The following is a 57,671-nucleotide window of genomic DNA, read 5'->3' on the forward strand; positions in this document are numbered from 1 at the left end:
CAAAGGACGGGACACTCCCCGCCCCTCACTTCCAATCACCACGGCGGACCGGCTCAGGTCCGCCGTTTTGATGTCCACCGTATCCTTTCCCAAGGCGGTGGCGTACAGGGGCAGCTCCGCCTTTTTCAGCAGCCCGGCCAGCCCATCCGGGGTCACCTCAAAGACCGGCAGACGGAAGCAAGCCCCCATGGAGGCCCGAACGACTTTGGGCCCATAGGGGTCCGCGCATCCGTTGACCAGCAGCAGGCCGTCCGCTCCCAGGGCGTCCGCGGTCCTCCAGATGGTGCCTACGTTACCAGGGTCCTGAACGCCGTCCAGAACCAGATACCGCCTCCCCTTCAGCTGCTCTGGCGGGTCCGCCGGAGGCAGGGCGGCCAAAAACAGCGCGCCCTGGGGCGCCGCCATTGGAGAGATGCTCTCCATCACATCTCCAGGCACCTGCACCGCCCGGACCTCCTTGGGCAGATCAGGGGGCTCTACCCCGTCGGCGAACACTGCCGCAGTCAGGGGCGCGCTCCACCGCAGTGCCTCCTCCAGCAGTTTGATCCCGTCTCCCAGATATTCTCCCTCCGCCTGCCGTTCCCGCCGCCCGCCAGAGGCTAGGCGGCGAATCTTCATCAGCAGGGGGTTTTTCCGGCTCGTAATCCGCTCCATCATCTTCTCTCCAACCGGTCGATATCCGCATTGCTCCCCAGGATCACCATACAGTCATCCTGCGCCTGGAACACATAGTCCCGGCCCGGTGAGATGGTCATGCGCTCTCCCCGGCGCACCGCGATTACGGTAACCCTCCACTTGGCCCGGATATCCAGCTCCAGAATGGACTTTCCCACCCAGTCCTCCGGTACCAGCCGCTCCACAATGGAGAACTCGTCAGACAGCTCGATAAAGTTTAAAATATCACCGTTGGCCAGGCTCCGCGCCAGCCGGATGGCCATCTCTTGTTCCGGGAAGATCACCAGATCGGCCCCGATTTTCTCCAGCACCTTGCGGTGGACCATGCTGTTCGCCTTGCCCACCACGCGGGCGACCCCCAGCTCCTTCAGGTTCAGCACAATGAGGGCGCTGACCCCTACATCCGCGCTGGCGGCTGCCACGGCGCAGTCAAAATTCCGAGCCCCCAGGCTTCGCAGCACCTCCGGGTCCCTGGCATCCCCCACGACACAGTGGGTCACCTGGTCTGCCACCGCCTGAACTCGTTCCGGCTGAATATCCACCGCCAGCACCTCGTGGCCCTGAGCGCATAGCTCCACTGCCAGTGAGGCACCGAAGCGGCCTAATCCAATAATCAGAAAACTTTTCATGCGGCCCTCCTCCCCGCTTACCCGATCATCACGTCAGTAGCAGGGTACGAAATCTTATGTTCTGCCTGTTTCCTGGTCAGGAAGGCGATGGAGAAGGACAGGATTCCTACCCGGCCCAGGAACATCAGGGCGACCATCAGCAGGGCGCTTCCCACCGTCAGCGACGGGGTGATTCCCATAGTCACCCCCACCGTCCCCATGCCGGAGGCCACTTCAAAGGCCGCCTGGACAAAGGGCACCCGGTCCATCAGAGAAAGCGCCATGGAACCGGTCAGGAACAGCAGCAACACCGTCAGCGCCAGGGTCATGGCATCCATCACCCGCCGCTGTGGAATGGTCCTGTGGCGGAACACCACCTCCTCCCGCCCTCGGAGGCCGTCCCGCAGGGCCAGCAGCAGCACCCCCATTGTGACCGTCTTGAGTCCTCCGGCCGTGGAGCCCGATGAGCCGCCTATCAGCATCAGGATGATGGACAGCACCGCGGAGCTGTCCCGCAGGCCGGCTTGGTCAAAGGTGGCATACCCCGCCGTTCTCAGGGTCACCGACTGAAAGAGGGCGTTCAGCGGCCGCTCCCAGACGGGCATCGCCCCCAGTGTAGCTGGGTTGTCCCACTCGGCACAGCAGAAGAACAGGGTCCCAAGCCCAATCAGCGCCACAGTGATCCCCAGCACCATTTTGGAATACAGCCGCAGCTTACGCCAGCACCTAGCATCCAGCAGGTCCTCCCATACAAAAAAGCCCAGGCCCCCCACAATGATAAGGGCCATGATGGTCACCATCACCAGCAGGTCCCCCCGGAAGGCCGCCAGGCTGCTGTAAGGTCCGCTGTACCCGCCGAACAGATCAAAGCCGCCGTTACAAAAGGCAGAAACACTGTGGAATACAGAGAACCACAGCCCCCTACCCAGTCCGAAAATGGGGACAAATCTTGTGGCCAGCAGCGCCGCCCCCAGCCCCTCGGCCAGAAAGGTGCCCATCAGGGCGTGGCGCACTACCCGGACCACTCCGGCTACCCCACTCATATTGAGGGAGGAAGCCATCATCATCCGCTGGGACAGTCCGATCCTCCGGTGCAGCGCGAAGGGCACCAGGGACATGAGGGTGACAAAGCCCAGGCCGCCCAGCTGCACCAGCACCAGCATCACCCCTTGACCGAAGGGCGTCCAATGCAGCGCTGTATCCACCAGCACCAGCCCCGTAACACAGGTGGCGGAGGTGGCGGTAAACAGGCACACCAGCCAGGGAGTGGCCTGCCCGTCCCAGGCGGCGATGGGCAGCCGGAGCAGCAGCGTCCCCAACAAAATGATACCCCCAAAGCCCAAGACAATGTATCGGGTGGGGTTTAGCTTTTTTTGTGCCAGGATATACACTCACAACGGCTCCTTTTTCCCAGTTGACGCCTCTCTATGGCGCGCCTTATGGCCGCCGGGAGGTGCAGAAAGGCATACCAATGGGAAAATCCCATTGGTATGCCGGCCGCAGTTTCATTCTAAAGGCTTCATAGTCGGGAACAGGATGACCTCACGAATAGAATCGGAGCCCGTCAGCAGCATGACACAGCGGTCGATGCCGATGCCCAGCCCACCCGTGGGGGGCATGCCGTACTCCAGGGCGGTGAGGAAATCCTCGTCCATCATGCCGGCCTCGTCGTCCCCCTTGTCCCGCAGTTCCACCTGCTTCTGGAATCGCTGGCGCTGGTCGATGGGGTCGTTGAGTTCGGAGAAGGCGTTGCCCATCTCACTGTGGCAGATGAACAGCTCAAATCGCTCGGTAAGTCGGGAATCGACAAGAGAACGTTTAGCCAGAGGGGACACATCTACCGGGTGCATGGTAATGAAAGTGGGCTGGATGAGCTTCTCCTCCACCCGCTGGTCAAAGACCTCATACAGGGCGTTACCCCAGGTCTTGTCCGCCGTTTCAGGCAACTCCACCCCGATAGCCTTGGCGGCGGCTACGGCCTCCTCGTCGGAGGTAATGGCCATAAAGTCGATGCCGCAATACTTCTTGACGGCCTCGTGCATCGGCATACGGGGCCAGCCGGGGGTCAGGTCGATTTTTTCTCCCTGCCACTCCACCTGGTAAGTACCCAGGATCTTCTGGGCAGCGGAGGTAAGCAGATCCTCGAACAGGTCCATCATGTCGTTGAAGTCGGCATAAGCCTGGTACAGCTCGATGGTAGTAAACTCAGGGTTGTGCTTGGGGTCCATCCCCTCGTTGCGGAAGATGCGCCCGATCTCGTATACCCGGTCCATGCCGCCTACGATGAGCCGCTTCAAGGGCAGCTCAGTGGCGATGCGCATATACATATCGATGTCCAGGGTATTATGGTGGGTAATGAAGGGCCGGGCTGTGGCGCCGCCGGAGATGGTGTTGAGCACCGGGGTCTCCACCTCCATATAGCCACGGCCGTCCATAAAGTCCCGGACATGCTTGATGAACTGGGAGCGAATGATGAAGTTGCGCTTCACCTCCGGATTGACGATCAGATCCACATAGCGTTGGCGGTAGCGCAGCTCGGTGTTGGTCAGGCCGTGGAATTTCTCCGGCAGGGGCAGCAGGGACTTAGAGAGCAGCGTCACAGTCACAACACGGACGGACATCTCTCCCCGCTGGGTGCGAAAAACTACGCCGTGGACTCCTACGATATCGCCGATATCATACTTCTTAAAGCGGTTATACTCCGCCTCATCCATCTCGTCCTTCCTGGCGTAGAGCTGGATGCGGCCGGACTTGTCCTGCAGGTCGCAGAAGGACACCTTGCCCATCCCCCGCTTGGACATGAGGCGGCCGGCGATGGCCACCTGCCGCCCCTCCAGGGCGTCGAAGTTGCCCTTGATGTTGGCGGAGTCGTTATCCACTACGAATCGGGTGATCTGGAAGGGATCGTTCCCCCCCTCCTGGAGCTCCTTCAGCTTGTCCCGGCGGATCTTCAGCAGCTGGGAGAGGTTCTCCTCCTGGGGGGCGCTCTGGTTGTTCTTGTTATTCTGATCGGCCATATCGCCAACTCCTATCCTCTGTATCTTGGAAAATTACCGCTCCACCTTCAGGATCTTATACTCTACCGGACCGGCGGGGGCGTCCACAGTGATCTCATCCCCGGCGTTCTTGCCTAGCAGGGCCTTGCCAAAGGGGGAGTCCTCGGAGATAGTGCCCTTCATGGGATCAGCCTCCTGGGAGCCCACGATCTTATAGGTCTCCTCCTCCCCAAACTCCTTATCCAGCACGGTGACGGAGGAGCCCATGCGGATGTAATCGCCGCCGTCCTCCTCCTCCTCGATGACCACATAGTTTGACAGGATCTCGTCCAGTTCAGCCATGCGGGAGTACAGCTTTCCCTGCTCGTTCTTGGCCTCGTCATACTCGCTGTTCTCAGACAGGTCGCCAAAGGAGCGGGCCTCCTTAATGAGCTCCGCCACCTCTTTTTCCCGGACGGTCTTCAGGTAGCTCATCTCATCCTGTAGCTCCTTGAGCCGCTCCGGGCTCAAACGATACTCTTTTGCCATGATACCTCGCACACCTTTCCAATGGCGGCTCCGAACTTATCAGGCCGCCATACATTATAATAAAGAAATGGGCACACTGATGCAGTATGTGTCATTATAAGTGCTCCATTCTCCGCTGTCAAGTGATTTTTAGCTCTTCTTTGTTCAGTCGTCCGAACTCATACAGGGCGGCGAGCAGGTCCAAATCCTCCCGATCTCCCTCCCCCAGATGTGGAGCTGACAGGGACAGGCCCGCCAGATCCGGTGCATGTCCGTAGAGCTCCAGCGTAGGCTCCTCTCCCCTGGCCCCGTCTGGATGAAAGCAAAGAGCCGCCTGCCCCCCTTCTCTCCGTGGCAGGATAGGCACACCGAACTCCCCGCGCAGCCATCGGGCCAGCTCCTCCCCTCCTTTGGGCGCGTCGATGACCAGGTTCCGGACTTGAGAACAGAGCGTTACGGCGACACGGGTCATCTCCCAGTCTGCCCGCGCCCCGCATAAAACCACGGTGGACCGATCCGGCGCCGCTCCCCTCCGCTCCAGCAGCGCCAGTGCCAGCGCCGGTGACTGGGCCCGCAGGAAAGGCCCTGGGTCCACTGGAGCTAGCCCATATTCCGACAACAGAGGCCAACAGGGGAACCCTCTGGGGACCAGCACCCGGCGGGCTCCGCCCCGAAACAGTGCCCTTCCCGCTTTCTTGACACGCCGCTCCCACCAAAAGCTGTCCATATCAGCGCGCACCCGCAGCACCGGCAGACCGTAGAGCTTTTCCCGCTCTCCCTGTCTGGGTCCGCCTGAGCCGAATACCAGTTGTCCGATCATATCCTCACCTCTTATGTGGGAGGATATGCGGAATAGTCCTGGGATATGGTTGGCAGATGTATCTTTATTCGATTCGTTCCCGGTTCCGCGGCGCTCCCTTTCCCAGAATGGAAAAACCGCCCAGCATCAGCCCATAACCATCTAAGAAAGAGCCGGACAGTTATCCCTGTCCGGCTCTTTTTCTCACATATTCTTCAGCTGTTCCTCCAGCTTGGCTACCAGCTCGTTGAGCTTGACAGCCCTCTCCTTCTCCGCCTCCACCACATGGGCAGGAGCCTTGTTGACAAATCCGGGGTTGGCCAGCTTGGCATTCAGCTTCTGAAGCTCATCAAAGTTCTTCTTCCGCTCCTTCTCCATGCGGGCCTTCTCTTTCTCCATATCCACCAGCTCGGCCAGAGGCATGGACAGCTGGGCGGCATGGGTGACTACGGTGACCTGTCCCGCTCCCTCAGAGGTCTGGCCCGCGGGAACAATGGTCACCTCACCCGCGTAGGCCAGCTTTTTCAGGAAGGGCACGCCCAGCTCAAATACCTTCGCCTCATCGGTCGCTACGGTAAGGTGGGCCTTTTTGGAGGGGGGCACGTTCATCTCGCTGCGGCGAGTACGGACAGCCCGGATGGCATCCATAATGAGCTCCATGGCCTTCTCCTCGTCGGGGAAGTCCAGCTCATCCCTGTGCTCGGGCCAGGACTGGAGCATCAGGAAGGAACCCTCCTCCACCTCGTCTCCGTGGGGCAGCGCCTGCCAGATCTCCTCGGTGATAAAAGGCATGAAGGGGTGAAGCAGCTTCAGCATCTGGGTGAGCACATAGCACAGCACCTGCTGGGCCCGGACCTTGCTGTCCTGGTCCTCGCCCTGAAGGCGGGTTTTGGTCAGCTCGATATACCAGTCACAGTAGTCGTCCCAGATGAAGTCGTAGATCTTCTGGGCGGCCACGCCCAGCTCATACCGGTCCATGTTGTCGGTGATATCTGGAATGACCCGGTTGAGCTTGGACAGGATCCACTTGTCCTCCAGCTCCAGCTTGTCGGGCAGCTGGCACTTGTCAATGGTCAGGTTCATCTTCAGGAAGCGGCTGGCGTTCCAGATCTTGTTGGCGAAGTTCCGCATAGCCTCGCACCGCTCAGTGTAGAAGCGCATATCGTTGCCTGGGCTGTTGCCGGTGACCAGATTGAAGCGCAGGGCGTCAGCGCCGTACTTCTCGGCGATCTCCAGAGGATCGATGCCGTTACCCAGAGATTTGGACATCTTTCGGCCCTTGTCGTCCCGGACCAGGCCGTGGATAAACACAGTGTGGAAGGGGGGCTTTTGGGTCTGCTCACAGGCGGAGAAGATCATCCGGGCCACCCAGAAGAAGATAATGTCATAGCCGGTGACCAGTACGTCGGTGGGATAGAAGTAGTCCAGATCGGGGGTCTTCTCCGGCCATCCCAGGGTAGAGAAGGGCCATAGAGCGGAGGAGAACCAGGTATCCAACACATCAGGGTCCCGGTGGATCTTCTTAGAGTGGCACTTCTCGCACTCGGTGGGGTCCTCCCGGCTGACGGTCATGTGGCCGCAGTCGTCGCAGTACCACACAGGGATCTGATGTCCCCACCACAGCTGGCGGGAGATACACCAGTCATGCACATTCTCCATCCAGTTGGTGTAGGTCTTGGCAAATCGCTCAGGGACAAACTTGACCTCACCCTCGTTGACTACCCGCAGGGCCTCCTTGGCCAAGGGGGCCATCTTGACGAACCACTGGGCGGAGATGATAGGCTCCACGTCGTTGTGGCAGCGGTAGCAGGTGCCCACGTTGTGGGAGTAAGGCTCCACTTTTTCCAACAGGCCCATGGCCTCCAGGTCGGCGATGACCGCCTTCCGGGCCTCGTACCGGTCCATCCCCTGGTACTTGCCGCCGTTGGCGTTGACCACACCGTTGTCATCCAGCACCCGGATGGTGTCCAGATTGTGGCGCAGGCCCACCTCGAAGTCGTTGGGGTCGTGGGCGGGGGTCATCTTCACGCAGCCAGTGCCGAAGTCCATCTCCACATAGTCATCGGCTACAATGGGGATCTCCCGGTCCATCAGGGGCAGGATGCAGGTCTTGCCCACCAAATGCTTGTACCGCTCGTCATTGGGGTTGACGGCCACGCCGGTGTCGCCCATCATGGTTTCCGGCCGAGTGGTGGCAACCACCAAATAGCCGGACCCGTCAGAGAGGGGATAACGCATATGCCATAGGTGGCCGGGCTTGTCCTGGTACTCCACCTCCGCGTCACTGAGGGCGGTGGTACAGTGGGGGCACCAGTTGATGATGCGGCTCCCCTTGTAGATCAGGCCCTTATCATACAGTTCACAGAAGGTCTCCCTGACAGCCTTAGAGCAGCCCTCGTCCATAGTGAACCGGGCCCGGTCCCAGTCGCAGGAGGAGCCCATCTTCTTCTGCTGGGCTACGATGCGGCCGCCGTACTTCTCCTTCCAGTCCCACACCCGTTCCAGGAACTTATCCCGGCCCAGGTCATAGCGGGTCAGGCCCTCGTTCTCCCGCAGGTCCTCCTCCACCTTGATCTGGGTGGCGATGCCGGCGTGGTCCGTGCCAGGGACCCACAAGGCGGCATAGCCCTGCATCCGCTTGAAGCGGATGAGGATGTCCTGAAGGGTGCAGTCCATGGCGTGCCCCATATGGAGCTGTCCTGTCACGTTCGGGGGCGGCATGACGATGGTAAACGGCTTCTTTTTCGGGTCCCGGCGGCCCTTAAAGCACCCCGCCTTTTCCCAGTTCTCATAGATGCGGCCTTCGGCCTCCTGGGGCTCGTAGACCTTGGGCAGTTCAATACTCATAGCGTTTCTCCTACTTTCTAAAATCAGACATTCTGAATGGTCTTTTTTGTTTTGCTCTGGATCAGGGAACGGAATCGCTCCAGCCCGCCGCCGGCGAAGGTCCTCTTGTCCAGGATATAGCCCCGGCGGCTGTCCTCCAGGAGGATGAAGTAGCGGTCCCCCTCCAGGATGGAGGCGATGTCGTCATAAGACATCCGCTGCTCGCCGCCGCCCACGCCGGCGACGGTCCACCCCTCCTGGTCAAAGGTGTTGGTGAACACCTTCACTCCCTTCATGATGAGTTTCACCATGAGGAAGGCCCTCAGCTGATTCAAAAACAGTGTCCACAGCAGAATTACAGCGCCCAGCAGGGCCAGCAGGACCTGGAGGATGCCGGTAAACTGGAAACGTGCGGCAAACAGGAGTAGCAGGGCCAGAGCTGCGAACAGGACCCGGAGAGCGATGCTCTGACCCCTGTGGGTGGCCCGGGTCACCATGCGGTTCATGGCCACATAAGCTCCCCAGTCATAGACAGTCTCATTGGTGATCTTCATATGCGTAGCTCTGCTCCTTTCGGAATATAAAAACGCCCCAAGCCGTTGGCTCAGGGCGATCAAAAACCGCGGTACCACCTGAGTTCGGGCACAGCGCCCGCGCTCGATCCCATAACGGCGGGGACCGCCGCCCCTTACTACCGTTCTGGGGCGGAGCTTGGAAGCCACTTCACCGGGGTTCCCGGAGCGCTTTCACCAGCCGCGCCCTCTCTGCACCGTTCTACCCGGATACTTCTCTTCCGCATCGCTTTTGTTGGGCCCTATTATATGGGATTTCTCCCCATCTGTCAAGGGGCCTGCTCTCTCATCCCTATTCCCTTTGGACAAATGGGGCCTGACTCCGTCGATTTCACTATGAATTGAATAAAACAGGAAAATATGATAAAGTAACCAAAAAGATAAACCTCTATTTGGACGCGAATCTATTTCTGAAATTAAGCATTCCATGAGCAATATGCAGATATGTATGGCAAGTTTGTAAGAGTATATTTCAAAGATGGTTCTGTACGCAATGGATTTTATGAAAATAGCTCCATTCCTATCAGTTGCGAGGCAATCAAAATCGCAGATATTCAAAGGATGGAATTGTTTTGCCAATAACTTTGAATCTGAGGAGATACAGAATGATGAAAGTAATAAAGGAAAAATTTGTTGTCATTGGAAAAGAGGGCTCAACATTAGACGGCGAAGGATTTATTCAAAAATTGTGGAATGATGCAAATAGTAATTTTAGTGAGGTAGCGCATCTGGCAAAGAGAGACGCAAATGGGAGTATTGTGGGAATATGGGGTGCTATGTCTGATATTTCTCACTCATTTAAGCCGTGGGAAGATGGCTTTCGTAAAGGCTTGTATCTGGCAGGGGTAGAATGTGTTGATAGCGCAGAAGCACCTGATGGATGGGTAAAATGGACAATACCAAGTTATGAGTATATAGTTGCTGAAAACCATAGGGGGGTGTTTGAAAAAATCATTGGACAAATGAATAAGGAGGGCATTTCTCTGGTCGGAGCAGTTCACGATTATACTGACCCAGCAACAGGAAAAGGCTATTTATATTTTCCAATCAGAGAAGTATAATAAACATTACTTTATCGATCTGTTCGCGTAAAAAAGCGCCTCCCTTCGTCACTTTGACGAAGGGAGGCGCTTTATCCTGCTCTCTTCGGATTCGCAGTGGTCCCCCGTTGGTAGAGATGCCAGTGGCTGACACAAGCCTCCCTCCCAGCCACACATCGCTAGGTTCATAGAATTTAATCGGTCGGGACCTTCTACCTCATTCCTCTCCTTTTCTCCGCTCCTGGAGATTCTTTTTGTAGAGGATATTCAACCCCTTCAGCAGCAGATCCTTCTCTAGTGTCATCTCTCTGCGGCACAGGGGGGCGATAAACTGCGCCATGCCTCCGGTGGCCACCACGGTGGTAGAATAGCCCAGTTCCTCCTCTACCCGGTCCAGCATCCCGTCCAGCATGGCGGCGGTGCCGTACATAATGCCGCTGCGCATACAGTCTACTGTGTTCTTGCCGATGACCTTCTTGGGCCGGTCCAGCCGGATTCCAGGAAGCTGGGCCGTGCGGGAGGTCAGCGCCTCCAAAGATACCCGAACGCCGGGGATGATACATCCTCCCACATAGGTATTGCCCCGGTCCACTACCTCAATGGTGGTAGCGGTGCCCAGGTCCAGCAGGGTCAGGGGAGGTTCGTACTCCGCCAGGGCAGCCACGGCGATCACAATGCGGTCGCTGCCCACTTGGGCGGGGGCATCCATCTGGATATTCAGCCCGGTCTTGATCCCCGGCCCCACCACCATGGGCTGTTTGCGGATCAGCTTGACCACACCGGTTCGTACGGAGTTGAACACTGGAGGCACCACGGAGGAGATGATGCAGTCGTCGATGTCCGACGGCTTCACATCAAAGAGGGATAGGATATTTTTGATCTCCACCCCATACTGGTCCGAGGTTTTGATGTGGTCGGTAGCGATCCGAGCCTCGAAGGCGATGCGGTCGTCCTGAATACCTCCGATGACGATATTGCTATTGCCGATATCTATGGCAAGGAGCATAGTTTGTCCACCTCGTATCTGGGATGGCTCCCACAGGACCATAAAGTCCCCTGTACCTCCCATTTTATCGTTGGTATTATACAGGATAGGGGCCCCAGGCGCAAGGAAAATTTCCATTTTTCCACGGCGCCGCTAAAAAGCCGCCTTCCCGATACCGGGAGGCGGCTTTTTATTGTCAGTTCAACCGTTTGGTGGTACCCCCGGACCGGACATAGAGGGGGATATCCTTAAAGTAGTTGACCGGGTCCTTTCGGGTGCCGTTGACCCGGATCTCAAAGTGTAGGTGGTTGCCGGTGGAGGAACCGGTGGTACCGACATAGCCCACCACATCTCCCTGCTTCACCGTCTGCCCCTCGCTGACGCCCCGCTTATTCATATGAGCGTAGAGGGTGCTAGTCCCATCGCTGTGGGAGACCACTACATAGTTGCCGTAGGAGCTGTTATAGGTGGAGGTGGTGACCACACCACTCTTGGAGGCCAGAATCTTGGTATTTTTGGGCGCTGGGATGTCGATGCCCGTGTGATTGTGCCTCTTGCCGGTGATGGGGTGGATGCGTCCGGCGAAGAGGGACGACAGCGTTGTGTACCCAGGCAGGGGCCACAGGAAGCCGGACTCGCTCTGCACACCAGATATCTGGGCGGCCATCTCCTTCTCTTTTCTTCTGATCTCCGCATCCAGAGCATTGGCGGCCTTTTGCAGCTCTGCCTCCATGGCCTCCAGTTGATCCTCCTGGGAGCTGATCTCGCCAATGAGCTTATCTACTTCTGCCTCCTGGGCCTCCCGCTCCTTCTTGGCGGCCTCCTGCTCCTTGCGGGCTTCCTCCTGGGCGGCTTTGGCCTGCTCCAGTTCAGCCTTGTCCACCTCTATCTGCTCCCGGATGGCAATCAGGTCGTCCATGACCTTGTTATCATACTCCATGATCTCTTCCACCATCATGAAGTTGTCCAGCAAATCGCTGAAGTCAGCGGAGGAAAACAGGACGGACCAGTAGGACACCTCGCCCTCCTCCTCCATATAGCGAACACGGCGGCAGAACAGATCGTACTGCTCCGCCTCGTCCGCCTCCGCCTGGGCCAGCTCCACCTCCTTCTCCTGGATGAGCTGGCCGTATTTCTCGATTTGAGCAGTCATGTTGTCTATTTCTTCCTGAATCACGTTGATCTGCCGCTCAATCAGGTCCTTCTGCTGCTGGGCGGCGTTCTTGTCCGCCCGAACGTCCTTCAGCTGGGCCTGTAAATCTTTCTTCTGGTTTGCCAGGGCGCTGGCGTCTTCTTTCAGGTCGTCGATCTCATCCTGGGTAACGGCCGACGCCTCAGGCACCGAATAGGGCCCTGTAAGGGGCAGCAGAATAGCCAACGCTAGCGCCAGTGTCACCACCCGGCGAAATACGGTCTTTCTCTTATTCACAGTATTTCCTCCCAGGTCTATCCGCTCAGTGAATCAATATCTGAGCCAAGATTGGCAACAGCATCATCAGGGCCAAAAAACCGGCCAGTACCCCCATCATGATACGTTGCTTTTTCTGATGCTTCATAAGTTTCTCTCCTATCTCAGACCTGCAAAAATTTCCGGATGGCCAGCAGAGAACCGCATACGCCGATCAGGGCTCCGGTGCCGCAGAAAATGGCCAGAATGTATCGAATCATAGAGGTATAGCTGACCATTGTCACCAGAGACAACCCGTTGCCCTGGATAATCAATTTTGCCACCAGCTGGTAAATGCCCCACTGGGCAAAGAAGGCCAGCAGAGCCCCTGTCAGGCCTAAGATCAGGCCCTCCACTACGAAGGGCCACTGGATGAAGGCATCGGTGGCGCCACACATCTTCATGATGGCGATCTCCTCCCGGCGGTAGAAGGTGGCTAACTTGATGGTATTGGCGATGATAAACAGGGACACCACCAGCAGAATCCCGATCAGCACAACAGCTACACCGGTGGCGATATTCCGGGCCAGCACAAAGCCGTTGGCAATATCGATTGCCGCTCGAACGTTGGCCACGCCCGTGACCTGCTCTACCGCGGCTTCAGTCTGTTCCATCTGCTCCAGGTTCTCCACATGGATGCGGAAGCGGTCCCGCAGCACCTCGTCAGGCAGGTCGTCCAGCAGGGGGTTGTTCTCCCGTCCCTCTTTGTAATCCTCCAGAGCCTCTTCCCGACTGACGAAGGTGACTTTTGTCACATTGGGCAGTGTCTCGATCTCCGGCTGGATGGACCGAGCCTGCTCCTCCGTATAGTTCTCGTCAATATAGGCCAGCATCTCATTCTCCGCCTCCAGGTCACCCAGCATATGGTCCAGGTTCACCGCCAGCAGAGAGAAGGAGCCCATAATCAGCAGACAGGCCACGATCATACACACAGCGGCAAAGGACATGAAGCCGTGGGTGAAAATGGAGTGGAACCCCTCGCTAAAATAATATCCCGCGTCAAACTTTCTCGCCATTGTAGTACCCACCCGTTTCGTCGCTGATGATACGTCCGTTCTCGATGGCCACGACCCGCTTGGCAAAGCGGTTGACCAACGCTTTCTCATGGGTAACCACCAAAACGGTAGTACCCAGCTCATTGATGCGCTCCAGCAGCACCATGATCTCCAGGGATCGCTGGGGGTCCAGGTTACCCGTGGGCTCGTCGGCAATAATCATGCTGGGGTTATTGACCAGCGCCCGGGCGATGGCCACCCGCTGCTGCTCGCCGCCGGAGAGCTGTCCAGGATAGCGGTCAGCCTTCTGCTCCAGCCCCACCAGCTGGAGCACATAGGGGATACGCCGCCGTAGCTCCCGATTGGAGGCACCGATGGCCCGCATGGCAAAGGCTAGGTTCTCGTGGACTGTCTTTTTTTCAATCAGGCGGAAGTCCTGAAAGATGATGCCCAGCGTCCGGCGCATATAGGGCACTTGGCGTGGACTGATGTTATTCAAATTGTAGCCATTGACCATTAGCCGCCCCTCAGTGGCCGCAATCTCCGCCGTGATCAGCTTGATTACCGTGGACTTACCCGACCCAGAGGGCCCTACTAGAAAGACAAACTCCCCGTCGTCAATCCGCAGATTCACGCCCTTCAGCGCCTTAGTTCCATTGTCATATTCTTTATGTACATCGATCAGACGTATCATGTTATCTCCGCTCCTCCTCTTTCCAGAGGATATTTTACCAGACCTTTGACAGCCTATTTTGTTGGGACGCGCTTCATAGTTTACACTTGTAACCTTTTCCTGTCAAGAGTCGACAGAAAAAAGCAACGCCATCTCCATCCCTGACTGTTGTAATCAAAGTAAAGTGTACCACAAATCCTGTGTTATGTAAATGACAAAATCAGTAAAGTTCTTCTTTCTTTCTCTCCCGTCCGACTGGTTATCCCCGCATTTTTTGAGGGTCTTTTCCCAACTCTTCGTCCGCCCCATGTGGGGCAAGAATTGGATAAAAAGCCGGGACCGACAAAAGTCGGTCCCGGCTTTTTATCTCAGCTCTCTTAGGACTCAATGCCCCGGGAAATAAGATATTTTTTGACCATCAGGGCCACCTTGAAGGTGATAGCGTCGTCGAATTCCCGCAGGTCCAGTCCGGTAAGCTTCTTAATCTTTTCCAGCCGATACACCAGGGTATTTCGGTGGACAAAGAGCTTCCGGGCCGTTTCAGACACGTTCAGGTTGTTCTCGAAGAACTTGTTGATAGTCAACAGAGTCTCCTGATCCAGGGCGTCAATGGGGTTCTTCTTAAAGACCTCCTGGAGGAACATCTGGCACAGGATGGTGGGCAGCTGATAGATTAGACGGCCGATGCCCAGGTTTTCATAGTTAATAATGGTCTTCTCATTCTCAAAGACCTTACCCACGTCAATAGCCACCCCGGCCTCCTTATAGGCGCGGGCCAGATCTCGGATGTGATTGACCACGGTTCCGATGCCGATGACCACTTTGATACCCAGTTCCTGGGTAACGGCAGTGGCGATCTGTTTGGCGATTTTCTGCAGCTCTCTGGCGTCGGCCCCCTCAGGCAGCTGCTTAATCAGGGCCACATCCGTCTCGTTGATAGAGATGACAAAGTCGGTCTGCTTATCGGGGAACAGGCCCTGGATCACGTCGATGGTGGTAACATCGGCAGGCCCCAACTGGCGAACCAGGAAAGCGGCCCTGGGCGCCTCAGATACAAAGTGGAGCTCCTTGGCCTGGGTATAGATGTCCCCCAGCAGAATGTTGTCTGAGATGATATTTTTGACAAAGGTAGCCTTGTCATGCTTCTCCTCGTAGTAAGTCTTCGCGCCGTTAAAGGCCACCACCGCCATTGCGCACAGGGAGGCGGCCAGTTCGTCCTCTCCCTTGACAAAGGCAGCGTAATCGAACTGGGCTCCCCAGCCCGCGAGAGGCTTAAAGGTCTTCCCCTCAAAATAGGCGATGCTGCTGTCAGCCCCATTCACGGCGACCACAGCGCCAGACCAATGCTCTCCGATGCAGGTCAATTCGCTGCAAGCGACCACCATCCCATCAGCGTCGATGACACCCACTGTGCGATTGACACTGTCCTTCATCTGGAGCACGACGCTCTGGAACATCCTGCTTGACACATCGATCCCTCCTAAAATCTCTTTGAACACTGCTTCTATTATAACGGCTGCCCCCCCTGTTTGGCAAGAGGTTTTCTCTATTTTTTTGTGAAAAACGACCAAAAGGCTCAACTGCCGCTCCGAATCCTTTGCAATGCCTCCACTTCCGCCTCCGTCAGAAGGCGCCATTCTCCCTCTTTCAGCTCTTCTCCCAGGGAGAGTGGGCCCATAGACAGGCGTCGCAGAAAGGCCACTGGTTTACCTCGCGCGGCCAGCATCCGCTTCACCTGGTGGTACTTCCCCTCCCGCAAGGTAAGCCGACATTCGTTCCCCCGCCCCAGGGGCTCCAGCAGGGCGGGCAGGCACTGTGATCCATCCCCCAAAACCATACCAGAGGCCAGGGCCTTGCGGTCCTCCTCATTCAGCTGCCCTTCCACCCGGGCGTAGTATACCTTGTCCACATGCTTTTTGGGGGAGAGCAACTCATGGGCCAGCGGGCCGTCGTCCGTGAGCAGCAGCAGGCCCACTGTGTCCTTATCCAGTCTGCCCACGGGAAAGAGCCCCCGGCGGCGCAGATGCTCCGGGAGCAGGTCCAGCACCGTCCTCTGCCGCCGGTCCTCTGTGGCGGACAGCAGACCAGCCGGCTTGTTCATCAGCACATAGACGAAGGGGGCGCAGTCCACCACCTGCCCATCCACTGATATCTCGTCCTGGGCGGGGTCGAACTTGTCCTCCGGCCGGGCGGCCGGCATCCCCCCCGCCTGTACCCGGCCCTGGCGGACCAGGTCCTTCACCTCCCGCCGGGACCAGCGGCCTGTGGAGGCCAGTATCTTATCCAGCCGTTCCAGCGGCATATCCTTCCCCTCCCCTATGGCTGTACCGGGCCTCGCCGCCTCTCAGAGCCGGTTAGAGCCGTCCTGTGAATCTCTGGAGGCCCCTATCCTAAGCTGGGGCCCCTTATTGTCTCCTTTCGGGTATAACCTCGTCCCTTGGCGCATATGGTGAAGGGAGAACGAGCCGACGAAAGGAGAAATGCGCTGTGTTGATCGTGACCGCGAAGGTCCCCAAGCGGAAGCTGGCCTTTGGGGTGGCCCTGGCAGCTATGGCCTGCTGCTGCGCCCTGGTGCTGAATCTGGGCACCTCCGCCGTCCGGGAGGTGGCCTCGCCCTCTGTCCCAGACCCCAAAGGGGTCAAGACGAACGAGGACCGGGTGGCCTATCTGGCCGACTTTGGCTGGCAGGTATCCCCAGAACCTATCGCTACCCAGGAGATGCTCATTCCCAAGGAGATGGACGAGAGCTATAATGAGTACCTCGCCCTCCAGTCCGGCCAGGGCTTTGACCTGGAAAAGTACGCTGGAAAGCGGGCCAAGCGTTATACCTATGAGATCACCAACTACCCGACGGGAGAAGCCGGCGTACAGGTAAACCTGCTGATCTATAAAAACACCGTCATCGCTGGCGAGGTCCTCTCGCCCCAGCTGGACGGCTTTCTCCACGGGCTGGCTATGCCTTGAAGGCCCCGCGGACTGGGGGTGCGGCTGGCCTAAGCGGCGTTCATCGCTCCAGGATATGGACGTTCAGATGGTCATAGGTCATCTCGATCCCGTGGCGGGTAAAGGACTCCCGCAGGCCCTCCTGAATGGCGTAGTACACGTCCCAGTAATCCCCGGCAGCGGTCCATACCCGGACCACATACTGGATACTGCTGGACTGGTAGGCAGATAGCCAGATGGCCGGGGCGGGATCAGGCTGTATCTGGGGAATGGCGTCCAGCACCTCTTGGATAGCCTCTTTGACCGTCTGTGTAGGCGCGTCGTAGGAGGCGTTGACGGTCAGTTCTACCCGCCGCCGGCCCAGGGCGGAGTAATTGACGATCTTGGCGGCGGACAGCTGACTGTTTGGCACAAAGATCTCCTTATTGTCCACGGTGACAAAGGTGGTATAGGACAGATCCACAGCCGCGATGGTCCCGCCGACTCCGTCCGCCTCCACATAGTCCCCCACCTGAAATGGCTTGGTCACCAGCAGCATGATCCCTCCCGCCAGGTTGGACAGAGTGTTTTGCAGGGCCAGGGAGACAGCCAGTCCGGCCACACTCAGCAGGGCGATGATGGAGGTCACGTCGATGCCAAGGGACCCCGCTGCCATCAGCACCAGCAAGAACCACAGCCCAACACGGACCATGGAGCGGATATACACGTGGAGGGAGGCCAGGGACTTGGACCGCTCCAGCAGGCGGTCCACCAGCTTCATCAGGACACGGATGACCGCCATACCCACCAGGACCAGCACTGCCACCCGGAGCGCCGCATCCCAGGACAAGGTCTTTAGGTTCAAGGTGCCGGCGACATTTGACAGGACTTCTTGCACATTCTCCATACTCAGCGCCTCTCTTCGTCACAGAATCCCCGAGGGGTGTCTCTCCCGTTCTGGGAGTTTCAGTATAACACAATTTTCCCCAAAAAGCGAGCTGTAAGGGCAGCGGGCCCCGGCTCTTGACACAGGGCCTCCCATCTGGTATCATAGCACACTGATATCTAACTTTGCTCTTGCCGCCGGGGAAGAGTGTAAGCGTCAGACCTTCTATCGTTAGGCCGTTGAAGATAGAAGAGGCTGGCGCTTTTTTCGTGCCCCCCGCCGGGCCGGTCTTAGGAGGTACCTGATGAAAACCACCGAACTTTTTTCTGATTTTCTCCGCTACGCCGCCCTGAACGTAGCCGGGATGGTCGGGCTGTCCTGCTATATCCTGGCCGACACCTTCTTCGTCTCCAGGGGGCTGGGCACCCAGGGCCTGGCCGCCCTGAATCTGGCCCTGCCCATCGTCAGTCTGGTGATGGGCACCGGCATGATGCTGGGAATGGGCGGCGCCATCCAATACGCCGTCCACCGGGGGCGGGACGGTGGAGAGCAGGCGGGCGCCATCTTCACCAACACCTTATTTCTGGCCCTGGCGGCCGCTCTGGTCTATGTGGCCTCCGGACTGTTCCTCTCCCGTCCCCTGACCCTTCTCCTGGGCGCGGATCAGCAGGTCTTTGCCATGACCCATACCTACCTAAAGGTCATTCTCCTGTTCTCCCCTGCCTTTATCCTGAACCACACCCTCCTCGCCTTCGTCCGGAACGACGGGGCGCCTCAGCTGGCCTCCCTAGCCATGCTGGTGGGCAGCCTGTCCAATGTCCTGTTGGACTATCTGTTCATCTTCCCCCTGGATATGGGAATCTTCGGCGCTGTGCTGGCCACGGGGATCGCCCCTGTCATCAGTATGGCCATCCTGCTGCTCCACCGGCTCCGCCGTCGAAACGGCTTCCACCTGGTTCGGACCCGGCTCCATTGGAAAACCGCCCGAGCCACCTGCTCTCTGGGCTTCCCCTCCCTGGTCAACGAGCTGTCCTCCGGCATCGTCATGCTGGTGTTCAATACCCTTATGCTGTCCCTGCTGGGCAACGTGGGGGTGGCGGCCTACGGCATCGTGGCCAACCTGGCCCTGGTGGTCATTGCCGTCTTTACTGGGGTGGCGCAGGGGGCCCAGCCCCTCATCAGCCGGTCCCACGGCCAGGGCAGGCCGGACCTGGCCCGGCGTGTCCTGGGATACGGCCTGACCGCCTGCCTGGCGATGGCCGGGGTCATCTATATCCTGCTGGCCCTGTTCGCCCCGGAGGTGGCCGCCCTCTTTAACAGCGAGGGGGACCCCGTGCTGGCCGCCACCGCGGTGGAGGGACTGCGGCTCTATTTCCTGTCCGCCCCTCTGGCCGGCGTCAACATCATGGCCGCCACCTACTTCGCCGCCACCCAGCAGGCCCTGCCCGCCCAGCTTCTCTCTCTGCTCCGGGGCCTGTTCCTGGTGGTGCCGGCCGCCCTGCTCCTGTCCGCCCTCTGGGGTGTATGGGGACTCTGGCTGGCGCTGCCCGCCGCCGAGTTGGCCGCCGCTCTGGTGTGCGCGGTCCTCTTCCTCCGCCTAAAAAAGAGCTAGAAAATCCCCGGCCAGCCCAGTCTGGCCGGGGACACTCATTCTCATCAATAGTTCATCTGCTTGCGGCGGGACAGGTTCATGGTGCCATCCTGCATCTGGTCCAGGCTGTCCAGGCTCTTGCCAGTGCCGTGGGCCACACAGGAGATGGCATCGTCGGCCACATGGGTCTCGATGCCGGTATGGGACTCCACCAGCTTGTCAAAGCCCCACAGCAGGGAGCCGCCGCCGGTCATGACGATGCCGTTGGTGGAGATATCGGCCACCAGCTCCGGGGGCGTGCGCTCCAGCACACCGTGGATGGCCTCCAGGATGCGGCTGGACACCTCCTCAAAGGCGTCGATCATCTCGCTGGAGGACACGGAGAATACACGGGGCAGACCAGTCATCAGGCAGCGCCCCTTGATCTCCATGGTGACCTCCTCCGGGCGGGGAAAGACACAGCCGATGGTCATTTTCAGTTCCTCGGCGGTGCGGTCACCGATAAGGACATTGTGCTTCTTGCGGATATACTTGACAACCGCCTCATCGAATTTGTCACCGGCGATTTTGATGGAGGCGGACTCCACCACGCCGCCCAGGGAGATGACGGCAATGTCGGCGGTGCCGCCGCCGATGTCCACCACCATGTGGCCATCAGGCTTGGTGATGTCGATACCCGCACCGATGGCGGCGGCCACAGGCTCCTCAATGAGGTAGGCTCTGCGGGCACCAGCCTGGATGCCCGCGTCCACAACGGCGCGCTCTTCCACCTCGGTGATGCCGGAGGGAACGCAGATGAGCAGGCGGGGCTTAAACAGGGAGAAGGTGGTCACCTTCTTAATAAACTCCTTGAGCATCCGCTCGGTCATGTCATAGTCTGAGATGACGCCCTCCCGCAAGGGGCGCATGGCCACGATATTGCCGGGGGTGCGGCCCAGCATGGCCTGGGCTTCGGTACCCACCTTCAGCAGTTTGCCGGTGTTCTTATCCATGGCCACCACAGAGGGCTCCCGCAGGACGACCCCCTTGCCCTTAATGTATACCAAAACAGAAGCGGTACCCAGATCGATACCGATATCTTTGCTAAATAGCCCCATAGTTTCGTCCACCTTATCTTGATTCATCACTGGCCCGGACCGCCAGCCAGGGCCAAGTTATTTTGTCAATTATAGTATAGCCAAATCGGCAAAACCTATTTGCCGCCGTCTATCATTATAACGGCTGATCGCCGGCTTTTCAACCATTATTTCTATTATTTTCTAATTTATCCCCACCCTCTCCCGCCTGGGCTAAAGTCAGGCACAGGACCTGCTTGGCACCCCCTTGGCACAGCAGACGGGCACACTCGCTCAGGGTGGCGCCGGAGGTAACCACGTCGTCCACCAGCAGCACCCGCCTCCCCTCTATTCTCCCGCCCGGCAGCAGAGAATAGGCCCCCAGGGCGTTAGCCCTACGGGCCGCTCCATCGGGCAGACTGGACTGAGGGACTGTATGCCGGCTCTTTTCCAGCAGAGGGAGCACAGGGAGCGCCAAGCATTCCCCCACGGTCCGGGCCAGCAGTTCCCCCTGGTCAAAGCCCCGCTTGCGCCGCCGCTTTTTGGACAGGGGCGCCCAGGTCACCAGCTCCGCCTCCACTCCCTGGTCCCTGGCACACTGGGCCATCAGCAGGCCAAAGGGCCGGCCATAGGCCGGAGCTGGGGCAAACTTATATCGTTGGACCGCCTCCCTCACTTGGGCCTGGTAGGCCAGCGGAGACCAGCAGCCCTGGGTGAAGTCCACCCGCCGCTCCCCCGCCCTTCCGGTCAGCCACGGCAGGCTGGCCTGGCAGTTGGGACACAGGGGAGCCCGTGGGTCATGCAGCAGCCGCTGGCAAAAGGGGCATTTGGGCGGAAAGAGCAGGTCCAGCAGTGCCTCGCCCACCCTCACTTCAGCTCGTCCTCAGGGATAGGGCCATGCTCTTTTTCAAAGTCACGAACACATTTTTGGATCAGATACAAAATCTGACCACTCATAGAACGGCCCTCTGCTCCAGCTACATATCTGAACTTGTCATGTAGCTTTTCATCCATTCGGATGCTTAAATGGGTTTTATCAGCCATATGCTTTGCCTGCTTTCTGATTTAATAATCAAAGCATATCTTTTGAACTTATTGTAAATTTATTTTTAGTGCATTATTAGTGCTTAAAATTATTTAACTATATGATATTTGATAAGGCTGTAGAGGCGGCGCCATGTGATCGCCTGCCGTATCTCCGATGGGCCTTGGAAAAATTTTGACAGCCTGTTATACTTCCGGCGGGTGCCTTTCCAGAGACGGAAAGGTGCCAAAGGTCTCTGGGGACTGCCGCCCCCCATCTGTGCGTCCCCCGTATAACAGGGTCCGGGGGTAAGGCACTGACGGACTTTGTCCGCCGGAGCGCAGGAATCCTCTCCCCCGGTCCCTTTCCGCTTTCTTCCGGCCTTTTCTCTTTACACCACGGCGGGAAGTTTGTATAATAGGCACTGATTTGAACGCAAAAGGAGAGTTCACCATGCTGAAGGGAAAAACCGTCCTGCTTGGGGTCACCGGCGGCATTGCCGCCTACAAGGCCGCCTATTTGGCCTCCGCCCTGGTCAAGCTCCACGCCAATGTGGAGGTGGTGATGACCCAGCACGCCACCCAATTTATCGCGCCCCTGACCTTTGAACAGCTGACAGGCAACCGCTGTATGGTGGATACCTTTGACCGCAATTTCGCCCACCAGGTGGAGCATATTGCCCTGGCCGACCGGACGGACCTGGTCCTCATCGCCCCCGCCACCGCCAATGTGTGCGCCAAGCTGGCCCACGGGCTGGCCGACGATATGCTGACTACCACGGTGCTGGCCTGCACCTGCCCCAAGCTGATCGCTCCGGCCATGAACACCCATATGTTGGAAAACCCAGTGACTCAGGACAATCTTGACCTTCTGCGGCGCTATGGCTGGGAAGTCATTTCCCCCGCCTCCGGCCGGCTGGCCTGCGGGGCGGTGGGGTTTGGTAAGCTGCCTGAACCTGATCTGCTGGTCCAGCATATCCTGCGAGCCATCGCTCTGCCCCATGACCTGACGGGAAAAAAAGTGCTGGTCACCGCCGGCCCCACCCAGGAGGCTCTGGACCCTGTCCGCTATCTGACCAACCACTCCAGCGGCAAGATGGGCTACGCCATTGCCAAAACGGCTATGCTCCGGGGGGCGCAGGTCACCCTTGTGTCCGGTCCGACCTCCATCTCTCCCCCCCCCTTTGTGGAGGTTGTGGAGGTAGTATCCGCCCAAGATATGTTCCAGGCTGTGACCAGCCGCCAGGAGCAGGCGGACTTCATCTTTAAGGCCGCCGCCGTGGCCGACTACACCCCCGCGGATTACAGCGACGACAAGGTGAAAAAGAGAGAGGGCGATCTGTCCATTCCGCTGAAACGCACCCAGGATATTTTAAAGCACCTGGGAGAGCACCGCCGCCCGGACCAAATCATTTGCGGCTTCTCCATGGAGACCCGCGATATGCTGGAAAACAGTCGGGTCAAGCTGGAAAAGAAAAACGTGGATATGATCTGCGCCAATAATTTGAAGGTGGATGGAGCCGGCTTCGGGGTGGATACCAACGTCATCACCCTGATCACACGGGACCGGGTAGAGGAGCTTCCCCTCCTGTCTAAAGAGGCGGCGGCGGGCCGCATCCTTGACCGGGCCATCGCTTTGGCGGGACAGGCGTGAAATATACCCTGGGACCGGACAGGTACCCCTTGATATAAGGGAACATTTATCGAGGAGTCTGAGCCCCTGGCAGATACCGCAAATGCGGTATCTGCCAGGGGCTTTTTCATTTGGATTCTGTGTGTGCTATGTTTCGTTCTGAGTTGCGCTTATACATACGAGAGATCGTTGTATTGAATTTAAGCCTTCTGCCGAGTGTTCATACTCTGTTTGATTTTCTTCTCGCAACCTATGATCTTCCCAATCATCTGTCCACAACAGGTGTGGATGTAATCTTTGTATATTCAGTATGCCGCTTCGTTCGAGATAATCTTATAGTGAAATAACCGAGATCAAAAGGCGAAAGTGAGGAAAAGCGTGCCGCAAAAACGGCACGCTTTTTCCATTGCTCTTAAAACGAAATGATTTTTCTCCCTATCATTTGATGGTTTGTTCTACCGGCCGCCTACACCTGCCGGCGATCATAATGCGCAGGAACAGGGAGAGATTTCGGGTACAAATTCAGTAGTGAAAGTCTATAGCAGAGAGGCGATCTGGACAATAAGGAGACATATGGAGTTGATTGCTGCCTCTTTGCTTCATACAGAGCAGCCGGGCAATAGAGCGCCACGGCCGGTCCTCTTCCATTAATAGCGTTTTTTGGCCGGACCGCAAGACTCCCGTTGAATCAGCGTAAACGGAACGTCCACTTTTATTGATGATGTATGTCCGCCCTCAATGCGGTCAATCAACAGTTTTACTCCAAGATGTCCCATCTCCTCCAGAGGGACATGGATGGTCGTAAGCATAGGATCCAGATAGCAGACAGTTTCCATGTCGTTGATACCGATAATAGAGACATCCTGGGGAACCTTCAGCCGATGCTCCCGCAGACTTTTCATAGCGCCCACAGCATTCATATCGTTGGCACACAAAATGGCTGTAAACTCCACCCCGCTGTCCAGCAGCCGGTTGGTAGCCTCGTACCCATCGGTTGGGTTAAACAAGCAGCGTGCCACATAGGGGGTCAGGTCACCTAGTTCCAGATCGGCCATGGCGTCCAGATAGCTTTGAAATCGCTGCTCGTTGTCCGTTTCCCCCATATAACAGATCTTTTTATGGCCTAGCGAACGCAGGTACTCCACACAGGTGCGGACTGCCTGGTAACCACTGCAGATCACCTGATCGAAGATCCCATCAGGCGCAGAGTTCTGCCCAATATTGACGATATTTTTATACCACTTTTTTAACAGGCTGAGAGAACGAGGCTCGATGCGGCCTAGGACTACGGCCGAGTCAGAGTTAGTGTCGGTAAACGGGGCTTTTCCATCCTGAATATCGGCCACAGAGTAATGATAGCGAAGATTATACCCCGCATCAAAGGCGGTAATCTCCGCTGCCCGCATTAGCACCGTAAAAAAGGGATCCAAATAGGGGCCAATAGTACGAGCATAGACACAGTCCAGATTTTGATTCTGGGGCTTCTGATCCAGCTCTGGACGCTTTAGCTGTCTGGCATGTTGATTGGGGACATAACCCAATTCCCGTACAGCTGCCCAGATCCGCTCCTGTGTCTGCGGGCTGGCCGCCGAAACATTTTTGCTGTTGACAATGCGAGAGACCGTAGAGGGCGATACTCCCGCCCGCCGCGCAATTTCTCTAATGCTCATCCAAATGCTCCTTTACTAATCGGCTTCAACACTGTCGCCGCACTATGCGTTTTATTTTACTACAAACTTTCCAGGATGGCAACCAACGCCAACGCATCGTTAGGCAAACGTTTGCGTTTTTTCTCATTGACAAAACGAAAAAAACAGTGATATTATCCACTCATCCGTTAATATTACAGAAAATATATTGTTAAAACTTTATCAACCAAGCATTTTGACGAATATTGCGCCAGTTTTTTGGAGGTGTTGCACTACGCAACTTTCGTAACATCACATCAACAGGCAGCTTAGGCTGCCCCATAAACTACCTACGAGGCCATATAAATTAGGCCTCAGATCAGAAAAGGAGGGCATTATGGAAAAGAAAATTTTGTTCCTTGGTCTGGACGCTGCTATGCCGGACTTGGTCAAAAAGTTTGTCGCAGAGGGCGCTATGCCCAACACCGCCAAGCTAATGAAGCAGGGGATATTTTCCCGATTGGAAACAGTATTCCCGCCTCTGACTGCCGCAGCCTGGACTGCCATCGTCAGCGGTGCCGGATCCGGCACCAACGGAGTGCCCAGCTTGATGGTGAAACACCTGGGCGAGGACCTAGATCACTGGCACACTTCCTTCGACCGCAACGAGGTACTGTGCGAAACCATGTGGGACGTGGGCAAGCGTTTGGGTAAAAAGGTGGCCCTCATAAACTGGCCGGTCACTTTCCCCATGGGCGCTATCTCGGAGGAAGACGGCTGCCAGCTGGCCGGCTCTTTGAATCCACCATTCCGCTACTTTTTCATGCCCCTGTGGGACGTGGCTTCCAGCGCCTGCTTCTCCAACCAGAAGCTGCGCTGCAACCAGATCCCCGGCCGGGCGGTCCAGCTAGAAGCCCGACCCGCTGAAGGTTGGACTAATCTGCCCGAAAGCAAGCGCCCGCCACTAGAATTCGACATTGTGGTCCCCCCCACCTATGTGGAAGGTTACCCCATGCATGTGTTGATGTACGCCTCCACCGACACGGGCTATGATCGTATGCTGATCTCTGAGTCCAAGGACGCCGCTCAGGCCATCACCGACATCACCCACGGGGAACTAGGTCCCTGGATTACCAAAAACTTCAAGGCTCGGGACTATGAACGGGACGGCCGCTTCCGTTTCCAGATCCTCCAACTCACCCCAGACGGGAAGAACTTCAAACTGTACCAGAGCGCCATCAACATGGCCGAGCCTTATTCCGTTCCCTCCTCCCTGAGCAAGGAGGTAGAGGCCGTGGCCGGTACCTATATGGAGGTTGACGATCCCTGGGCCTTCATGGATGGCTGGATGGCTCCAGAACTCTACCTGGACCAGCTGCAGATGCACGCCAACTGGTGGGGCAACGCCACAAAGTATGTGCTTGAGCATCAGCAGTGGGACATGGCCTTCTCCTGGGTAGGCACTATCGACCACATCGAGCATGTCCTTTACGCTGGCATTGAGCCCAAGGCACGGGTATATGACCCGGACAAGGCTGATTTCTGCTGGCACATGATCCGGGAGACTTACCGACAGGTGGACGAGAACATCGGAAGGATCCTGGATGCTGTGGACTTGGACAATACATATGTGATCCTGATCTCCGACCACGGCATGACCCATTTGGACTGGAACCCTTATGTAAAAGAGCACCTGGCCCGTGCCGGTCTGTTGGAGTATGTGTTGGATCTGACCACTGACGATCCCAGCAACCTTACTATCAACTGGGAGCACACCAAGTGCCATCCCCTGGAGCCCTGTCACGCCCACATCTTCATTAACCTGAAGGGGCGAGACCCTCACGGCATCGTGGAGCCTGAGGACTATGAAAAAGTCCAGGAGGAAATCATCCGTTGCCTGATGAATATGCGGGATCCGGAAACCGGAGATCAGGTGGTCGCTCTGGCCATTAAGAAGAAGGAGGCTGGCACTCTGGGCATCTATGAGGGGCCCGGCTATGACCGCGTGGGCGACGTGCTATACGCCTGGAAGCCCGGTTATATGTCCCACCCCTTCATTTACCGCAGCAAGATTCAGTATCGGGATGGTACCGAAAGGGTCATCGCTAACCCCGAACTTTACGAAGCCGCTGGCTTGTGCCGCAACTTCACTGGTGTTCACCTAGCTCTCCCCTCGCTCCACGATATGCATGCGGTCATGATTATGACTGGTCCAGGTGTGCCCCAGTACGAACGAAAGTTCCCCGCAAAGATCATTGACGTAGCGCCTACACTGAGTAAGCTATTGAACATCGACGTACCCAAAGATGCCGAAGGAGGAGTTTTGTATGATATCCTGGACCGGTGCCAATAAACCCATCAAAAAGGTCGGTCTAATCGGTTGTGGCCGCATGGGCCGCTGTATGCTGGAAGGAATGCTGGCCAAAGGCTACAGCGTTGTAGTCTACGATAAATTTCCCACAGCCGCCCAGTCCGCTTCCGCTCTGGGTGCCCAGGCGGTTCCCACTCCTAAAGAGGTGGCTGAACAGGCTTCAGTCATCCTCATGTCCCTGCCCAGCCCAGTCCAGTTGGAGGATGTTCTTTTCGGCGAGGGCGGTATGATGTCATCCCTTACCTCTGACCATGTGGTCATCGACACCAGCACTGTAGATCCCCAGACTACCCGGGGGCTGGCCGCCCGGGTAGGTGAGTGCGGCGCAGCCTATCTGGACTGTCCCATCCTGGGTCGTCCCTCGGCGGCAGGCAAGTGGATGCTGCCTACTGGTGGCTCTGGTGAAGCGTTAGAGAAGGTGAAGCCTGTGTTGCTGTGCTTTGCAGCCAACGCTGTACTGGTGGGGGACTCCGGGGCCGGCAACGCTTTAAAGCTGCTGAACCAGATGATGTTTTCCTGCATCAACGCCATCTCCTCCGAGGTCATGGCCATCTGTGACCATGTAGGAATCAAAAAGGAGGTCTTCTACGATACTGTAGCCTCATCCACCGCGGCCACTGTCAGCGGTCTGTTTCGTGAAGTGGGCAAGTGCATCGTCAATGAAGCCTACGACTCCCCTGCCTTTACGGTGGACCTACTGATTAAGGACACCAAGCTAGCCCTCCAGATGGCCAAGGATGCCGACGCCCCCTCTCTGATCGCCGGCACTGCTCAAATGTACAATGAGATCGCCCATGGTCAGGGCTTGGGTACTCAGGATACCAGTGCCCTATATAAGGTATTTAGTCGTCACTACGACAAAATCTCTTGACCAGGCTTTGACCCAAACTTTATGTTTAGAAAGGATGTTCCCTGCATGAAACTGGATTTTGAATACGGCCAAGGCCTTATGAGCGCCGAATTGCCTGACAGCACCGATATCTTTATCCCCGGTGAAACCGTGCCCGATCCCCCTTGTCTGCCCCAAGACTGGGACAGCCTGTATGCTGCCACCCTGGAGTCTATCCAGCACCCCATCGGCATGAAGCCTCTGCGGGAGTTGGCTGGCCCCGGCAAGACAGTGGTCTTCGTCATTCCTGACATTGTGAAGGGAGGCACCCAGCCTACCTCCCATCGTCGTGTGGCCATCCGGGCCTGTCTGGATGAGCTGTACGCTGCTGGAGTAGCGAAAGAGGACATTCTTCTGCTGTTTTCTAACGGCCTTCATCCCCGAGCCACAGTGGCCGAGATGAAGAAGATTCTGGGTGATGATCTGTTCAATGAGTTCTATTACACCAACCAGATCACCAGTCACGACAGTGAGGATCCCGACCACATGGTGGATCTAGGTACCACCCAGCGGGGTGATCCGGTGCTGATGAACAAGTATGTCTTTGACTGCGATATCCCCATTCTTATCGGACACACCCAAGGCAATCCCTACGGCGGATACTCTGGCGGCTATAAGCACTGTACTACCGGCATCACCCACTGGCGCTCTATTGCTAGTCATCACGTCCCCAAGGTCATGCACCGGGATGACTTCACCCCCGTGTCCGGCCACAATCTGATGCGTACCAAGTTCGATGAGATCGGTATGCATATGGAAGAGAAGATGGGCCACTCCTTCTTCTGCTGTGACGCGGTACTAGACACCTACTCCCGTCAGATTGCTATCTTCTCCGGCTATGCTAAGGAGATGCAACCTGTGTCCTGGGATGTCGCCGACAAACGGACTTATGTGCCCTGGGCAGAAAAGAAGTATGATGTAGTGGTGTTCGGCATGCCCCAAGACTTCCACTATGGCAATGGCATGGGTACCAACCCTATCCAGATGATGCAGGCCTTGTCAGCTCAGGTCATCCGCCACAAGAGAGTCATGAGTGATCACTGTGTATTCATCGTTTCTAGCATCTGTAACGGCTATTTTCACGACGAACGTTGGCCCTATCTGAGGGAGTTATACGAGATGTTCCAGCATGATTACATGAACGTTCTCCCCGACATGGACCGTTATGGCGAGTACTTCGCTACCAATGAGGAGTATATTCGCAAGTACCGCTTCTGCAACGCCTTCCACCCCTTCCACGGCTTCTCCATGATGAGCTGCGGTCACATTGCCGAGATGAACACTTCCGCCATCTATATTGTGGGTGCCCAAGAACCGGGTATTGCCCGCTCTATGGGGCTGAAGACCCGGTCCACCTTCGAGGAAGCCCTGGAGGACGCCAAAAAGAAATTTGTCGGCCCCAACCCCAATATCTTGGCTCTGCCTAAGACCTATAAGATCGGCGCTGTTCATCTATGCATGAAGAACGAGGGCTATGATGGCACCTGTGGCCATCCCTGCGCTGACTAAAAAGCCCTTCCCTTTGGAATCACACAGGGTTTGGCTGGATAGTGACCGTCCGGTAGTCCGCCCGGTCGATATATGTTTAGAAAGGATGGAAGTAAAGATGAAAAAAGCAACCACAAAAAGACTCCTTGCAACGCTCCTCTCTTTTGCCATGATGTTCGCTCTGGTCGCCTGTTCTGGCAACGAAAATGGCAGTAGCGGAGGCAACAACTCCGCCAACAGCGGTGGCACTTCCTCCGGTGGCGGCCACGAAGTGGAGCTGATAGACGGCGCCACCGCCCCTGAGGATTTGACCTTTGGTCTAACCCCCTTTGAAGACCGCCAGACTCTGCGCATCGGCTTCTTTACCGGCTCTCCCCTCTCCTATGCCTTCCTCTTTGCCGATAATCTAGGCGTCTTCGACGCGCTAAACATCGATGTGGAGTATAGCTGCTTCACCGGTGGCCCCGCCATGATGGAGGCCAACTCCGAATGGGACATGGCATCCTGCGGTTTGGGCGGTGTATGCACTGCCTTGGCTGGTTATGACTTTACCCTCGTAGATGTTACTGACTACGAGGAGAACATGGCCATTTTCGTACGGCCCGACTCTGAGTTGGCTAATGACCCTACTAACCCCGATTTATGGAAGGGAGCTACCGTGGTCTACCCTGCTGGCACCACCGGTCAGGCGGTCCTGGCTCAGTATCTCGAGACCATGGGCCTGACCCTCTCCGACGTGGAAAGTGTCAACATGGACAATGCCAACGGTCTGACCGGCTTTAACGGCGGCACTGGTGACGCCCTGGTGTGTTGGAACGCTATCGCCCTGTCCGCTGAGGACAGAGGGTATGTTCGTGTCACTGACTCTGGCCAGCTGAACCTGCCCTTCCCTTGCTGTACCTTCGCCCAGACCGAGATCATGGAGAGTAATCCCGACCTAGTGGCTGCTGCAGTCGCTGTTTTCCATCTGACCTATGAGTGGGTTACCGAGTCCGAGGGCAATGCCGCTCAGGCCGCCGCCTGGTATCTGGAGCACTGCGACGAAGAAGGCTTCCTGTGTGACGAGAGCATCGCTGAACGCACCATTAACTGGTGGCGCTGTCCCACGGTAGACGAGTATATCGCACTCTTTACTGAAACTGAACCCGACGAAGCTGGCCTGTATACTTCTCGTGACCTACTGCAAATTGAGAACGACATCCTCTCCGGATTTGACTTCTTCACCAGCGTAGGCAGCTACACCGAGGCCCAACGCACCCAGTTCCTGGACGATCAGCGGGTGGACAATTCCATCGCTCTGGCTGTCAAAGAAATGCTGGGTCGATAAATGCCTTCGATAGTCTTCCTCCCGCCCCATGGGAGGCGGGAGGAAGATTCGCTTTGCGGACGTGAAAACTGAATTTGGCTTCTGTCTACAGATCAGTCCAAACGTTCTCAGAGTGCATCTCCGCCTCTGCATATCTGATATTTGAGACACAAAGCTCGGAAAGTAGGGATGTCTTTTGAGCGAACCCATTCATGAGATGACTGCGGCTGAGCGTGTCGCGCTGGTTGAGCGTGAAAAACACCGGATAACCTACCGCAACATCACCCTGTCTTTCGCCGGTATCCTTCTCTTCCTGCTCATTTGGGAAGGGTTAGCCCTGTCCGGCATTGTAGACTCCAGAATTCTGTGTGACGTTTTGGAAGTCCTTCGTCTTTTCGTCACCAAACTGTCTGATCCCAATCCAGACGGCGCGGTGCTGACGGTCCATATCTGGTCCAGTTTACAGGTGGCCCTTCTGGGCTTCCTGCTGGCTGTAGTCATCGGTGTGCCTCTAGGCTGGCTGATGGGCTGGTACCGGGGAGCCGACAGCTTTCTTCGCCCCATCTTTGAGATTATTCGCCCTATTCCCCCAGTGTCCTGGATTCCGCTGACCATTGTGTGGCTGGGCATCGGCCTGCCGGCCAAGTCCTTCATCGTATTCTTTGCCGCCTTTGTCCCCTGTCTAATCAACGCCTATACCGGCATCCGGCAGACCAAGGAGGTCCTGAAAAACGTAGGTAAGACCTTTGGCGCTTCTTACTTCACTGTCTTCGTAAAAGTGGGGATTCCTTCCTCTTTGGTCATGACTTTCGCCGGCATCAAGGTTGCTATCGGCAACGCCTGGGCCACTCTGGTGGCCGCTGAGATGCTGGCCGCTTCCAGCGGACTGGGCTACATGATCCTGATGGGCCGTTCCTATGCCCGCGTAGATCTGATCATCCTGGGGATTGTTGTCATCGGCGTGCTGGGCGTCATCATCTCCGCTATCATCAACAGGCTGGAGCGTATCTTCCTAGGATGGAGGTATGTGTAGTATGGAAAAGAAAACCGCGCATATGAGCGCAGCAGAGATTCGGGAACAACGGCTTAAGGTTCTTTACCGTATCCTCCCTATTGTCTCTCTTCTCCTGTTGGTGGCCCTTTGGCTGTTAGCCTCCTCCGGCGCCAATTCCAACTTCCCAACTCCCCAGGCAGTGTGGGATCGTACAGTTCGCCTGTTCACCAATCCGGTAAAGAAACTGACTTTGGTCGGTCACGCTTTGGTCAGTCTACGGCGCATCGGTCTGGCTCTCGTCTTCGATTGGACTGCTGGTATCGCCTTTGGCGTACTGCTGGGATGGTGCCCCAGGGCCCGTGCCTTCTTTGGCCCTCTATTCAACGCCTTCCGTGCCGTCCCTCCGCTAGCCTGGATTCCTCTGATCACACTGTGGTTTGGTGCTGGTGAGTTCCCCAAGGTCCTCATCGTTATCTTTGGTTCTCTGGCCTCTATTGTGGTCAACACTCAGGCCGGTCTTAGTTCTGTGGATAAAATGTATCTGGACGTAGGTACCGTTTTTAATGCCACACCCAGACAGCGCCTGTTCAAGATCGCTATTCCATCTTCTCTGGACGCCATCTTTGCCGGCGTGCGTACCTCTACCAGTGCCGCCTGGATGGTGGTTTTGGCTGCCGAGATGCTGGGTGCTGACGCAGGCGTGGGCTTCCTGATCTCCCGCGGCATGGACTCTATCGATATGCCCCTGGTCCTGACCGGCATGATCGCCATTGGTATCGTGGGCGCTATGCTGGCCATTATCACGCAAATTGCAGAAAGGTTGATTTGCCCATGGACGAGAAAAAGAAAGTAATTCTGAAACTGGACAACATCTGTCAGAGCTACGTCGTGGGCGAGTCAGTCAAGGATGCAGTGGAAAATGTTTCCCTCGAGGTCTACGACAATGAATTTCTGGTCATCCTAGGCCCAGGCCACTGCGGTAAAACCGTACTGATGAACATGATCGCCGGATTGGAGAAACCTATCGGTGGCAAAATCTATCTGGACGGCGAGGAAGTTCACGGCAGCGATAAGCGTATCGGCATGGTGTTTCAGTCTTTGAATTTGATGCCCTGGCGCACTGTCATGGGCAATGTGGAATTTGGTCTAGAGGTAGCTGGCGTATCCAAGGAGGAGCGCCGGGCCACCGCCCAGAAGTACATCGATCTTGTGGGGTTGAAAGGCTTTGAAAAGTCCTATCCCCATGAGCTCTCCGGCGGTATGAAGCAGCGTGTAGGAATTGCCCGTGCCTATACCAACAATCCTCAGATTCTCCTGATGGATGAACCCTTTGGCCAGCTGGATGCCCAAACCCGGTATGCCATGGAGGAAGAGATCCTGCGTATCTGGGAGCAAGAAAGGCGCACCATCCTCTTTGTCACCAACAACATTGAGGAGGCTGTCTATCTGGCAGACCGAATTGTGCTGTTGAGCAACTGCCCCGCCCGGGTAAAGCAGGTTTATGATCTGGCTTCACTGGGGCGTCCCCGGAACACTACGTCTCCGGATTTTCTGCGCATCCGGTCCGAGATTTCCGATAATACGGATCTGGCGCTTTGATATGGGAGGTACTCTATGAGCGAGCAAGAATATAAAGTACGGGTGGAGCACCTGACCAAATACTTCGGGGACCTACATGTGCTAGACGATGTGTCCTTCAATATCAAAAAGGGAGAATTCCTGTGTGTGGTAGGCCCCACAGGCTGTGGTAAGACCACCTTCCTCAATCTGCTCACCCGCATCTATATGCCCACAAAGGGAGAACTCTATATCGACGGTGAGCCCGCCGATCCCAAAAAACACAGTTTGGCGGTGGTGTTCCAGGAGCCTTCCTCCATGCCTTGGCTCACGGTAGAACAGAACCTGCGTTTCGGCTTGGAAATCAAGAAGCTGCCCAAAAATGAGATTGATCGTCGAGTAGAAAATATCATCAAGCTGTTAGGCCTAGAAGAGTTTCGTAACCGCTACCCTCACCAGTTGTCCGTTTCTACCGCCCAACGCATCATTATCGGACGCGCTTTTGCCCTCCAGCCTGACCTGTTGCTGATGGATGAGCCATATGGACAGATGGACATCAAACTGCGCTTCTATCTGGAGGATGAGGTTATCCGCTTGTGGAAGGAAATCGGTACCACCGTGGTTTTCATTACCCACAACATCGAGGAGGCCGTGTATCTAGCTGAACGCATCCTAATCCTGACCAACAAGCCGGCCCACATCAAGGAGGAAGTGCAGGTAGACCTACCACGTCCGCGGGATGTTACCGCTCCTGACTTCATTGCAATTCGAAATCATGTGACCGAACAGATCAAATGGTGGTAAGATAAAGCGGGGAAGCCCTTGGGCCGCCCCGCTTTTCTTAAATGCCAAACTCGACGAAAAGGAGGGTAACATGAATCAGCCCCAGATTATGCTTCTTGTAGCAGTCATCAACTTTGCCGCCGCTTTTTTTCAAGGAGCTGCCGGCTTTGGCTATGCTCTAATGGCCATGGCCCTGATGCCCCTCTTTCTACCCATGTCTGTATGTTCCGCCATTTCCGCGGTGACTGTGGTTGTCATTGGTCTCCAGATGACCCTAGTCCTCTGTCGGGAACTGCAGTGGCGGCTGATTGTGTTGCCCGTGTTCTCCTGTCTGACCACCATCAATCTGGGCCTGTATCTACTGGACCAGTTTGATGAACTTCTTCTGCGCATCATCCTAGCCTGTCTGCTTCTGTTGGTAACCGCTATTTTTTTCATCATGCGCCGCCGCCAACTGGTGCTGCCCAACCGCTGGTATACAGCTGTTGGTGCCGGGCTGATTACCGGAATTTCCACCGGCATGTTCAATATTGTGGGGCCTTTCTTTTTGGTCTATTATATGAATGTGTGCGAAACCCCCTTGAGTATGAAAGCCAGCCTAGAGTTCAGCTTCCTTCTCTCCGGGCTCTATTCAAGCGCCATGCATCTGTTTGTCTATCACAACATCACGTTGGAGGCGGCACCTATGTTAGCCACCTCCGCAGCGGCAGCACTGCTAGCCGGCGTACTTGGGTTGAAAGTGTTCCGGAAAATCGACAAGAACAAAATCTCACTGGTGGCCTATATCCTGTTGCCCCTCATGGCCGTCAATCTAATCATCACCGGGCTGAGTGTCTGATCCCTTTTGTAAAGAGGAACCCAAGCGTACTTGGCTCTTGGGGTGGTCTTTCTGGGTGCGTGGCTGTGGTCCCTCCCTACTTATGTGCGGTCCAAGGGTCAGTGAACAGAACCGCTTTTCCTGTCTACTATGACCATGGCGGAGCACCGCACTTCTACGGCCATATAAGTTGAGCAGATTTTTTGCTTTTGTTAGCCATCCCTCTTCACAAAATCTGACTTTATCTACAAATCTGCCTATATATTTTTAGACTTTGCCGCAGAGCTTCTTTTCAATCGTCTCTGAGAAAGCAGACAATCCAGCTTTCGGTATCCCCTCTTTTGCTTTTTTCATCCAACTTTTTGGGAGAGACCGAGCCAGTCAGAGAAACAGCATGAACTCCGGTTGCTTTCCTATACTGAACAGTCAATGTTCCTGTGGGAGAGCCCCTGCACCAGGTTTCTATTCCTCTTCGCCGTACCACATACAGGCCGTCAGGTCCACTCCGCCATCCAGCCGGAAGGGCACCCCCTCCATCTCCAGCAGCAGGCGCTGACTCTCCTTTCCCAGAGGGGAGAAAGCGTCGCTCAGTCCCCCAAGGCGGTTGACCACCCGGTGGCAGGGCAAGTCCGCCGGCGCCCCATTCAGCGCACAGCCCACGATACGAGACAGCCTGGGATTGCCAAGCAACCTGGCAATCTGTCCATAAGTCGTTACTCGGCCATAGGGTATCCGGGCCGTGATCTCATAGACCCGCTGAAATACGTTGTCCAAACGGCTCCCTCCCGTACTGTGTCTTTTTCCCGATTATAGCACCCGGCCCCGTCGGTGTCTACCGTTGTCTCTTTTTCCGATAAAATGGGGCCTCCTACTTGACATCGGGGACGAACCGTCATTTAATAGAGGCCAGGGAGCATAATCCATAAGGAAAGGGAGGAATATCTATGACTACGATTACTCTGGGCGGTACCGGCATCCAGATCGAGAAAAATGGCTTCGGCTGCCTGCCCATTCAGCGTATCTCCCAGAAGGAGGCCGCCTATTTGCTGCGGAAGGCTGTGGACGGCGGTATGAATTATTTTGACACTGCCCGCTCTTACAGCGACAGTGAGGAAAAGATCGGCTACGCCTTTCAGGGGATTCGGGACAAGGTCATCCTCGCCACCAAGAGCCACGCCAAGACTGGCCAGGAGCTAAAGGAGCACCTGGAAACCAGCCTGCGGAACCTGCGCACCGACTACATTGACATTTACCAGTTCCATAACCCCGCCTTCTGCCCCAAGCCCGGCGGCGAGGATGGCTTGTATGATGCCGCCCTGGAGGCCAAGGCCCAGGGCAAGATCGGCCATATCTCCATCACCAATCACCGGCTGGCCGTGGCCCATGAGGCCATTGACTCCGGGCTGTACGCCACGCTCCAGTTCCCATACAGCTACCTGGCCGGGCCCCAGGAGCAGGAGCTGGTGGACAAGTGCCAAAAGGTCGGGATGGGCTTTATCGCCATGAAAGGAATGGCCGGTGGCCTGATCCGAAGCGGGCTGGCGGCCGCCGCCTGGATGGCTCTGCAGCCCACTGTGGTTCCTATCTGGGGTGTTCAGCATGAGTGGGAGCTGGATCAGTTCCTGTCCGCTGTCCGGGAAACACCGGCCATGACCGAGGAGTACCAGCAGATCATCGACCACGACCGCAAGGAGCTGGCCGGCGACTTCTGCCGAGGCTGCGGCTACTGTATGCCCTGCCCTGTTGGCATCGAAATCAACCAGTGTGCCCGGATGTCTCTGATGCTCCGCCGGGCTCCGGAGGCCAGCTGGCTGTCTGACCAGTGGCAGGCGGAGATGAAGAAGATAGAGAACTGCCTACACTGTAATCAATGTAAATCAAAGTGTCCCTACGGTCTGGATACACCCAGGCTGCTGGCGGAAAACTATCAGGATTATAAGACCTACCTGGCTCGGTAACAACAAGGGGGGTCCACGGAGCAAGTTTTCATATCAAAAGTTGTCTCTCAGTTGGACCTAAAATGAATCACAGCAGCTTGTATAGGCGGCTTGGGACTTAGCGGTACACCCATAAGAACATAATTATTCGGTTACAGGACAGCATAGTGGATTGCTATGCTGTCCTGCTTTTTCTCCGCCTCTAATGGTCCGCTTGCCATCTTCTTGTTTCACTTCCCTGATAAAGTTCTAGACAATCTGTATCTTTTGTCCGCAGTGTCCACTTAACAATCCGGTACATAAACAATGGATCATGAAGCGCTGAAATCCCAGTCGTTGGCAAACTGTACTGCAGTTACCCCATGCCTTGTTTTGTACACAAAATTGTGTGTTTTAAAGCTATGGGCAAATATACCTGAAAGCATTTTCACAATTTATCTTTCCTCGGGAACTTATGACAGAGAAAAATCCGCTCACCCGGTATGATGATCTCAAGGAAAAGGAACTGCCCACCTTGGGAACACCAAAGGTGATGATCCGGGTTCCAGGCAGGGGAAAAAGCGGTTTAGAACACAACCTTGATCGCCATAGTTGCAGAAGGTCAGATTCAGGGTCTCTGTATACCTTACAGTTAACCGCGCCCTGTTTGAGACGGTGTAGAAATAGCTGGAATTGGGCTGACTGTGGTTAGAATCTGTAACCCCATTACCCACATATTCCCCTACTAGTACCTATTCGCCTGAGAGGTGCCTTGGGATATCTTCGGAGCAGCTCATGTTGATTAATTATATTGAAGTTCTCATCGTTGACATTCTCCCACAACAGCCAAACGCAGCGCACATTCTCTACCATTTGCACGGACTGTTCCGGCATCCATTTAGGATGGCAGATCATTTTAAAGAGGACTCTTATCAGGCTGAGATACGATTATTTTTGGCGATCCTATACAGCGTATGTGAAGGGCATGTGCCGCATGGCAGATAGAAAAGTAGGGAGGCGCAAAAATATGAGACTTATTCATTAGAGAGAAGCAGCCCTTTTTTTATCGGTTAAAAAATAGGCCGCAAAGATAAAATAGTAAAAGTTAGCAAATTAAAGTATTTCTTAAATACTCACAAACAGTCTTAAAGAAAGTGAAAATTTTTTGTTTATTCATTATATATTTTTTGAGATAACTCTATAATCTTATTCGTATTTTACTTTAACGTGGCAGAGATAGTAAAATGAGCCTGGATTAACATTCTAATTAGTTTATTAGGAAGTTATTTTGCTGGGCCTAGCAATCTTGACGCAACTCTGGTGCCCATGAGATTGTGTTGGGTTGCGTGTTATGAGCCCCTGCCCTGTTATTGGAAGGGAGAATGCTGAAGTTATGGCTGAATTTGTGATCAAGCCTGTAGGCGACTGTGCCCTGTGCGCTGAGTTTAAAAATGAGATCAGTGTAGCCGTCAACCAGCAGGTCCATGCACTGGATAAAGCACTGTCCACCGCCCATATTCCGGGTGTGGTGGAAACAGTGCCTGCATACCGGACGCTGATCGTCTATTACAGGCCTGAAGTGGTGCGATATGAGGAATTGAAGGCCTGTATCTTAGCCTTGAATGACTTCTCAGAAAGCAAGGCCAGCGTTGGTGGCCAAGTCATCGAACTGCCGGTGCTTTATGGAGGTGAAGTGGATCTGGATCCAAACGCCCCACACTATGATGGCTGGGACGGACGGGAAACGGCCCCAGACCGAGAGGATGTGCTGGCTCATGAGAAGATCACCTGGGACGAGTTTGTTCACCGCCACTCAGCTAATTTGTGCTACATCTATTTCCAGGCCTTTGCCATCGGTCACTCCTATGTGGGCAATCCGGTCAAGACCTTCACCGTTCCTCGTCGGACCACTCCGCGGACCAAGATACCTCAGGGCTCTATTGCCATCTGGGCGGACCAGACGGTGCTCAATGGCTTCGATCTTCCCTGTGGCTGGCAGGTGGTGGGCCGTACACCCGTAATACTCTATGATGATAAAAAAGATCCGGCCTCATTTTGCCTGTCCGGGCAGTGGCTCAAGTTCGTACCTATTGACCAGGTGGAATACGCCAGGATCCGGAAACTGTCCCTGGCCGGTGAATATCAACCGGTTACCTACGAAAGAAAGGTAGGTGAGTAACATGGGACTCAAAGTGATCTCTCCTGGTCCTCTGACCAGCGTTCAGGATGAAGGCCGCTTTGGCCACCAGCGCATTGGAATGTCCCCCGCGGGAGCTATGGACCTCCACTCAATGCGCCTGGCTAACCTGCTGGTAGACAATGACCTGGGTGAGGGCGTTCTTGAAATGACTTTTTTGGGCCCTAAGCTCCAGTTTACCCAGGACAATGTGTTCGCGTTAACTGGCGCTGATATGGGCGCTACATTGGATGGAGTTCCTGTCCCACTAGGGCAGGCCTGGCCAGCTAAGGCAGGCAGCGTACTCCAGATAGGGCCAGCCCGCGCAGGCTGCCGAGGTTATCTGGCTGTGGCTGGGGGATTGGATGTCCCGGTTCTCTATGGAAGTAAATCCACCTTGCTCCGATCTGGACTTGGCGGATTTCAGGGCAGAAAGCTGGCTGCCGGAGATACCATTCCCTTTGCCTCTCCTAGGGCCCAGATTCCAAATCTGGCGGTCCGCCGTCTGCCACCTCAACCCCCTATTTCCAAAGAAATTACTGTCCGGGTCATATTAGGTCCCCAGGACGACCGCTTTACTAAGGAAGGACTGGATACCTTTTTAAACAGCACCTTTACCGTGGATGAGAAATCTGACCGTATGGGATACCGACTCAACGGACCCAAGGTAGAGCACAGCACGGATGCCAACATCATCAGCGACGGCATTCCCTTGGGCGCAGTCCAGATACCCGGCAGCGGACAGCCCATCATCATGATGAGTGAGCACCAGGGCTCCGGCGGCTATACCAAGATCGCCAATATCATCTCGGTGGATATCCCCCTGGTCGCTCAGTGCGCTCCCGGTGATAAAATTCGGTTCCAAGCGATCAAGTTGGATCTGGCGCAGGAACTTTATCTGGCTCAGAGGGCCCAGTATGAGCGGTTACGTCAGGTCTATGACCAGGACTTTAAGTCCATCTACCGGGTAAGCGTCAATGGCAACACTTACTGTGTAGGCATTTCCCCAGCAAAATGAAAAGGCCGCTTGGATCCACAGATTCCAGCTGAAAAGTTTTAGGATTCTTATAGAAATAGGTATAAGTAAGACCTCGGCTTTTAGAATGTGCTACAGAATCATTTGAGATATCACAAATCCCATTGACTATCTTTGGATACAGGTCTATACTGTAGGCGGCAAAGGCAAAGACGTCTTTCGGGATATATCCTGACAAGATGTCTTTGCCTTTTTGTATTTTCATCTGAAAACAGAAGCAAGGAGGAACCATATGTACCAAGTAGATCTGAACAGCGACCTGGGTGAAAGCTTCGGCAACTATACCCTGGAAGCAAATGACGAGATCATGCGCCATGTGTCTTCAGCCAATGTGGCCTGCGGCCTCCATGCCGGTGATCCAGTGGTTATGGCTCACACGGTGGCTCTGGCCAAAGAGTACGGCGTGGGCGTGGGTGCACACCCCAGTTACCCTGATCTGCAGGGTTTCGGACGGCGGCGGATGATTATGAAAAAGGAAGAGTTACGGGACTTTATTACTTACCAGATCGGTGCCCTTTACGCCTTTACCAAGGCTGCCGGTGTCCCTCTGCTCCACATTAGTGCCCACGGCGCCCTGGGAAACGTAGCCCAGGCCGATATGGATACCGCCCGCGCGGTATGTGAGGCCACCGCCAGCTTCGACGATTCTATCCGTATTCTGTACTACGGCAACTCCTGCCTGAAGGATGTAGCGGACCACATGGGGCTTCCAACTGTATCCTTGGCCTTTGCGGACCGGGGTTATATGGAGGATGGCTCACTAGTCCCCCGGGGACAGCCCGGCGATATGATCAAAGATGCGGACCAAGCCGTGGCCCGGGTGATCCGGATGGTCAAGGAGGGGAAGGTCACCACCTCTGCTGGGAAGGATATCGGCATCAAGGCAGAGAGCATTCTGGTCCATGGTGACGGAGCCCACGCAGTGGAATTTGTGTTAGCCTTGAAAGCCGCTTTCCATCGTGAAGGCATCCAGATCAAAAACTTTGCCCAATGATGACTGCGGAGCAGAGATATGGCAGAAAGGACGGATATCATGCAAGACTACAGTTCTCTCTCTCCCGCTGAGTTGCGGGCGAAATTCCGCACTGGGGAGTTAGTGCTCCCCACCGCCGGGCTGTGCCCTGGTTACATCCAGGGCAACTTGGTTATCCTGCACCGCCGCTATGGCGAAGATTTCCTCCAATTTATGAAGCAGAATCCTAAGCCCTGCCCCATCTTAGAGGTCTTTGACCAAGGCTCTCCCATCTCTCACAAGATGGCGGAGGGGGCTGATATCACTACGGATATCCCTCTCTACCGCATCTACCGTAACGGTGTATTCGAGGAGGAAGTCAAGGATGTCAGCGGCTATTGGAATGAGGACATGGTAGGCTTCCTCATTGGCTGCAGCCTCACCTTTGAATCCAGGCTGGTGGAAGCCGGTATCCCGCTAAAGCACTACGAAGAGAATAAGCGGGTTCCTATGTTTGATACCAATATCGCCTGCAAGCCTAGTAAGCTGTTCCACGGCAATTATGTGGTGTCCATGCGCCCGGTCAAGAAGGAACTGGTGGACTTGGCTGTCAAAATCACAGAACCCATGGACTACGCCCACGGCGCTCCCGTCCAGATTGGCGATCCTGATGCCATCGGTATCAAGGATGTGCTCCACCCTGATTATGGTGATCCGCTGGATATCGGTCCTGACGAGGTTCCAGTCTTTTGGGCCTGCGGTGTCACACCCCAGAACGTAGCCACTCAGGCTAAACCTGACCTTCTGATCTCTCATTCCCCAGGCTATATGCTCATCAGCGACATAGACAGCAGCAAGTTGTAAGGAGAACATCAGCCCCCCAAAATCTAAAAGGAAATGGAGTACAACGTATGAACGAAGCGAAAAAGCCCAGCGCGATGGACTATTTGAAAGCCGTTGGCCCCGCCATCGTCATCTCAGCCGTTGTGGTCGGACCCGGCAGTGTCACCACCGCTTCTTCCATGGGCGCCAGCTATGGCTACAAGCTCCTGTGGGTCATTATCCTGGCCGCCCTAGCCTCTTTCTTTTACCAGTTGCCCGCTATCCGCGTGGCTCTGGCCAAGGAAGTCACCATCATGGAAGCGGTGCGTATGCGCTTCGGTAAAATATGGGCAATGGTCCTGTACTACTGCATCATGTTCGGCTGCCTGATTTTCCAGGCGGGCAACTTCACCGGCGCCGCTATGGCTATGAACTACTTTGTCCCTCAAATCTCTCTGATCGCATGGGCGGCTATTATGATTGGGCTGGCGTTTGTGCTGGCCTGGACCTCCCGCTACGGCATTCTGGAAAGCTTTACCAAGGTACTGGTCATTCTGATGGTCGTCGCCTTCGTCGCCACCGCTATTGGTTCTCAGCCCAATATGTCTGACCTGGTGTCCGAGGGTTTCTCCTTCCAGATTCCTAATGGTGACTACATGCTAGTCCTGGCTATGCTGGCCACCACCATGGTACCGGACATCCCGGTTTCCCTGTCCGCCTTGCACAAGCAGCGCTACTTCAAGAAGGGCTCCTTCGAGGCCGGTCTGCCTCAGGAAACTAAAATGAAGATGGCCCACTTCGATCTGGTGTTTGGCTGCATCGTCACCGCCCTAATCACCAGCGCTATCGTTGTCTGTTCAGCCACTAACCTGTTCCCCCTAGGTATCACTGTCAGCAGCGCCTCCGACATGGCCGCTCAACTGACTCCTATTCTGGGCCGCTATGCCGGTATTCTGTTCTCTCTGGGCCTATGGGCCGCCGCCTTCTCCTCAGGTCTGTTCCGCATTGAGTTGTTACCTATGTTGTATAATCAGGCCACCGATCAGGAAGAGGATATGAAGGCTCCTCGCAGCCGTCTCTGGATGATCCTAGGTGCCGGTATTCCCCTGATTTTCATCTTCCTATTCGGAGCCTCCCCCGCGGAACTGGTCATCATGGCCCAGGCCTTGAACGGTCTGTTGCTGCCTATTATCTGCGGCATTATCTGGAGAATCACCTCGGATAAGAAGTTCATGGGTGACCACGCTAATCGACTTTACCTAAACATCATCTTTGCTGTCATCTTTGTGGTCACAGTTCTGTTGGCTATCCGTGTATTCATCAATCTGATTGGTTAATCTGCTGCCACTGTCGTCTGAAGAGCTGAATCTAGGGTCTGGAATCTTATGTGCCACAAGATAAAAGAATACATACAGAGATCTGGCGCATAAAAATTGGAATGAAGGGGGACTATGTCCCCCTTCATTCTCATTTCAAGGGTAAGATTTATGGATGGAACTGCGTAGTTGCTGGTTTCATTGGCACGACTGGCGCCACAGACTTACCAGCCCGACATGAAAAGTCCTAGAGGAAGTGCTATGATAAAGCGACATCTGGAAGATATGAGACAGAAAAACTTCTTGGAACCCTATCTCTCCCACTGGACACGCCCTCGCTGTTTGTCATTTCTGGTTCAGTGTTGCCGATGTCCGTGGGCTGGCGTCATTCTCACCGTTCCCGATAATGGTAACCATGCCCTCTTCCTGCTCCGCCTCGACCTGTTCAAAAGGAAGCCCGTTCATAAAGGAGCCGCCCAGTGCGTCCTCTACGGTTTCACTGTCATAGTAGACGGTCCCGTACTCCTCTCCATCGGCCTCCCCGATGGACACGGCCATCTCCCACTTCTCCACGTTACCCTCCACCGTGACTCTCAAATGAGTTCCGAATGTAGTCCTGTCGTACACATAGCTGCCGTCTGCCTCAAGCTCCTCTGTGATATCCACTTCCTCCCCGTTTACTACCAGAATAGCCCGTCCATCCCTGTTTTCTACCGTGGCCTGGGGTACTTCTAAGGTGGTAATATGCTCGCCGGTATCCATGATCATGTCCTGTCGGTATTGGTCCACCTTGATGACGGACACGATCTGTCCGAATATCTCCTGGGCGGCCTCTGGGTTGGCTGCCCCCACCCCCACTACCATCATAGTGATGGCGGCGCAGGCCACCAATATGGTCCGCATAGTTCGGCGGGAGTTCTTACGGTCCTTGTTTTCAGTCATGGCGATGATCTCCTTGATCTTTTCCTCGGAAGCGTTGAGCTCCCGGCATGCGTTACGGTACACTTTGGGGTCGAACATAGACACTTCCCTCCTTCTCTTCCTCCTCGGACAATTCCTTTCGCAGCCGGGCCCGGGCCCGGAGCAGCCAGGTCTGCACCGTGGATGGATTGGCACGCAGGGCGGCGGCCGTCTCGGCCACACTCAGCCCCTCGTAGTAGTAGAGATATATGACCAGCCTGTATTTCGGCTCCAGGGCCATCACCGCCCCCATCAGCTCCGCCCGCTCCCGGTCCTCGGGTGCGGTCAGCTCATGCCATTCCTCCAGCGGGACGGCAGTGCGCCGCCAAAAAGAGCGGAGCATTTTGCGGCTCTCGTTCACCGATACCCGCAGGAGCCAATGCTTCATATGGTCCTCGCTCTCAAACTCTGCTTTCTGCTCAAAAAGCCGAAGCAGGACCGTCTGCATCACGTCCTCGGCGTCTTCCCGGCAGCCCAGAGCGTGGTAGGCCACCCGATAGATCATGTCGCCATAGGTCTGAGCCGCCCGGCTGAACTCTTCCTGGGTCAAAGCCGCTCACCTCCTTGGAAGTCTCTGTTTGAAAGGCCTTTCATTCAGTAATATCCGCCAGAGGCGGTAAAAATCTCACCACAAAAGAAAAAATTTGGGGCCGCCACATCTGTGGCGGCCCTGTGAAGGTTCAGCAGCAGATCCTGTTACATATGGGCAGCGGGCTGCTCCACGTTCAGGACAGTAAGTCTTTTGATGATATTTTGGCGGGTCACAATGCCCACAAAAGCGCCTCGGTCGTCCACCACGGGGATAAAGCTCTGGCGCAGAGCGCGCTCCACCAGTTCCTCCAGGGCCACATCGATGCGTACCGCCGGATTGAAGCCGGGGCGGATTACCCTGCGGAGGGGCTGCTTCTCCTGAGTTTGGATATCCCCGCTCCCCTGGTCCAACAGGCACCAGAGGAAATCCCCCTCGCTGACTGTACCCACATAGCTCCCATCCTTGGCCAGCACCGGGATAGCGGTATAGCCGTGGAAACGGAGCTTCTCCAGCCCCTGGCGGATGGTCCAGTCCTCATAGAGCCAGGCCACGTTTGTCTTTGGCGTCAGCAGAGATATCACATTCAATACTCTCAATCCTTTCCGGCGGGGAGGCCCCCTATATCTCTATGGACAGGATAGCACAGATCGAGGCAAAAGTCTGTAAAAAAACTGTGAAATCTGCCCTCTCAGGAGAGCAAAATACGGTCGTTGTCCAGGCCCCTGCCCACCCCTGCCTTGAAGCGTGCCAGCAGGTCAGACACTGTCATTCCCTTCCGCTCCTCCCCCTGGATGTCCAGCACGACGCGGCCGGAGTCCATCATCAGGGTGCGATTGCCCAGCTCCAGTGCCTGCTGCATATTGTGGGTGACCATCAGGGTGGTGATCCTGTTTTCCGCCACCACCTCCCGTGTGATCTTCAACACCTTCTCCGCCGTGGCAGGATCCAGGGCGGCGGTGTGCTCATCCAATAAGAGAAGCCATGGCGGATTCATGGTAGCCATGAGCAGGGTCAGGGCCTGGCGCTGTCCGCCGGACAGCAGCCCCACCGGCTGCTTGATTCGGTCCTCCAATCCCATATCCAGCAGAGCCAGCTGGTCCCGGAATCGCTGTTTGTCCTTCTGTGTCAGGGGGGCGAACCAGCCACCGCTCCCGGCGGCCAGGGTCAGGTTTTCTTCAATCGTCATGTGGGGCGCAGTCCCCCGCATGGGGTCCTGGAACAGCCGTCCAATATGCTTGGATCGCTTGTGCTCGGCCATAAAAGTGATATCCTGGCCGTCCACGAGGATGCAGCCGCTATCCACGAGAAAGCTGCCGGCGATGGCGTTAAACAGGGTGGACTTTCCCGCCCCGTTGGAGCCTACGATGGTGACGAAGTCTCCCCGCTCCAGGTGGAGGTCCACCTGGTCTAAGGCCTTCTTCTCATTCAGCGTTCCTGGATTGAAGGTCTTGGAGATGTGGTCCAGCTTCAGCATTTGACTCCGCCCCCTCTCTTTCTGGCAGCCAGCTTCTGACGCTGCAGCGCGATCAGCTTTCTTCCCTGTGGGGCGGCGATGGCGACGGCCACAATCAGGGCAGACACCAGCTTGAAGCCCTCGGTAGGCACGATGCTGGTACTGATAGCGACGGCGATGATGATGCGGTACAGACAGGCCCCCAGAATGACTCCGAACACCCGGCGGGGAATGGAGCCCCGACCCATTAAGCTTTCCCCGATGATCAGGGAGGCCAGGGCAACTGTCACCATTCCGGTACCCAAATTGATGTCACAGCTCTTGTTTAGAAGTCCAATCAGGCAGCCCGCCAGCCCTGTGAGGGAATTGGACAGACACAGTCCCACAGTAATGGTAAAGGAGGGGTTGATGGAGGAAGCCCGGACCATGTCCGCGTTGTCCCCTGTGGCCCGGATAGACAGGCCCAGCCGGGTGCGGAAAAAAAGGACTACCAACAGGGCGGCCACCAGAAGGATCACCGCCAGCACCACCAGCTCATGCCACTTAGCCCACCACTCCCAGGGAAAAAGCTCCTTGCACAGCGTAAATAGGGAATCACTGCCGTAGATAGACAGGTTGGAGGACCAGCCCATCACCGCCAGGTTGACGGTGTACAGCCCTGTGTTGACAATGATGCCGGCCAGGATGCTCTCCACCCCAAGCTTGGTCTGGAGAAAGGCGGTGACAAAGCCGGAGCAGGCTCCAGCCAGCATGGCGGCGGGCAGGGCCAGCAGGGGATGCCCGGCCAAAGTGACAGTTGCCCCTACGGCAAACCCCAGAGTATAGCAGCCATCTGTGGACAGGTCGGCAATATTAAGAATCGAGAAGCTAATGAACAGGGCCATGGCCACCAGGGAGTAGATCGCCCCCACCTCTAGTGCAGTCTGGAGGGCTGGCAGGGATAAAATAGCGGGCACAGGGATTCCTCCTTATGGCGGTACTGGGGACGCCGCACTGGGCGGCGTCCCCAGACCGAGGTTTTACAGAATGGACTCAGCTGAAGCTCTGGGCGGTGGTAATCTCCACCACGCCGATACCAAGGGTGGCAAAGGCAGCCTTCACATCATCTAGGCTCAGACCGATGGCCTCACAGGTTTCTGTGTTGATGGTGGCCGCTTCGTGGGCCAGGATGACCACAGGAGTGGTGGCGGGGTCAGCCCCGTTCACCAGCAGGTCCACCACCATATCGGCGGTCTCGGCCCCCAAATCGTCATAGTCAACGCCGTACCCAAAGAAAGCGCCATTCAGGGCGAAAGAGTTGGCACCGGTATAGTGAGGGATCTTAGCCTCGTTCAGCTTCTCAAAAATAGACAGTTCGGCCTGCATCACGGTGTTATCCGTTGGGGTGAAGATGGCCTCCACACCGGCGCTGATCAAGGCGTCCACAGCGGAGTTGACCTCGTCAGTATTGGTGCCGGTTTTTTCCACATAGGAGATACCGCTGGCATCCAGGAAGGCCTTAGCCTCCTCGATAGGCTTCTTGGAGGAATCCTCAGACTTGGAGTAGAGCAGGCCCACGGTCTGGATGTCGGGGTCTACGGCCAGCATCATCTTCATGATCATCTCGGTGTTCAGGGCGTCGCTGACGCCGGTGATGGTACCGCCAGGAGCGTCCATGTCCTGGACCAGATTAGCGGTGACAGGATCGGACACCGCAGCGAAGATGATTGGGATGTCCTCATCGGTGACTACAGACTGCATCACCTGGGCGGCCGGCGTAGCGATGGGCACGACCACATCTACCCCGTCAGCCACCAGTTGGGCGGCGATCTGATTGAGTGTGGTGCCGTCCCCCTGCCCATTATAGGTATAGTCGGCGTAATTGAAGGTCACTCCCAGCTCGGCGCTCTTGGCATCCAGCTCCTTCTGGACGTTCTTCTCGATCTGATCCAGAGAGGCGTGGTCCATATACTTGACCAAGCCGATCTTATACTCCGTCTTTGCAGCAGAGGCGGAACTTCCTCCCGCGGCGGTCCCATCAGAACTGGAAGCGCCAGAGCTGCCGGAGTCATTTCCGGCTCCTGTGCAGGCGGCCAGGGTCAGCGCCAGGGACAGGGACAGGGCCGTAGCCAGGAGCTTCTTCAAAGTGCTGTTCTTTTTCATGGTATTTACCTCCATTATTTGCCCGGTTTGGGCTTAGATTGGTTTGGGTGGGTGATGGAGGGGCCGTTGCCGGCGGCCTTTGTTTCAGAGTATAAAAAAACAGCCCCCTATCCCACATAATATGGGACAAGAGCTGTACTCCTGCGATACCACCCAAATTGACGTTTGCACGTCCGCTCGCTTCACGCGCCATCACGCGTGCCCGATGGATAACGGGTGGGTCCCCGTCGGCATCTACTAGGTCTCCCGTTCAAGCCGCCCTCGAAAGTCCATTCACTCGGCCGCTCCCCGCCCCGATCTCACCCTCCGGGACTCTCTTCAGGTTTGCCGCACCGGCTACTCCTCTTTCTCAAAGGTTTACCGCTGTCTAATTGTTGGGATTATTATAGCCGCTCCCCGTCTCCTTGTCAACCCCCCTCTTGAAAAAATATTGTGGGAGCTTTCAACGTCCTATCCATCCATACGAATAATGGGGGCGTTCTCCCCTCAGGTCAAACGCCCCCAAACCAGGTCAGATAAGAAATTCGCTGCTCTGCTTGAGATAACGCAGATAATACACCAACGCCACCAGGGATATTGCCAAACTTGCAAACACCGAGATCAAGGGCAAGATGAGTGACGGAGAATCCAAGAGACTGCCAGAAAGCAGCAGGCACAACAGCGTAATCCCCCCGGACAGGAACGCTGCCCCAAAGGAAATGAGCTGCCATCTCCATGCCTTTTTTCCCAGCTCCATCTGGCCGGCAGCGCCCTTTGACTGTAAAACCGCATTGGTCCCCTTAATTACAAAGTAAGTCATGAGCAGGTTGCAGATATCCTGGGCCATGCTCATCAGGGCACCGAATATTGTTTCATCATTCGCGAACAGGCCGACTACAAACACGATGACCAGAGTGATCACCGCGTTCCTATATGCCTGGTGCTCACTGCGCAGCTTCACCAAGCCCACTAACGAAATGACCGTCCCCCCCAAGACCGCCATTGACACTAAAAATATCAAGGGCGGGATAATCCACGCAAGGATCGTACATAGAATACTGGCAATTATAATCATATTGCCCACATACATCAGCCTCAGGGACTGGGCCACTTTTTCGTAGTTATATTCCACACCGCTCGCCTCCTGTTTCATAATAGAAAAAGAGCGGGCCTCTTCAGAAGTCCGCTCTTTTGATAGGAAACTTACTCGTTGATGCCGATGACGACGCCGGAACCCACGGTACGGCCGCCCTCACGGATGGCGAAACGCAGGCCCTGCTCGATGGCGATGGGGGTGATCAGCTCCACGTCCATGTCCACGTTGTCGCCGGGCATGCACATCTCAGTGCCCTCGGGCAGAGTGATGATGCCGGTCACGTCGGTGGTACGGAAGTAGAACTGGGGCCGGTAGTTGTTGAAGAAGGGGGTGTGACGGCCGCCCTCGTCCTTGGACAGGACGTAAACCTGGCCCTTGAACTTGGTGTGGGGATGGATGGAGCCGGGCTTGCACAGCACCTGGCCACGCTCGATGTCGGTCTTAGCGATACCGCGCAGCAGGCAGCCAGCGTTGTCGCCAGCCTCGATGAAGTCCAGAGTCTTGCGGAACATCTCCATGGAGGTGACCACGGTGCTCTTCTTCTCCTCGGACAGGCCCACGATCTCGACGGTCTCGCCGGCCTTCAGCTGGCCACGCTCCACACGGCCGGTAGCCACAGTGCCGCGGCCGGAGATGGTGAACACGTCCTCGACGGGCATCAGGAAGGGCAGAGAGTCATCACGGGGAGGAGTGGGGATATACTCGTCGACAGCATCCATCAGCTCCTTGATGCAGGCGAAGTCGGGATCATTCACATCGCCAGACTCGCAGGTCAGAGCGTTCAGAGCGGAACCCTTAATGATGGGGATCTCGTCGCCGGGGAACTCATAGGAGGACAGGGTCTCACGGACCTCCATCTCCACCAGCTCCAGCAGCTCCTCGTCGTCCACCTGGTCACACTTGTTCAGGAAGACAACAATAGCGGGCACGCCTACCTGACGGGCCAGCAGGATGTGCTCCTTGGTCTGAGCCATGGGGCCGTCGGTAGCGGCAATAACCAGGATAGCGCCGTCCATCTGAGCAGCGCCGGTGATCATGTTCTTGATATAGTCGGCGTGGCCGGGGCAGTCGACGTGGGCGTAGTGACGCTTGTCAGTCTCATACTCCACGTGGGCAGTGTTGATGGTGATGCCGCGCTCGCGCTCCTCAGGAGCCTTGTCGATGCTGGAGTAATCCTCATACTGGGCCTTGCCCTGCAGAGCCAGGTACTTGGTGATGGCGGCAGTCAGGGTGGTCTTGCCGTGGTCAACGTGACCGATGGTGCCGATGTTTACATGGGGCTTAGTACGCTCAAATTTTGCCTTAGCCATTGGAATTTCCTCCTTATATTACAGTTATAGACGTAACTTGCGTGGGTTCCATCGCATCAGGGACATTTTATCCTATTCTGAGCGCAAATGCAACCCTATTTTCCAACACACCCGGAATTAATCCTGGGTGTTGCGGCCGCGCTCGGCAATGATCTTGTCGGCGATGCTCTTGGGGATCTCCACATAGCTGTGGGGCTCCATAGAGTACTGGCCACGGCCCTGGGTGCTGGAACGCAGGTCGGTAGCATAGCCAAACATATTGGCCAGAGGCACCAGGGCGTCGATCTGGGTGGCGCCGGGACGGCTCTCCTGGCCCTGGATCTGGCCGCGGCGGCTGTTCAGGTCACCGATGACATTGCCCAAATAGTCGTCGGGCACGATGACGGAAACCTTCATGATGGGCTCCAGCAGAATGGGTGTGGCCTTGCGGCAGGCCTCTTTGAAGGCCATGGAGCCGGCAATCTTAAATGCCATCTCAGAGGAGTCCACCTCGTGGTAGGAGCCGAAGGTCAGGTGTACCTTCACGTCTACTACCGGGTAGCCGGCCAGAACACCGGCCTGCATGGCTCCCTGGATACCAGCGTCAACGGCGGGGATATACTCCTTGGGGATGACGCCGCCGGTGATCTCGTTCAGGAACTCATAGCCCTTGCCGGACTCGTTGGGCTCCACCGTGATGCGGACGTGGCCGTACTGGCCCTTACCGCCGGACTGACGGGCATACTTGGTATCCTGCTCCACGCTCTTCTTGATGGTCTCCTTATAGGCCACCTGGGGAGCGCCTACGTTGGCTTCCACCTTGTACTCCCGGAGCAGACGGTCCACGATGATCTCCAGATGGAGCTCGCCCATACCGGCGATAATAGTCTGGCCGGTCTCCTCGTCGGTGTAGGTCTTGAAGGTGGGGTCCTCCTCAGCCAGCTTCATCAGGGCAATGCCCATCTTCTCCTGACCGGCCTTGGTCTTCGGCTCAATAGCCACACGAATCACGGGTTCGGGGAACTCCATGGACTCCAGAATGATGGGAGCCTTCTCGTCGCAGAGGGTGTCGCCGGTGGTGGAATTCTTCAGGCCGATCACGGCGGCGATGTCGCCGGAGTAGCAGCACTCAATGTCCTCCCGGTGGTTGGCGTGCATCTGCAGGATGCGGCCAATGCGCTCTTTCTGCCTCTTAGTGGAATTCAAAACGGTGGTGCCGGTGTTCAGCACGCCGGAGTAAACACGCACAAAGGACAGGCGGCCCACAAAGGGATCGGTGGCGATCTTGAAGGCCAGAGCGGAGAATGGGGCGTTGTCGTCAGCTGGACGCTCATCCTCCTCCTCAGTATCAGGGTTGACACCTTTAATGGCGGGGATGTCGATGGGAGAGGGCATATAGTCCACAATGGCATCCAGCAGCTTCTGCACACCCTTGTTTTTGTAGGAGGTGCCGCACACCACGGGGACCATCAGGTTATCGATGGTGCCCTTACGGATGGCGCGACGGATCATATCCTCAGGAACAGGCTGCTCCTCCAGGACAAGTTCCATGATCTCCTCATCAATGTCGGCACAAGAGTCCAGCAGCTTGGTGCGGTACTCCTGGGCCAGCTCCATCATATCGGCGGGGATCTCCTCCACCCGCATATCCTTGCCTACCTCGTCGTAGTAGACGTCGGCCTTCATCTCCACCAGGTCGATGATACCCTTGAAGGTCTCCTCCTTGCCGATGGGGAGCTGGATGGGCACGGCGTTGCACTTCAGACGGTCGTGGATCATGTTGAGCACGTTGTAGAAGTCGGCGCCCATAATGTCCATCTTGTTGACGTAGATCATACGGGGGACCTTATAATGGTCGGCCTGGCGCCAGACAGTCTCAGACTGAGGCTCCACACCGCCCTTGGCGCACATGACGGTCACAGAGCCGTCCAGCACGCGCAGGGAGCGCTCCACCTCCACGGTGAAGTCCACGTGGCCCGGGGTGTCGATGATGTTGATACGAGTCTGGGGGAACTGATCCTTGGTTCCCTTCCAGTAGCAGGTGGTGGCGGCGGAGGTGATGGTGATGCCGCGTTCCTGCTCCTGGGCCATCCAGTCCATGGTGGCGGTACCCTCATGGGTCTCGCCAATTTTGTAGTTGACGCCGGTGTAGTAGAGAATACGCTCGGTAGTGGTAGTCTTACCCGCGTCAATGTGGGCCATGATACCAATATTGCGGGTATTCTCCAAAGAAACTTTTCTAGGCATACTTTGTCTCCTCTTAGATTACCAGCGATAGTGAGCGAAAGCCTTGTTGGACTCGGCCATCTTGTGGGTGTCCTCACGCTTCTTCACGGCGCCGCCGGTATTGTTGGCAGCGTCCATAATCTCGCCGGCCAGCCGCTCCTTCATGGTCTTCTCGCCGCGGTTGCGGGCATAGGCGGTCAGCCACCGCAGACCCAGGGTCTGACGACGCTCAGGCCGGACCTCGATGGGCACCTGGTAGGTAGCGCCGCCTACACGGCGGGCCTTGACCTCCAGGGAGGGCATGATGTTCTCGAGAGCCTGGGTGTAGACCTCCATGGGGTCCTTCTCGGTCTTCTCCTTGATGATGTCAAAGGCGCCGTAGACCACCTTCTGAGCCACGCCCTTCTTGCCATCCAGCATGATGCTGTTGGTGAGCTTGGTAACCAGGACGGAGTTGTAAAGCGGATCAGGCAGAACCTCCCGCTTGGGTACATTTCCTCTTCTGGGCACTTTGCTTCCCTCCTTCTTATAAAATTAGAAATCATAGGTACTCGAACCGTTTCGCAAACGATCCGTGTAATGCCTGTCCGAGGTCTGCCTAACAATATATAGGTAAACGCTCGGCAAGGCGGGGTTGCCTTGCGCAAACGCACAATGCAATTTCAGTGTGAAGTAATACTCTTACTTCTTGCCGGCCTTGGGACGCTTGGCGCCGTACTTGGAACGGGCCTGCATACGGCCGTTGACGCCCTGGGTATCCAGAGTGCCGCGGATGATGTGGTAACGCACACCGGGAAGGTCCTTGACACGGCCGCCGCGGATCATGACCACGGAGTGCTCCTGCAGGTTGTGGCCAACACCGGGGATATAGGCGGTGACCTCGTAGCCGTTGGTCAGACGCACACGGGCGATCTTACGCAGAGCGGAGTTCGGCTTCTTAGGAGTAGAAGTACGGACCGCGGTGCACACACCTCTCTTCTGGGGAGAAGGCAGATCAGTGCTCTTGTTCTTCAGGGTGTTCAGACCGTGCTGCAGGGCGGGAGAGGTGGACTTGTAAGTCACCTGCTGGCGTCCCTTGCGTACCAGTTGGTTAAAAGTAGGCATGGTTTTCCTCCTTTCTGAAAATCTGCCCCTGAGGGGGCGTAATATATTTTAACAGAATAAGGAAATCTTATTCCATTAAAATCAGATCACAGCAGGACAGCCACTGCACTGCCCACTGCAATGGAGCAGGCGGCGCCCAGCTCTTTCATGGTGGAGACCTCCTCCACCGGGACTTCCTTTTCTTTGGCCAGCCTCGCCAGCGGCTCGGTGACCCGGGGGTCTGCGTCGGCGGCCAGGAACAGCTTTTTAGCCCGCCCGTCGTTGAGGGCGCGCTTGACCTGCTTGGCCCCTGCCACCTTATCGGCGCTGTTCAGTTCACTCAGCATTCCGGTGCCCTCCTCCCTCCTGTTTCAGAAGCAGTCATCGGGTAAAAGGGCGCAATAGCCCCTCCCACCGCAAGTTGAGATTATAGCATTTTCTCTCCGTCCCGTCAAGGAAAATCCGCCGTGAAATCCACAAATTTTCTCTCCCCGCCCCTGTTTTTTCGGCAAATGGCAAAATTTTTTCCCTTGGAGGCGACACCCTGTGTAAAGATATTGCGTCTATACAGGCAGAGGGATCTGTTCACAGGGGCCAAATACGCTGCTAAGATGATAAAATGAAACGGAGGATTCCTTTGAATCGATCTTCAGACAAATCAGGAATAAAACACGGGGATAGCGCCATACTATGGAAACTCTACGATAAGGAGGAGCCTGTATGACCGCCCATGTAAATGAAAACTGTATCGGCTGCGGCCTGTGCACCGGTATCTGCCCCACCGCCTTTCTCATGACGGACGAGGGGGTGGCCGCCGCCCGGGACGAGATCCTGCCAGAGTGGGAAGGCCAGGTCCAGGAGGCCGCCGAGAGCTGCCCCACCAGCGCCATTGAGGTATCACATTGAACACAGAGGGGGCGGGCCCGTGGGCCCGCCCCCTCTGTGTTCTATCCTTCTGCCTGTATCTGTTCCAATATCCTTCCAATGGGTCCGGCGATGGCCAGGTCCGCCCGCCTGTCGTATGGCGTGGGGCTCTTGTTGATGAGGACCAGCCGGTCTCCCCGGTAGTAGTTCACCAGACTGGCCGCCGGGTAGACCGCCAGCGAAGTGCCCCCTATGATGAGCAGGTCCGCCTGCTGGATATCGGCCAGAGCTCCCTCCAGCACCCGGCTGTCCAGCGACTCCTCATAGAGGACCACATCAGGCTTCACCGTCCCCCCACAGGAACAGGTGGGTACCCCCTGGCTGTCACGGATAAATTCCACGGGATAGGGCTTTTTACAGCGCGTACAGAAATTCCGGTGGACCGAGCCATGCAGCTCCCACACCCGCTTTGACCCGGCCATCTGGTGCAGCCCGTCAATGTTCTGGGTGACCACTGAGCGGAGCTTACCCACTCGCTCCAGCTGGGCCAGCTTCCGGTGGGCTGTATTGGGCCGGGCATCCAGGCAGAGCATTTTGTCCCGGTAGAAGCGGTAAAATTCCTCCGGCCTTCGGTCAAAGAAGGTGCGGCTCAAGATCTCCTCCGGGGGATAGTCATACTTCTGGTTGTACAGGCCGTCTACGCTTCGGAAGTCAGGAATGCCGCTCTCGGTGGACACTCCAGCCCCGCCGAAAAAGACAATGGACTCGCTCCCATCGATCCACTCCTGAAGCCTTTTGATCTGTTCCTCCATGGTCGTTCTCCTTCTTCGGCATGATTCAGCGGAACACTTTGTCCCGCAACTTACACAGGACCTGATACAGCGGGTCGGCCAACACCAGGGCCAGGACAAAATTTCCCCCACAGTGGAGCAGGTCCGCCGGGATACCGGATATCCACCAGGACAGGGCCGCCCAGGGGCCGCCGGTGACCCAATAGGGGACCGACATCAGCGCCCCGAAGGCCAGTCCAAAGGTGCCGCTTGCCATTGCGAGTAACAGCGGGCGGCCCGGAGGCAGCTTGGTACAGATCAGGCCCCACAGGGGCCAGACATAGAGATAGCCTAACCACCACATAGGGTTGAAGCCGTACAGCAGTCCCTCTACCACCACAAAGGGAAGGATGATCGAGAGGACTTGCCTTCCAAAAACAAGAGCGTACACCAGGATGAGCAGGGAGACCGGCTCGATGTTGGGCAGAGGGGACAGGACCATCTTCAACACCGTCAGCGTGGAGGCCATCAGTCCACAGAGCACCACTTTTTTCGCCCCGTTGAGGGGTCTCCTCTCTCCCATGGTCAATAGGTAGACAAAGTCAGCTCAAAGTGGTCGCCGTCCTGGACCGGGGTGGTGTCCACTCCGGTGTTCACCATCTCGCCGTCCTGGGTGACGCGCCACCACTGGTTCTCACTCTCCTGGGCGGTCTCCCCGTCTACTGTAGTAATATATAAGCCGAACTGGCTGCTCTCGCCCTTCACAAGCTTTTCCTCGACCAGCACCTGACCCAGATACTCGGCGTCAGTGTGGTAAGTAAACTCCTTAGCGCTCTCGTCCCCGTGGACCACCTCCACCACCACAGTCTTGTCGCCCACCTGGGTCTGGGGCCTGGTGAAGTACCAGAGGCCGGCCATGAGGGCGGCGACGATCATCAGCGCTGCGGCCGCCAGCAGGGTTTTCCTGTTTCTCATAATATTTTCCTTCCGCCCTTGCCGTCACTCGCGGCGCGGGCAAGCAAGCTCCCAGGCAGGTCTTCTGACTCAAGGCTCTCCACCCGCTCCCCCGCCTTCCCGGCAGATGCCGGCGGCACATCGGGGGTAGGCTCCCCTCTCACAGCGGCGTGACCGTGGACATACGTCTCTTCCCTATTCTCCCGGAAACCGGGCACCTGAGGCGGGAATATTATAGCACAGCGTCTTAGAAAAGGAAAGCAGGACTTGTGGCGTGCCGAGTTGTTGCACCATACTGGATGCCCACAGGCGCATCACTTCCCGTCAAGGGGGGCGGTCAGGGCAGTCCCTGTGCCACCTTGACCGCTTCTTTGATTCAGTGCACGACGGCGTCCTCCGCGGTGAAGCCGCCCAGGGAGCCCTCCTTGACTTGAATGCAGACATAGGTGACGCCGGAATCCTCCGCCGCGGAGAACTGTCGCTTGGCAGCCGGGGCGACCCGCAGCCAGTCCCCAGCGGCGAGGGAGACGTTCTCTCCGTCGATGATCGCCCTGCCCGCTCCCGCCAGGATACCGTAGATCTCCTCGTTTCGCCTGTGGGAATGTACAAAGGGCACCCCCGCCCCAGCGGGGAGCCGGTTGACGCTGACCTCCGCGCCGGTCAGGCCCAGCTTATCATGTAGTTCGGCGCGGTCCTCAGTCCCAATGTTGATTTTCGTGTAGTTTGTCATGGTTTTGACCTCCAAATCTTGTTTGCAAGTCGCCTTGCGTGCCTTTAGTGTACAGCCACCGCATACTCGGCTACAAGTACGCACCTTTTTATAACTGTACACGCGAAAAACGATGTGCTATACTGTGCCCGGAGGTGTATCGCCATGAAAACGAAGGAGGAACTTCCGGCCTGTCCAGTGGCCACCGCGGTATCCTTAATTGGCGGGAAGTGGAAGCTGCTGATCCTGCGCAATTTGAAGGCGCGCCCGTGGCGCTTCAACGAGCTGCAGCGGGATCTGGACGGGATCTCCCAGAAGGTGCTGACGGAC

At 56.2% G+C, this 57,671-nt stretch carries 57 protein-coding genes, 1 riboswitch and 1 other annotated feature (1 of these 59 only partly in view); of the genes, 21 read left to right on the top strand and 36 right to left on the bottom strand.

From position 1 onward, the window contains the following. From OCV64_RS02175 to OCV64_RS02210, 8 genes are all read right to left on the bottom strand, one after another. Window positions 1-654, bottom strand: a 654-nt coding sequence (locus tag OCV64_RS02175; protein WP_262669178.1) for a TrmH family RNA methyltransferase, incomplete at its 3' end; no start/stop codon positions are given. Next, window positions 654-1,304 carry a potassium channel family protein gene (locus OCV64_RS02180; protein WP_147570624.1) on the bottom strand — a complete coding sequence of 217 codons (651 nt, stop codon included), beginning with the start codon at window positions 1,302-1,304 and terminating at the stop codon, window positions 654-656. The genes OCV64_RS02175 and OCV64_RS02180, both read right to left, overlap by 1 nt. 17 nt (window positions 1,305-1,321) lie before the next feature. Beyond that, window positions 1,322-2,674 carry a TrkH family potassium uptake protein gene (locus OCV64_RS02185; protein ID WP_147570625.1) on the bottom strand — a complete coding sequence of 451 codons (1,353 nt, stop codon included), beginning with the start codon at window positions 2,672-2,674 and terminating at the stop codon, window positions 1,322-1,324. A gap of 114 nt (window positions 2,675-2,788) precedes the next feature. Next, window positions 2,789-4,300 carry a lysine--tRNA ligase gene (gene lysS, locus OCV64_RS02190; protein ID WP_186852683.1) on the bottom strand — a complete coding sequence of 504 codons (1,512 nt, stop codon included), beginning with the start codon at window positions 4,298-4,300 and terminating at the stop codon, window positions 2,789-2,791. 33 nt (window positions 4,301-4,333) lie between these two features. Continuing rightward, entirely contained in the window at window positions 4,334-4,807 is a 474-nt protein-coding gene (gene greA / locus OCV64_RS02195) for a transcription elongation factor GreA (RefSeq protein WP_147570627.1), read from the bottom strand. A 118-nt stretch (window positions 4,808-4,925) separates the two neighbouring features. Then, window positions 4,926-5,606: a hypothetical protein gene (locus OCV64_RS02200; RefSeq protein WP_147570628.1), complete on the bottom strand. Its 681-nt coding sequence runs from the start codon at window positions 5,604-5,606 to the stop codon at window positions 4,926-4,928. Window positions 5,607-5,789: 183 nt separating this feature from the next. Next, on the bottom strand, window positions 5,790-8,432 hold the full coding sequence (locus OCV64_RS02205) for a valine--tRNA ligase (protein ID WP_262669181.1): 2,643 nt from the start codon (window positions 8,430-8,432) through the stop codon (window positions 5,790-5,792). Window positions 8,433-8,455: 23 nt separating this feature from the next. Then, on the bottom strand, window positions 8,456-8,965 hold the full coding sequence (locus OCV64_RS02210; RefSeq protein WP_262669183.1) for a YcxB family protein: 510 nt from the start codon (window positions 8,963-8,965) through the stop codon (window positions 8,456-8,458). A gap of 48 nt (window positions 8,966-9,013) precedes the next feature. Next, window positions 9,014-9,219 (bottom strand) — a binding site (T-box leader). A gap of 369 nt (window positions 9,220-9,588) precedes the next feature. Between OCV64_RS02210 and OCV64_RS02215 the strand changes: the two genes are divergently transcribed. Next, window positions 9,589-10,044, top strand: coding sequence for a GyrI-like domain-containing protein (locus OCV64_RS02215; RefSeq protein WP_147570631.1), 456 nt, complete (start codon window positions 9,589-9,591; stop codon window positions 10,042-10,044). A 196-nt stretch (window positions 10,045-10,240) separates the two neighbouring features. Here the strand turns inward: OCV64_RS02215 and OCV64_RS02220 are convergent, their stop codons facing one another. The 6 genes from OCV64_RS02220 to OCV64_RS02250 all read right to left on the bottom strand — a co-directional run bounded on the left by OCV64_RS02220 (window position 10,241) and on the right by OCV64_RS02250 (window position 16,425). Next, window positions 10,241-11,029 (bottom strand): type III pantothenate kinase, encoded by a 789-nt coding sequence (locus OCV64_RS02220; RefSeq protein ID WP_147570632.1) that lies wholly within the window; start codon window positions 11,027-11,029, stop codon window positions 10,241-10,243. Between the two features lie 175 nt (window positions 11,030-11,204). After that, entirely contained in the window at window positions 11,205-12,437 is a 1,233-nt protein-coding gene (locus tag OCV64_RS02225; protein ID WP_240287152.1) for a murein hydrolase activator EnvC family protein, read from the bottom strand. Window positions 12,438-12,580: 143 nt separating this feature from the next. Continuing rightward, window positions 12,581-13,471: a permease-like cell division protein FtsX gene (gene ftsX / locus OCV64_RS02235; protein ID WP_147570634.1), complete on the bottom strand. Its 891-nt coding sequence runs from the start codon at window positions 13,469-13,471 to the stop codon at window positions 12,581-12,583. Further along, on the bottom strand, window positions 13,455-14,144 hold the full coding sequence (gene ftsE / locus OCV64_RS02240) for a cell division ATP-binding protein FtsE (RefSeq protein ID WP_147570635.1): 690 nt from the start codon (window positions 14,142-14,144) through the stop codon (window positions 13,455-13,457). The genes ftsX and ftsE overlap by 17 nt, the downstream gene beginning before the upstream one ends. 356 nt (window positions 14,145-14,500) lie before the next feature. Continuing rightward, window positions 14,501-15,592: a PucR family transcriptional regulator gene (locus OCV64_RS02245; protein ID WP_147570636.1), complete on the bottom strand. Its 1,092-nt coding sequence runs from the start codon at window positions 15,590-15,592 to the stop codon at window positions 14,501-14,503. A gap of 107 nt (window positions 15,593-15,699) precedes the next feature. Next, entirely contained in the window at window positions 15,700-16,425 is a 726-nt protein-coding gene (locus OCV64_RS02250) for a pseudouridine synthase (RefSeq protein WP_262669186.1), read from the bottom strand. 185 nt (window positions 16,426-16,610) lie between these two features. Here OCV64_RS02250 and OCV64_RS02255 point away from each other — a divergent pair, with 185 nt between their 5' ends. After that, window positions 16,611-17,087 (top strand): DUF4830 domain-containing protein, encoded by a 477-nt coding sequence (locus OCV64_RS02255; RefSeq protein WP_262669187.1) that lies wholly within the window; start codon window positions 16,611-16,613, stop codon window positions 17,085-17,087. A 40-nt stretch (window positions 17,088-17,127) separates the two neighbouring features. Here the strand turns inward: OCV64_RS02255 and OCV64_RS02260 are convergent, their stop codons facing one another. After that, entirely contained in the window at window positions 17,128-17,952 is an 825-nt protein-coding gene (locus OCV64_RS02260; RefSeq protein ID WP_262669188.1) for a mechanosensitive ion channel family protein, read from the bottom strand. Window positions 17,953-18,235: 283 nt separating this feature from the next. Here OCV64_RS02260 and OCV64_RS02265 point away from each other — a divergent pair, with 283 nt between their 5' ends. Next, on the top strand, window positions 18,236-19,543 hold the full coding sequence (locus OCV64_RS02265) for an MATE family efflux transporter (protein ID WP_186852688.1): 1,308 nt from the start codon (window positions 18,236-18,238) through the stop codon (window positions 19,541-19,543). Between the two features lie 44 nt (window positions 19,544-19,587). Here OCV64_RS02265 and mreB read toward each other — a convergent pair whose 3' ends face one another. From mreB to OCV64_RS02280, 3 genes are all read right to left on the bottom strand, one after another. Continuing rightward, window positions 19,588-20,646, bottom strand: coding sequence for a rod shape-determining protein (mreB, locus tag OCV64_RS02270; protein ID WP_374740038.1), 1,059 nt, complete (start codon window positions 20,644-20,646; stop codon window positions 19,588-19,590). A 112-nt stretch (window positions 20,647-20,758) separates the two neighbouring features. After that, window positions 20,759-21,448, bottom strand: coding sequence for a ComF family protein (locus tag OCV64_RS02275; protein ID WP_262669190.1), 690 nt, complete (start codon window positions 21,446-21,448; stop codon window positions 20,759-20,761). Beyond that, entirely contained in the window at window positions 21,445-21,621 is a 177-nt protein-coding gene (locus OCV64_RS02280; protein ID WP_186852689.1) for an Arc family DNA-binding protein, read from the bottom strand. The genes OCV64_RS02275 and OCV64_RS02280 overlap by 4 nt, the downstream gene beginning before the upstream one ends. 433 nt (window positions 21,622-22,054) lie before the next feature. On the opposite strand from OCV64_RS02280, the gene coaBC reads away from it, so the two are divergent. Beyond that, window positions 22,055-23,254: a bifunctional phosphopantothenoylcysteine decarboxylase/phosphopantothenate--cysteine ligase CoaBC gene (coaBC, locus tag OCV64_RS02285; protein WP_262669192.1), complete on the top strand. Its 1,200-nt coding sequence runs from the start codon at window positions 22,055-22,057 to the stop codon at window positions 23,252-23,254. A gap of 626 nt (window positions 23,255-23,880) precedes the next feature. Here coaBC and OCV64_RS02290 read toward each other — a convergent pair. Beyond that, window positions 23,881-24,903 carry a LacI family DNA-binding transcriptional regulator gene (locus tag OCV64_RS02290; protein ID WP_147570642.1) on the bottom strand — a complete coding sequence of 341 codons (1,023 nt, stop codon included), beginning with the start codon at window positions 24,901-24,903 and terminating at the stop codon, window positions 23,881-23,883. Window positions 24,904-25,258: 355 nt separating this feature from the next. Between OCV64_RS02290 and OCV64_RS02295 the strand changes: the two genes are divergently transcribed. The 9 genes from OCV64_RS02295 to OCV64_RS02335 all read left to right on the top strand — a co-directional run bounded on the left by OCV64_RS02295 (window position 25,259) and on the right by OCV64_RS02335 (window position 35,087). After that, the gene (locus OCV64_RS02295) at window positions 25,259-27,214 is read left to right on the top strand and encodes an alkaline phosphatase family protein (RefSeq protein WP_240287140.1); all 1,956 of its coding nucleotides are present in this window, start codon (window positions 25,259-25,261) and stop codon (window positions 27,212-27,214) included. Beyond that, complete coding sequence (locus OCV64_RS02300; protein WP_186852690.1) at window positions 27,189-28,103, top strand: NAD(P)-dependent oxidoreductase; 915 nt, start codon at window positions 27,189-27,191, stop codon at window positions 28,101-28,103. The genes OCV64_RS02295 and OCV64_RS02300 overlap by 26 nt, the downstream gene beginning before the upstream one ends. 45 nt (window positions 28,104-28,148) lie before the next feature. Then, window positions 28,149-29,630: a lactate racemase domain-containing protein gene (locus OCV64_RS02305; RefSeq protein ID WP_147570645.1), complete on the top strand. Its 1,482-nt coding sequence runs from the start codon at window positions 28,149-28,151 to the stop codon at window positions 29,628-29,630. A gap of 97 nt (window positions 29,631-29,727) precedes the next feature. Further along, entirely contained in the window at window positions 29,728-30,936 is a 1,209-nt protein-coding gene (locus OCV64_RS02310) for an ABC transporter substrate-binding protein (RefSeq protein ID WP_186852691.1), read from the top strand. Between the two features lie 175 nt (window positions 30,937-31,111). After that, entirely contained in the window at window positions 31,112-31,948 is an 837-nt protein-coding gene (locus OCV64_RS02315) for an ABC transporter permease (RefSeq protein ID WP_240287136.1), read from the top strand. A gap of 1 nt (window position 31,949) precedes the next feature. Beyond that, complete coding sequence (locus tag OCV64_RS02320) at window positions 31,950-32,762, top strand: ABC transporter permease (protein ID WP_243200981.1); 813 nt, start codon at window positions 31,950-31,952, stop codon at window positions 32,760-32,762. Beyond that, a complete protein-coding gene (locus OCV64_RS02325) occupies window positions 32,741-33,508 on the top strand; it encodes an ABC transporter ATP-binding protein (RefSeq protein ID WP_147570648.1) in 768 nt (255 codons plus the stop codon). The genes OCV64_RS02320 and OCV64_RS02325 overlap by 22 nt, the downstream gene beginning before the upstream one ends. 15 nt (window positions 33,509-33,523) lie before the next feature. Beyond that, window positions 33,524-34,270 carry an ABC transporter ATP-binding protein gene (locus tag OCV64_RS02330; protein ID WP_147570649.1) on the top strand — a complete coding sequence of 249 codons (747 nt, stop codon included), beginning with the start codon at window positions 33,524-33,526 and terminating at the stop codon, window positions 34,268-34,270. A gap of 70 nt (window positions 34,271-34,340) precedes the next feature. After that, window positions 34,341-35,087: a sulfite exporter TauE/SafE family protein gene (locus OCV64_RS02335; protein ID WP_262669196.1), complete on the top strand. Its 747-nt coding sequence runs from the start codon at window positions 34,341-34,343 to the stop codon at window positions 35,085-35,087. 441 nt (window positions 35,088-35,528) lie between these two features. Here OCV64_RS02335 and OCV64_RS02340 read toward each other — a convergent pair whose 3' ends face one another. After that, window positions 35,529-35,840 carry an MGMT family protein gene (locus OCV64_RS02340; protein ID WP_240287128.1) on the bottom strand — a complete coding sequence of 104 codons (312 nt, stop codon included), beginning with the start codon at window positions 35,838-35,840 and terminating at the stop codon, window positions 35,529-35,531. Window positions 35,841-36,010: 170 nt separating this feature from the next. Between OCV64_RS02340 and OCV64_RS02345 the strand changes: the two genes are divergently transcribed. From OCV64_RS02345 to OCV64_RS02370, 6 genes are all read left to right on the top strand, one after another. Beyond that, entirely contained in the window at window positions 36,011-37,024 is a 1,014-nt protein-coding gene (locus OCV64_RS02345; RefSeq protein ID WP_147570652.1) for an aldo/keto reductase, read from the top strand. Between the two features lie 1,351 nt (window positions 37,025-38,375). After that, a complete protein-coding gene (locus OCV64_RS02350; RefSeq protein ID WP_262669197.1) occupies window positions 38,376-39,161 on the top strand; it encodes a 5-oxoprolinase subunit B family protein in 786 nt (261 codons plus the stop codon). A 1-nt stretch (window position 39,162) separates the two neighbouring features. Continuing rightward, window positions 39,163-40,176 carry a 5-oxoprolinase subunit C family protein gene (locus OCV64_RS02355; protein WP_262669198.1) on the top strand — a complete coding sequence of 338 codons (1,014 nt, stop codon included), beginning with the start codon at window positions 39,163-39,165 and terminating at the stop codon, window positions 40,174-40,176. A gap of 250 nt (window positions 40,177-40,426) precedes the next feature. Further along, window positions 40,427-41,188, top strand: a complete 762-nt coding sequence (locus OCV64_RS02360; RefSeq protein ID WP_186852697.1) for a LamB/YcsF family protein — start codon at window positions 40,427-40,429, stop codon at window positions 41,186-41,188. Between the two features lie 18 nt (window positions 41,189-41,206). Further along, complete coding sequence (locus OCV64_RS02365) at window positions 41,207-42,010, top strand: putative hydro-lyase (protein ID WP_374739842.1); 804 nt, start codon at window positions 41,207-41,209, stop codon at window positions 42,008-42,010. A gap of 47 nt (window positions 42,011-42,057) precedes the next feature. Further along, the gene (locus tag OCV64_RS02370; RefSeq protein ID WP_186852699.1) at window positions 42,058-43,305 is read left to right on the top strand and encodes an Nramp family divalent metal transporter; all 1,248 of its coding nucleotides are present in this window, start codon (window positions 42,058-42,060) and stop codon (window positions 43,303-43,305) included. A gap of 324 nt (window positions 43,306-43,629) precedes the next feature. Here OCV64_RS02370 and OCV64_RS02375 read toward each other — a convergent pair whose 3' ends face one another. From OCV64_RS02375 to OCV64_RS02430, 12 genes are all read right to left on the bottom strand, one after another. Then, window positions 43,630-44,304 (bottom strand): hypothetical protein, encoded by a 675-nt coding sequence (locus tag OCV64_RS02375; RefSeq protein WP_262669199.1) that lies wholly within the window; start codon window positions 44,302-44,304, stop codon window positions 43,630-43,632. Continuing rightward, window positions 44,279-44,794: an RNA polymerase sigma factor gene (locus OCV64_RS02380; protein ID WP_186852701.1), complete on the bottom strand. Its 516-nt coding sequence runs from the start codon at window positions 44,792-44,794 to the stop codon at window positions 44,279-44,281. The genes OCV64_RS02375 and OCV64_RS02380 overlap by 26 nt, the downstream gene beginning before the upstream one ends. 146 nt (window positions 44,795-44,940) lie before the next feature. After that, the gene (locus OCV64_RS02385) at window positions 44,941-45,357 is read right to left on the bottom strand and encodes a CBS domain-containing protein (protein WP_262669392.1); all 417 of its coding nucleotides are present in this window, start codon (window positions 45,355-45,357) and stop codon (window positions 44,941-44,943) included. 107 nt (window positions 45,358-45,464) lie between these two features. After that, complete coding sequence (locus tag OCV64_RS02390) at window positions 45,465-46,250, bottom strand: ABC transporter ATP-binding protein (protein ID WP_147570655.1); 786 nt, start codon at window positions 46,248-46,250, stop codon at window positions 45,465-45,467. Continuing rightward, window positions 46,244-47,185, bottom strand: a complete 942-nt coding sequence (locus OCV64_RS02395) for an ABC transporter permease (RefSeq protein ID WP_186852703.1) — start codon at window positions 47,183-47,185, stop codon at window positions 46,244-46,246. The genes OCV64_RS02390 and OCV64_RS02395 overlap by 7 nt, the downstream gene beginning before the upstream one ends. A gap of 76 nt (window positions 47,186-47,261) precedes the next feature. Next, the gene (locus OCV64_RS02400) at window positions 47,262-48,371 is read right to left on the bottom strand and encodes an ABC transporter substrate-binding protein (protein ID WP_262669201.1); all 1,110 of its coding nucleotides are present in this window, start codon (window positions 48,369-48,371) and stop codon (window positions 47,262-47,264) included. Window positions 48,372-48,882: 511 nt separating this feature from the next. Beyond that, a complete protein-coding gene (locus OCV64_RS02405) occupies window positions 48,883-49,482 on the bottom strand; it encodes a hypothetical protein (RefSeq protein WP_262669202.1) in 600 nt (199 codons plus the stop codon). A gap of 71 nt (window positions 49,483-49,553) precedes the next feature. Next, window positions 49,554-50,756 carry an elongation factor Tu gene (gene tuf / locus OCV64_RS02410; RefSeq protein WP_147570659.1) on the bottom strand — a complete coding sequence of 401 codons (1,203 nt, stop codon included), beginning with the start codon at window positions 50,754-50,756 and terminating at the stop codon, window positions 49,554-49,556. 117 nt (window positions 50,757-50,873) lie between these two features. After that, window positions 50,874-52,982, bottom strand: a complete 2,109-nt coding sequence (gene fusA, locus OCV64_RS02415; RefSeq protein ID WP_262669203.1) for an elongation factor G — start codon at window positions 52,980-52,982, stop codon at window positions 50,874-50,876. An 18-nt stretch (window positions 52,983-53,000) separates the two neighbouring features. Beyond that, window positions 53,001-53,471 carry a 30S ribosomal protein S7 gene (gene rpsG / locus OCV64_RS02420; RefSeq protein ID WP_147570661.1) on the bottom strand — a complete coding sequence of 157 codons (471 nt, stop codon included), beginning with the start codon at window positions 53,469-53,471 and terminating at the stop codon, window positions 53,001-53,003. Window positions 53,472-53,642: 171 nt separating this feature from the next. Continuing rightward, complete coding sequence (gene rpsL / locus OCV64_RS02425) at window positions 53,643-54,065, bottom strand: 30S ribosomal protein S12 (RefSeq protein ID WP_147570662.1); 423 nt, start codon at window positions 54,063-54,065, stop codon at window positions 53,643-53,645. A gap of 86 nt (window positions 54,066-54,151) precedes the next feature. Beyond that, entirely contained in the window at window positions 54,152-54,391 is a 240-nt protein-coding gene (locus OCV64_RS02430; protein WP_147570663.1) for a L7Ae/L30e/S12e/Gadd45 family ribosomal protein, read from the bottom strand. Between the two features lie 373 nt (window positions 54,392-54,764). On the opposite strand from OCV64_RS02430, the gene OCV64_RS02435 reads away from it, so the two are divergent. Beyond that, window positions 54,765-54,950 (top strand): ferredoxin, encoded by a 186-nt coding sequence (locus tag OCV64_RS02435; protein ID WP_262669204.1) that lies wholly within the window; start codon window positions 54,765-54,767, stop codon window positions 54,948-54,950. Window positions 54,951-54,991: 41 nt separating this feature from the next. Here the strand turns inward: OCV64_RS02435 and OCV64_RS02440 are convergent, their stop codons facing one another. From OCV64_RS02440 to OCV64_RS02455, 4 genes are all read right to left on the bottom strand, one after another. Beyond that, window positions 54,992-55,720: an NAD-dependent protein deacylase gene (locus OCV64_RS02440; protein WP_262669205.1), complete on the bottom strand. Its 729-nt coding sequence runs from the start codon at window positions 55,718-55,720 to the stop codon at window positions 54,992-54,994. 25 nt (window positions 55,721-55,745) lie between these two features. Next, window positions 55,746-56,222 (bottom strand): hypothetical protein, encoded by a 477-nt coding sequence (locus OCV64_RS02445; RefSeq protein ID WP_262669206.1) that lies wholly within the window; start codon window positions 56,220-56,222, stop codon window positions 55,746-55,748. Between the two features lie 41 nt (window positions 56,223-56,263). Continuing rightward, complete coding sequence (locus OCV64_RS02450; protein ID WP_186852707.1) at window positions 56,264-56,653, bottom strand: DUF4430 domain-containing protein; 390 nt, start codon at window positions 56,651-56,653, stop codon at window positions 56,264-56,266. 37 nt (window positions 56,654-56,690) lie between these two features. After that, a riboswitch (cobalamin riboswitch) is annotated at window positions 56,691-56,869 on the bottom strand. A gap of 139 nt (window positions 56,870-57,008) precedes the next feature. Beyond that, entirely contained in the window at window positions 57,009-57,362 is a 354-nt protein-coding gene (locus OCV64_RS02455) for a cupin domain-containing protein (protein ID WP_186852708.1), read from the bottom strand. A 144-nt stretch (window positions 57,363-57,506) separates the two neighbouring features. On the opposite strand from OCV64_RS02455, the gene OCV64_RS02460 reads away from it, so the two are divergent. After that, window positions 57,507-57,671, top strand: partial view of a winged helix-turn-helix transcriptional regulator gene (locus OCV64_RS02460; RefSeq protein WP_147570669.1) — the start only. The gene runs 165 nt beyond the window's last position; the window shows 165 of its 330 coding nt (coding positions 1-165); its start codon is at window positions 57,507-57,509; its stop codon lies off the right edge, out of view.

Source organism: Muriventricola aceti (assembly GCF_025567565.1).
Taxonomy (GTDB): Bacteria; Bacillota; Clostridia; order Oscillospirales; family Oscillospiraceae; genus Lawsonibacter; species Lawsonibacter aceti.

Coding starts and splice junctions, on each gene's coding strand:
- OCV64_RS02180 (WP_147570624.1), bottom strand. CDS start 1,304: ATGAAAAGTTTTCTGATTATTGGATTAGGCCGCTTCGGTGCCTCACTG.
- lysS (WP_186852683.1), bottom strand. CDS start 4,300: ATGGCCGATCAGAATAACAAGAACAACCAGAGCGCCCCCCAGGAGGAG.
- greA (WP_147570627.1), bottom strand. CDS start 4,807: ATGGCAAAAGAGTATCGTTTGAGCCCGGAGCGGCTCAAGGAGCTACAG.
- OCV64_RS02200 (WP_147570628.1), bottom strand. CDS start 5,606: ATGATCGGACAACTGGTATTCGGCTCAGGCGGACCCAGACAGGGAGAG.
- OCV64_RS02205 (WP_262669181.1), bottom strand. CDS start 8,432: ATGAGTATTGAACTGCCCAAGGTCTACGAGCCCCAGGAGGCCGAAGGC.
- OCV64_RS02210 (WP_262669183.1), bottom strand. CDS start 8,965: ATGAAGATCACCAATGAGACTGTCTATGACTGGGGAGCTTATGTGGCC.
- OCV64_RS02215 (WP_147570631.1), top strand. CDS start 9,589: ATGATGAAAGTAATAAAGGAAAAATTTGTTGTCATTGGAAAAGAGGGC.
- OCV64_RS02220 (WP_147570632.1), bottom strand. CDS start 11,029: ATGCTCCTTGCCATAGATATCGGCAATAGCAATATCGTCATCGGAGGT.
- ftsX (WP_147570634.1), bottom strand. CDS start 13,471: ATGGCGAGAAAGTTTGACGCGGGATATTATTTTAGCGAGGGGTTCCAC.
- ftsE (WP_147570635.1), bottom strand. CDS start 14,144: ATGATACGTCTGATCGATGTACATAAAGAATATGACAATGGAACTAAG.
- OCV64_RS02250 (WP_262669186.1), bottom strand. CDS start 16,425: ATGCCGCTGGAACGGCTGGATAAGATACTGGCCTCCACAGGCCGCTGG.
- OCV64_RS02260 (WP_262669188.1), bottom strand. CDS start 17,952: ATGGAGAATGTGCAAGAAGTCCTGTCAAATGTCGCCGGCACCTTGAAC.
- OCV64_RS02265 (WP_186852688.1), top strand. CDS start 18,236: ATGAAAACCACCGAACTTTTTTCTGATTTTCTCCGCTACGCCGCCCTG.
- mreB (WP_374740038.1), bottom strand. CDS start 20,646: ATGAATCAAGATAAGGTGGACGAAACTATGGGGCTATTTAGCAAAGAT.
- OCV64_RS02280 (WP_186852689.1), bottom strand. CDS start 21,621: ATGGCTGATAAAACCCATTTAAGCATCCGAATGGATGAAAAGCTACAT.
- coaBC (WP_262669192.1), top strand. CDS start 22,055: ATGCTGAAGGGAAAAACCGTCCTGCTTGGGGTCACCGGCGGCATTGCC.
- OCV64_RS02290 (WP_147570642.1), bottom strand. CDS start 24,903: ATGAGCATTAGAGAAATTGCGCGGCGGGCGGGAGTATCGCCCTCTACG.
- OCV64_RS02295 (WP_240287140.1), top strand. CDS start 25,259: ATGGAAAAGAAAATTTTGTTCCTTGGTCTGGACGCTGCTATGCCGGAC.
- OCV64_RS02300 (WP_186852690.1), top strand. CDS start 27,189: ATGATATCCTGGACCGGTGCCAATAAACCCATCAAAAAGGTCGGTCTA.
- OCV64_RS02305 (WP_147570645.1), top strand. CDS start 28,149: ATGAAACTGGATTTTGAATACGGCCAAGGCCTTATGAGCGCCGAATTG.
- OCV64_RS02310 (WP_186852691.1), top strand. CDS start 29,728: ATGAAAAAAGCAACCACAAAAAGACTCCTTGCAACGCTCCTCTCTTTT.
- OCV64_RS02320 (WP_243200981.1), top strand. CDS start 31,950: ATGGAAAAGAAAACCGCGCATATGAGCGCAGCAGAGATTCGGGAACAA.
- OCV64_RS02325 (WP_147570648.1), top strand. CDS start 32,741: ATGGACGAGAAAAAGAAAGTAATTCTGAAACTGGACAACATCTGTCAG.
- OCV64_RS02330 (WP_147570649.1), top strand. CDS start 33,524: ATGAGCGAGCAAGAATATAAAGTACGGGTGGAGCACCTGACCAAATAC.
- OCV64_RS02335 (WP_262669196.1), top strand. CDS start 34,341: ATGAATCAGCCCCAGATTATGCTTCTTGTAGCAGTCATCAACTTTGCC.
- OCV64_RS02345 (WP_147570652.1), top strand. CDS start 36,011: ATGACTACGATTACTCTGGGCGGTACCGGCATCCAGATCGAGAAAAAT.
- OCV64_RS02350 (WP_262669197.1), top strand. CDS start 38,376: ATGGCTGAATTTGTGATCAAGCCTGTAGGCGACTGTGCCCTGTGCGCT.
- OCV64_RS02355 (WP_262669198.1), top strand. CDS start 39,163: ATGGGACTCAAAGTGATCTCTCCTGGTCCTCTGACCAGCGTTCAGGAT.
- OCV64_RS02360 (WP_186852697.1), top strand. CDS start 40,427: ATGTACCAAGTAGATCTGAACAGCGACCTGGGTGAAAGCTTCGGCAAC.
- OCV64_RS02365 (WP_374739842.1), top strand. CDS start 41,207: ATGGCAGAAAGGACGGATATCATGCAAGACTACAGTTCTCTCTCTCCC.
- OCV64_RS02370 (WP_186852699.1), top strand. CDS start 42,058: ATGAACGAAGCGAAAAAGCCCAGCGCGATGGACTATTTGAAAGCCGTT.
- OCV64_RS02375 (WP_262669199.1), bottom strand. CDS start 44,304: ATGTTCGACCCCAAAGTGTACCGTAACGCATGCCGGGAGCTCAACGCT.
- OCV64_RS02390 (WP_147570655.1), bottom strand. CDS start 46,250: ATGCTGAAGCTGGACCACATCTCCAAGACCTTCAATCCAGGAACGCTG.
- OCV64_RS02400 (WP_262669201.1), bottom strand. CDS start 48,371: ATGAAAAAGAACAGCACTTTGAAGAAGCTCCTGGCTACGGCCCTGTCC.
- tuf (WP_147570659.1), bottom strand. CDS start 50,756: ATGGCTAAGGCAAAATTTGAGCGTACTAAGCCCCATGTAAACATCGGC.
- fusA (WP_262669203.1), bottom strand. CDS start 52,982: ATGCCTAGAAAAGTTTCTTTGGAGAATACCCGCAATATTGGTATCATG.
- rpsL (WP_147570662.1), bottom strand. CDS start 54,065: ATGCCTACTTTTAACCAACTGGTACGCAAGGGACGCCAGCAGGTGACT.
- OCV64_RS02430 (WP_147570663.1), bottom strand. CDS start 54,391: ATGCTGAGTGAACTGAACAGCGCCGATAAGGTGGCAGGGGCCAAGCAG.
- OCV64_RS02435 (WP_262669204.1), top strand. CDS start 54,765: ATGACCGCCCATGTAAATGAAAACTGTATCGGCTGCGGCCTGTGCACC.
- OCV64_RS02440 (WP_262669205.1), bottom strand. CDS start 55,720: ATGGAGGAACAGATCAAAAGGCTTCAGGAGTGGATCGATGGGAGCGAG.
- OCV64_RS02450 (WP_186852707.1), bottom strand. CDS start 56,653: ATGAGAAACAGGAAAACCCTGCTGGCGGCCGCAGCGCTGATGATCGTC.
- OCV64_RS02455 (WP_186852708.1), bottom strand. CDS start 57,362: ATGACAAACTACACGAAAATCAACATTGGGACTGAGGACCGCGCCGAA.